The organism is Caballeronia cordobensis, assembly GCF_001544575.2.
Taxonomy (GTDB): domain Bacteria; phylum Pseudomonadota; class Gammaproteobacteria; order Burkholderiales; family Burkholderiaceae; genus Caballeronia; species Caballeronia cordobensis.
In genome coordinates this window covers 1-56059 of the sequence record NZ_FCNY02000013.1, presented here as the reverse complement: position 1 = coordinate 56059, position 56059 = coordinate 1, and the positions used below count along the sequence as shown (strand labels likewise).

Below are 56059 nucleotides of genomic sequence, written 5' to 3'. Positions count from 1 at the left end.
ACGCCTTGACGCGCTCGATATCGGCGGAAGAGGGCGCATCCGCATCGATGCCTTCGATGAGTTCGTGCAGCAGCCCGAGCTTCGCGTACGCGCTCATCTTGTAGGACATCGGCAGGACCGTGTCGCCGAGTGCATCGAGACTTTCGACGCTGCGCCGCGTGACGCGCGCGGCCGCTTCCTTGCCCATCGCATGCACGGCCGTGCCGGGCGCATCGAGCGCGATGATGCGGTTCGCCTGATAGCCGTGCGCGAGATACGCGCCCGACATCGCCGGCCCGACGATCAGTGCGATCACCGGATGGCCTGCGAGCCGCGCGCTGGCATAAGCATCGACGGCGGCGGCGCACGCGAGATGAACGCCCAGCAGTTCTTCGCGGCGTCCGTACGCCTGGCTTTTCACGTCGACGACGGCGACGATCGGGCGCTTCACGCCGGCATCGCGATCGGCGTCGATGACTTCGCGCACCGCGCGCGCGAGCAGCCAGCCCTGTTCGAGCCCGACGACGTTATCGGTCGCGCGCGGGAAGCGGTTTTGCGGATCGGGCACGACGGCGAAGAAACGCGCGCGCTCGTCGTCGATATGGCCGTCGCGGGCGCGGATCGGGCCGCTTTCGGTGTGTTTCGCGGGCATGCTCAGCGCATCGAGCCAGCGCGCGCCGCGGGAAAGTGTGTCGGTCATGATGTGCCCCACAAGTTGCGCAATGTATCGGGATCGATGGCGTCCGGGTTCACTTGCGCGAGCCGCTCGACGAAACCCTCGACGTCCGCGCTGCGATGCCGCTGCGGCACGCCGCGCTCGAACGCGGCGACGACGGCCTCGCGCACCCGGGCGGTGTCGTCTTCGACGAGCGTATCCGCGAGCCCGACGGCCACGCGCTCCTCGCCGCCGATCATCGACCAGATGAGGCGCCGGTCGCCCGAATCGAGTTCTTCGATGCCCGCTTCCTGTTCGATCACTTCCGGACCGTTCATGCCGAGCCGCGCCTGACGCGTCATCACGAGCTCGGTGCACAGCGCCGCCGCGAGCGACATGCCGCCAAAGCAGCCGACCATGCCGCCGATCACGCCGATCACTGGCACATGACGGCGCAACGCAACGATCGCCGCCTGGATTTCCGCGATGGCGGCCAGCCCGAGATTCGCTTCCTGCAGGCGCACGCCGCCGGTTTCGAACAGCACGACGGGACGAATCGCGCGTCCGGCCTCGAATTCGTTCGCGGCCATTTCGAGCGCCGCCGCGATCTTCGCGCCCGAGACTTCGCCGATGCTGCCGCCCTGAAACGCAGGCTCGATCGCGGCGATCACGGCGGGCTCGCCGGCAAGCGTGCCGCGCGCGACGACCACGCCGTCATCCGCCTGGCAGACGATGTTCTGCATCGCGAGCCACGGCGATTCGATCCGGTCGAAGGGGCCGAGCAGTTCGCGGAACGTGCCTTTGTCGAGCAAGGCTTCGGCGCGTTCGCGCGCGGTCAGCTCGATGAAGCTGTGGCGCGCGAGGAAAGTGTCGTGCGCGTTCATTGCGTGTCTCCTTCGCTGGCTTCCACCGCTTCGTTCAGGCGCAGCATCACGACGCCGGGCGTCGCGCCAAAGTCGTTGAGTTCGATCTTCGCCGCGCCGTCGTAGCGCTGGAAGAAGCGGTCGAGCACGCTTTTCCAGACGTGGCCGTAACCATCGACGCTCGTGCGGATGATCACTTCGGCATGCGCGCCCGCCGACGGCGAGAGCAGCACTTCGAGATCGCCCGAGCCGACCACGCCCACGTGCGCGTTGCGCGTGACGGGCCGCTTGGCGGGATATTCGTATCGCATGTTTTCCATCGTTCGTTCCTCTTCAGGGCAAGCGCCTGAGACTGTCGAGAAAGAGTGTCGCCGCGAGCAGATCGGCGGCGCCGCCCGGCGATGCGTTCAGCTTCATCAATGCTTCGTGAAGCGCTTTCAATGCGCGACGGCCCGTGCCGCTCGCGACGCCGCCGCAATCGATCACCTTGCGCGCGCCGCGTTGCGCCGCTTCGAGCGCCTGCAAGCCGCCGCGATGCAGCAGACATGTATCGTCGAGCGACGCGATGATCGCCATGAGCGCATCGAGCCGCGCGTCGGATTCGTTCGCGCCGCGTGCGCGGGCGTCGTCGAGGGCGGGCAGGCCGATGCGCAACGCATGCGGAAAGCCGTCGCGCGCTTCGCCGCGTGCGCCTTTCACGTGGAATCGCTCCACGGCGCGCGCGCCATGCGAGGTTCCCACGGAAGCGGGCGCATAGCGATCGTCGAAGCGCGCGATGTCCGCCGCCGAGAGACAAATGGATGCGCTGTCGTCCGACGCATGCATGGCCGCGCCCGCGCACAGCAAACCGATGATCCAGATCGCGCCGCGGTGCGCGTTGCTGCCGCCGGTCGCGCGCATCATCGCGGCTTCGCCTTCGCGGCCGATGCGCGCCAGTTGCTCGCGCAAGGCCTGCGACGGCCGCGCCTGCGAAGCGGCGCGCGCGATCGCGAGAAAGGTCGGCTGCAGCGCGTTCGCGGAACACAGCATCGTGCCCAGATCGAGATCGCGGTGCGCGCCGCTGCCGTTTTCATCGACGAGCGCGGGCTTGGGCGTGAGACGCGCTTCGGCGACGAGCGCATCGACGGCTTTCGCCGCGATGACCGATGGCGATGCAATCGCGTATGAGACTTCACGTAAGGCCAGCTTCATCACCAGCTCCGGAAGCGCGCGGGCGGCGCGTACAAGCCGCCCGACCACGCGACGAGATCGTCGATGCTGCGCGCCGCGAGCAGCGAGCGTTTCGCTTCGCCGCGCCGCACGCCCAGATCTTCCGGATACGCAACGATGCCGCGCCGGCGCAACTCCGCCGACTTCGCGGGATCGGCGCGCATGCCGATGGGCGTCACGCCCGCGATTGCCGCTAGCGCCGCGCGCCGCTCGTCCACGCCTTCGGCCGCGTGCAGATACGCGATGCCTTCTTCCGTCACGACGTGCGTGACGTCATCGCCGTAGATCATCACGGGTGCGATCGGCATGTTGCTTTTCTCGCCGACGGCGATCGCGTCGAGCGCATCGACGATGGTCGGCTCGCCGCCTTTCTTGTACGTCTCGGCGGTCTGCACGACGAGCTTGTGGCCGCGCGCGATCTTCGGGTTCGGGCCGTCGTTCTTCAGGAGCTTGAGCCACGCCTCGCTCGAATGGCGCCGGCCGCGCGGATCGTGTCCCATGTTCGGCGCGCCGCCGAAGCCCGCGAGCCGCCCGAGCGTGACCGTCGACGAATTCGCGTCGGCGTCCATCTGCAAGGTCGAGCCGATGAACAGATCGACGCCGTATTGCCCGGCCAGCTGGCAGAACACGCGGTTCGAGCGCAGGCTGCCATCGCGCCCGGTGAAGAAAATGTCGGAGCGCGCCGCGATGTAGTCCTCCATGCCGACTTCGCTGCCGAAGCAATGCACGCTGTCCACCCAGCCGGACTCGATCGCGGGAATGAGCGTCGGATGCGGATTGAGCGCCCAGTTCGTGCAGATCTTGCCTTTCAGGCCGAGCTTTTCGCCGTAGGTCGGCAGCAGCAATTCGATCGCGGCCGTATCGAAGCCGATGCCGTGATTGAGCGACGTGACGCCGTAGCGCTCGTAGATGCCGCGAATCGTCATCATCGCCATCAGAATCTGCAGCTCGCCGATGTGACGCGGATCGCGCGTGAAAAGCGGCTCGACCGCGAACGGACGATCTGCCTCGACGACCACATCGACCCACGAGCCGGGAATATCGACGCGCGGCAGTTCATCGACGATCTCGTTCACCTGCGCGACCACGATGCCGTGACGGAACGCGGTGGCCTCGACGATGGTCGGCGTGTCTTCGGTATTCGCGCCGGTATAGAGATTGCCGTGCCGGTCCGCCTGCACCGCGCACACGAGCGCGACGTGCGGCGTGAGGTCGATGAACATGCGCGCATACAGTTCGATGTACGTATAGATCGCGCCAATCTCTAGCTTGCCGTCTTCCAGCAGTTGCGCGACGCGCAGGCTCTGCGGGCCGGCGAATGCGAAATCGACCTTGCGCGCGATACCTTGCTCGAAGAGCGCGAGATGCTCCGGCCGGCTGATGCTGGAGAGCAGCAGATGGATGTCGTGCACGCGCGCGGGATCGAGCTTCGCGAAGGCGCGCGACAGAAAATCCGCCTGCTTCTGATTGTTGCCTTCGAGCGCGACGCGGTCGCCCGAGTGAATCAGCGCCTGCAGCGCATCGACGATGCGCGCGGGATCGAGCACGGCGCCGTCGAGCCAGGGCTCGATGAGTTTGAGTCGGCGCGCCTTTTCCTGCGCGCGCGTGTTCCAGTTACGGGTTTCGGCGATGACGTCGTTCATTGGTCGGCCTTGGCGGAAGTCGAACGGGAAGATGCGCGGCGTCGCTTTTTGGTGTGTGTGTTCTGGGCGAGCGCCTGGGCATCGGCGAGAAAGCGGTAAATCAGGTCGCCCGTCGCGAGCAGATGACGCGCGACCAGCGTTTGCGCCTGTTCGATATCGCGCGCGGCGAGCGCTTCGAAGATCGCGCGATGCTCGGCATCGGACGATTCCTTGTGAATCGGCGCGCCGAGCTTCAGGCGCAGGTAGCGCTCGCCGCGGCGATGCATCTGCCCGATCAGTTCCATCAGACGAGGGCGGTTTGCGGGCGCGTAGAGGCTCATATGGAACTGCTCGTTTCGCACCACATAGAGCGCGGGATCGGGCTCGTTTTCTGCGGCTTCGAGCAGGCGCTGCGCATGGGCGAGCGTGTCCGGCGTGTGATGCCCGATCGCGATGCCGATGGCGAGGCTTTCGAGCGATGCGCGGATCTCGTAGATCTCGCGCGCCTCGTCGGCCGATTGCAAGCTCACGGCCGCGCCGCGATTCGGCTCGATCGTGACCCAGCCTTCGCTTTCGAGCTGACGGAACGCCTCGCGCACGGGAATCGCGCTGACGGAGAACTGACGCGCGACGGCGTCCTGTCGCAGCGGCTCGCCCGGTAGAAGTGCGCCTTCGACGATCGCGGCGCGCAGCGCATCCGCGATAAAGCGCGACGTGCTCTGGCGCGGTTCGAACTGCGCGTCGCGAAACGAGGCCGGAGGCGGCGATCCGGCGGAAAGATCTGTGGACATGGCTAGGTAGAAGTGCGGGCTTGTCGGATGTCGATGTTCAAATATTATATATAAAAACGCGCACGGAACCCCGTGCTTTCCCTAGACGCCACAACAAACACCTTTCACTCGCGCGTCGCTAATCCTTTCGGAGACATGGCATGCCGACAACAGTCGATGGACAGACAAGCGCCACGCGCGCCAAAAGAACGCCGCTGAACCGGTCTCAGATCACGGGCTTCTGGGGCGCGTGGGCCGGCTGGACGCTCGACGGCATGGATTCGTTCATCTACGCGCTCGTGCTCGCGCCGGCGCTCACGGAACTCCTGCCGCGCTCGGGCTACGCGGCGACGCCGGCGAACGTTGGCCTCGCGGGCTCGATTCTCTTCGCGCTCTTTCTCGTGGGATGGGGTCTGTCGTTCATCTGGGGCCCGCTCGCCGACCGTTTCGGGCGCACGAAAGTGCTCGCGGCGACCATCTTCACGTTCGCCATCTTCACGGGCCTCGCCGCGACCGCGCACACGGTGTGGGAACTCGGCCTCTATCGGTTTTTCGCGGGCGTGGGGATCGGCGGGGAATGGGCGCTCGCGGGCACGTACGTCGCCGAGGCGTGGCCGGAAGACCGCCGCAAGATGGGCGCGGGGTATCTGCAGACCGGCTATTACGCGGGCTTCTTTCTCGCCGCCGCGCTGAACTACACGATCGGCGCGGCGTTCGGCTGGCGCGCGATGTTTCTCGTCGGCCTGTTTCCGGTCGTGGTGTCGATCATGGTCCTGCTGCGGGTGAAGGAAACCGACAAGTGGGAGCGCGCCGAGGCCGTGCATCCGCACGTCAAGCACGAAAGCCCGCTCAAGGCGATTTTCAACGCGCAGTACCGTAAGCGCACGATCGTCGCGGCGGTGTTGCTGACGGTCGCGATCATCGGCCTGTGGGCGGGCGCGGTGTACGAGCCGTCGGCGGTGATTCAGCTCGCGACGAAAGCGGGCATGGACAAGCACGACGCGGCGCGCATGGCGTCGATCGCGACCGGGCTGCTGTCGATCGGCACGATCATCGGCTGTCTCGCGCTGCCGCCGATGGCCGAGAAGATCGGCCGCAGGAAGACGCTCGCGGTGTATTTCGTCGGCATGGCGGCGTCGATTGCGCTCGCGTTCGGCTGGGCCTTCTATCTGCCGAACGGGCTGGTGCCGTTCATCGCGCTGCTGTTCGTGCTGGGCTTCTTCGGCGGCAACTTCGCGCTCTTTTCGCTGTGGCTGCCCGAGCAGTTCGAAACCCGCGTGCGGGCGACCGCGTTCGCATTCTGCACGTCGGTGGGGCGCTTCTTCGGGGCGATCGTGAACTTCGGCATCGGCGCGATGGTGCTCAATATGAAGACGCTCGGCGTGCCGATCGCGCTCACGGCCGTCGCGTTTCTGATCGGCCTCGCGGTGATTCCGCTTGCGCCCGAGACGAAAGGGCAGGAACTGCCGAACTGATACGCGTTTAAAAGGCCGCCGTTTTCTCACGGCGAGCCTTACTTTTCGAAAGCTTTCCCGCGGTAATAGGACGTTACCAAGCGGAAACACTTAGGCGCGCGCCGGTCCGATATAGTCCCCTCAACACAACACATGACCCATCGAGGTGGGGCTTCACATGAACAAGGTATCGAAGGCTTCCGTGCTGGCCGGCGCCGTGATGATCGGCGGCATGACATTGTCCGGCGCAGCGTTCGCGGGCGTGTCCGTGGGCGTCAACATCGGGGTGCCCGCGCCCGTGTACGTCGCGCCCGCGCCGGTCTATGCGCCGCCTCCGCCGCCCGTCGTGTACGCGCCGCCTCCGCCGCCGGTGTACGCGCAACCGGTCATCGTGGTCGGCTGGCACGGCGACCGCTACTGGGACGGCCGCCGCTACTGGGATCGTGACGATTACTATCGCTATCACGGCCACGGACACGGCAATGGTCACGCCTACGGCCACGATAAAGGGAATCACGGCTGGCATTGACCGCCGCGCGTGACCCGATGCAGGCAAGAAGCCACCCGTCCGCTGCGGGTGGCTTTTTCATATGTGATGAAATCCGTCAAAGCCGAATCCGCCATCGCGAGGACTTCCAAAGGCAATTTCACCTTCCACACAATGTAACAAAAGGTAAGCTTTCTCCTGACATTTGGTCCAGACGCGCAAAAACTTACAAAGATGAAATATTGCGTTGAAAGCTGTCCGTTATATTGGGTCGCAAGCGAACAAGCATAAGAGCGAGGTCCGTTTGCAAATGAAGATGAAACTCTCGGGGAAGGTTCTGGCTGGCGTCGTCGCCATCGCCGCGTTGAGCGGGACGGGCATCGCCCGCGCGGATGTGCAGGTCGGCGTGAATATCGGCATTCCCGCGCCGGTCTACGTTGCGCCGACGCCGGTGTATGCGCCGCCTCCGCCGCCGGTCGTCTATCAGCCGGTGCCGGTGTATGCGCCGCCAGTGGTGATCGGCTGGCACGGCAGCCGCTATTGGGACGGGCGCCGTTACTGGAACCGCGACGACTGGTATCGCCATCATGGGCGCGGGCCGCATCATGGTCCGCCGCCGGGGCATGCCCACGGACATGGGAACGGCCACGGCAATGGCCACGGTCACGGACATCGCTGAAGCTACGCGCCCGACGCGGCGCCGGCCACGAAAAAGGGCCGCTCACGCGCAGTGAGCGGCCCTTTTTTGCAAGCGAAGAACGGGGCGCTTAAATGGGGCGCTTATTCCGCCTCGGCGCCCATGCCGCCGACGACCGCATGGAAGCCGGCATCGACGTGCACGACTTCCGCGCTCACGCCCGCCGCCAGATCCGACAGCAGGAACGCCGCGACATTGCCGACCTGCTCGATCGTCACGTTGCGCTTGAGCGGCGCGTTCTCTTCGACGAAATTCAGGATCTTGCCGAAGCCCTTGATGCCGCTTGCGGCGAGCGTCTTGATCGGGCCGGCCGAAATGGCGTTCACGCGCACGCCGGTTCCGCCGAGCGACGGCGCTGCCGCCATGTAACGCACGCTCGCTTCGAGCGATGCCTTCGCGAGGCCCATGGTGTTGTAGTTCGGCAGCGCGCGCTCCGCGCCGAGATAGGACAGCGTGAGCAGCGACGAGCCGTCTTTCAGCATCGGCCGCGCGGCTTTCGCGAGGGCGGGGAAGCTGTAGGCGGAGATGTCGTGCGCGACGCGGAAGTTCTCGCGCGACATGCCTTCGAGGAAGTCGCCGGCGATCGCTTCGCGCGGCGCGAAGCCGATGGAATGCACGAGGCCGTCGAGCGAGTCCCAGCGTTCCTTGAGCGACGTGAAGAGGCCTTCGATCTGCGCGTCGTCGGCGACGTCGCACGGGTAGATCATGTCGCTGCCGAACTCGGTCGCGAATTCGGTGATGCGCTCTTTGAAGCGCTCGCCGACATACGTGAACGCCAGTTCCGCGCCTTCGCGCTTGCAGGCCTCGGCGATGCCGTATGCAATCGAGCGGTTCGACAGCAGGCCTGTCAGCAGAATTCGTTTTCCAGCGAGAAAGCCCATGAATGCTCCTTCTTTGATGTCAATGTCGCGCGTCGGCGGCGGCCAGGCGCTGTGCGGGCCTTGTGGCGCAAGCCGAACGGTGCGGGATTTTGGGTAGAATTCTCTCACATCGCAATGCTTCGCCGGGCAATCTCGCGGCGTTCGCAAGGTTCGTCCCGGGCGTTCGCCGGGTCATTCGAACGCGTCCCCCATTCACATCGCGCCAAGAGGCACATGACGGCACATGACGACTCGCACGACGATCCGCTCATCCCGCGCCTTGCTCGGATTCATTGCCTGCGCGCTGGCCGGATCGATCGCATCGGTGGCGAGCCCGGCTTACGCCGTCCACGCGATCGCGCAATACGGCGAGCCGAAGTATCCAGTCGGGTTCAGGCACTTCGATTACGTCAATCCCGACGCGCCGCGCGACGGCACGCTCGTGCTCGCCAACCCGAACCGCCTCACGAGCTTCGACAAGTTCAATCCGTTCACGCTGCGCGGCAATCCGGCGCCGGGTCTTTCACTGATGTTCGAGAGCCTGACCACGGGCAGTTCCGATGAAGTATCGACCGCTTACGGCCTGCTCGCCGACGATATCGCCGTCGCCCCCGACGGCATGTCCACCACGTTCCACATCAATCCGAAAGCGCGCTTCTCGAACGGCGATCCGGTCACGGCCGAAGACGTGAAGTTCTCGTTCGAAACGCTGAAGAGCCCGAAGGCCGCGCCGCAGTTTTCGGTGTATTTCGGGCAGATCGCGCGCGCGGTGGTCGTCGATCCGCTCACGATCCGCTTCGAGTTCAAGATCGCCACGCGCGAGATGCCGCTGCTCGCGGGCGGCATTCCCGTGTTTTCGCGCAAATGGGGGATGAAGCCGGACGGCACGCGTATCGACTTCGACAAGATCGCGTTCCAGAAGCCTGTCGGCAGCGGGCCGTATCTCATCGACCGATACGACAACGGCCGCACGATCTCGTACCGGCGCAATCCGGATTATTGGGGCGCGGCGCTGCCGGTGCGCATCGGCATGTTCAACTTCGCGCATATCGACTACAAGCTGTACGGCGATCCCACCGCGCGGCTCGAAGCGTTCAAGGCGGGCGAGTACGACGTGCTCGTCGAATACGTCGCGCGAAGCTGGGTGAGACGCGACATCGGCAAGCGTTTCGACAGCGGCGAGCTCATCAAGCGCGAGTTTCCGCAGCACAACGGCACGGGCATGCAGGGCTTCTTCATGAACACGCGGCGGCCCCTTTTCAAGGACGTGCGCGTGCGTCAGGCGCTCGATCTCGCGCTCGATTTCGAATGGCTCAACCGGCAGTTGTTCTTCAATCAGTACAAGCGTATCGACAGTTTCTTCGTCAATACCGATTTGCAGGCCAAAGGCAAGCCGGGCGAAGGCGAGCTCGCGATACTCGACCCGCTGAAAAAGCAGCTCGATCCGTCCGTGTTCGGCGAGATGCCGCGCCAGCCGGACACCGATCCGCCCGGTTCGTTGCGCGCCAATCTGATCAAGGCGCGTGAGTTGCTGGCGCAGGCGGGCTGGACCTACCGCGACGGCGCGCTGCGCAACGCGAAAGGCGAGCCCTTCGTGTTCGAAATCCTCGACGACACGGGCGGCGGCGCGTCGATGGAGCCGGTCGCGGCCGCCTTCGGGCGCAATCTGCAGAAGCTCGGCATCACGATGAATTTCCGCACGGTCGATTACGCGCTGATCCAGAAGCGTCTCGATGCCTTTGACTTCGACATGACGAGCGTGCGCATGCCCGACGTGCAGGTGCCCGGCACCGAGCAGGTGTCGCGCTTTGGCAGCAAGTCGGCGGACGAGCAGGGCTCGGACAATCTCGCAGGCGTGAAGTCGCCGGCCGTCGATGCGATCCTGCAAAAGGTGATTTCCGCGCAGACGCGCGAGCAGCTCGTCGATGCGACGCACGCGCTCGATCGCGTGCTGATGCACGGTTACTATGTGGTGCCGCACTGGTTCTCGGCGACGCATCGCGTGGCGTATCGCAATACGCTCGGCTTTCCGTCCACGTTGCCGCTCTATTACGGCGCCGAGGAGTGGGTGATATCGACGTGGTGGGCGAAGCCCGCGCACGCCGCGAAGTGACGAGGACCGCGCGCCATGTGGAGCTACATCCTTAAACGCATTTTGTTGATGATCCCGACGCTCATCGGCGTGCTCACGCTCACGTTCGTCGTGATCCAGTTCGTGCCGGGCGGTCCGGTCGAACAGGCCGTGCACGATCTGCGCCGCGGCCAGACCGAGGCCGGCGGCGGCTTCGGCCTGCGCACGCATACCGGCGTGGACGCGCAACAGGTCGAGCAGCTCAAGAAGCTCTACGGCTTCGACAAGCCGCCGCTCGAACGCTACGTCTCGATGCTCGGCAAGTTCGCGCGCTTCGATCTCGGTGAGAGCTACTTCAGGCATCAGAGCGTGTGGTCGCTGATCGTGTCGAAGCTGCCGGTGTCGATCAGCATCGGCTTGTGGACGTTCTTCATCACGTATCTGATATCGGTGCCGCTCGGCATCGCGAAGGCGGTCAAGAACGGCTCGAAGTTCGATGTCGCGACGAGTCTCGTCGTGCTCGTCGGCTTTGCGATTCCGGGCTTCGTGCTGGGCGTGCTGCTGCTGGTGCTGTTCGGCGGCGGCACGTTCTGGCAACTGTTCCCGCTGCGCAACCTCACCTCCGACAACTGGGCGACGCTCTCGCTCGGCGGCAAGATCCTCGATTATCTGTGGCACATCACGTTGCCGGTGGTGGCGTCGGTGGTGGGCAGCTTCGCCATCGTCACGATGCTCACGAAGAACGCGTTTCTCGACGAAATCCGCAAGCAATACGTGCTGACCGCGCGCGCGAAAGGCCTCTCCGAACGGCGCGTGCTCTGGAAGCATGTGTTCCGCAATGCGCTCCTGCCGCTGATCGTCGGCTTTCCGGCGGCGTTCATCGGCGCGTTCTTCACGGGCAGCCTGCTGATCGAAACATTGTTCTCGCTCGACGGGCTCGGGCTGCTCTCGTATGAATCCGTCGTGCGGCGCGACTATCCCGTCGTGCTCGGCACGCTCTATCTCTTCACGCTGATCGGCCTCGCGACGAAGCTCATCTCGGACCTCTGTTACGTCTGGGTCGATCCGCGCATCCAATTCGAACAACTGGAGCGCTGATTTGAATCGAGCCGCTTCATCGGAATCGTCACGGCGCGCCGGCAACGGCAGCGACGCGCAACCGTTGCGCGCGGAAGCGTCGGTCTCGCCCGGGCGGCGCGTGTGGCTGCGCTTCAAGCGAAACAGGCTCGGCTACTGGAGTCTGATCGTGTTCGTCGCGGCGTTCGTCATCAGCCTCGCGGGACCGCTCTGGTCGAACGACAAGCCGCTTGTCGTGCGCTATCAGGGCCACTTTTATTTTCCGCTCGTGAAGACCTACGCGGAGACGACGTTCGGCGGCGACTTTCCGACGCCCGCCGATTATCTCGATCCGTTCGTGCGCGACCGCTTCGGCGCGCCGGGCAACTTCGCCATTTATCCGCCGAATCACTACTACTACGACACGCTCAACTATTTTTCCAAAGGCTCGAATCCCGCGCCGCCTTCGCGCGAAAACTGGCTCGGCACCGACGATCGCGGCCGCGACGTGTTCGCGCGGCTCGTCTACGGCTTTCGCGTGTCGGTACTGTTCGCGCTCGTGCTGACGGCGATCGGCACCGTGCTCGGCGTCGTCGCGGGCGCGGTGCAGGGTTATTTCGGCGGCAGGATCGATATCACGGGACAGCGGCTGATCGAAATATGGAGCGCGTTGCCGGAGCTGTATCTGCTCATCATCTTCGCTTCGATCTTCGAGCCGAGTCTTATCCTGCTGATCATCCTGCTGTCGCTGTTCGGCTGGATCGGCCTGTCGGATTACGTGCGCGCGGAGTTTCTGCGCAATCGCACGCAGGACTACGTGCGTGCGGCGCGAGCGATGGGCCTCTCGAACTGGCAGATCATTTCGCGGCACGTGCTGCCCAATAGCCTGACGCCGGTCATCACGTTTCTTCCGTTTCGCATGAGCGGGGCGATTCTCGCGCTGACGAGCCTCGATTTTCTCGGCCTGGGCGTGCCGTCGCCGACCCCGTCGCTCGGCGAGCTGCTCGCGCAGGGCAAGGCGAATCTCGACGCGTGGTGGATTTCGCTCTCGACCTTCGGCGTACTCGTCGCGACATTGCTTCTGCTCACGTTCATGGGCGATGCGTTGCGCAACGCGCTCGACACGCGCATCGCCGACGCGGTGAAAGCGGGAGGCGGCCAATGAACGAGCCGCTGCTTTCGATTCAAGACTTGCGCGTGCGCTTCGGCGATACGCTCGCGGTCGATGGCGCCAATCTCGAAATCCGCGCGGGCGAGCGTGTGGCGCTCGTCGGCGAATCGGGCTCGGGCAAGAGCGTGACGGCGCTGTCGATCCTGCGCCTGACTGGCGATGCCGAAGTGACCGGCTCGATCCGCTTCGCCGGCGACGAACTGCTGTCGAAGAGCGAGCACGCGATGCGCGGCCTGCGCGGCTCCGATATCGCGATGATCTTCCAGGAGCCGATGACCGCGCTCAATCCGCTCTACACGGTCGGCGACCAGATCGGCGAGACGATCCAGCTGCACGACGGCGCGAGCCCGCGCGAGGCGCGGCAACGGGCGATCGCGCTGCTCGCGCGCACCGGCATCACGGAACCCGAACGGCGCGTGGACAGCTATCCGCATCAACTGTCGGGCGGGCAGCGCCAGCGCGTGATGATCGCGATGGCGCTCGCGTGCCGTCCGCGCCTCTTGCTCGCCGACGAGCCTACCACCGCGCTCGACGTGACGATCCGCGCGCAAATCGTCGAACTGCTTCTGGAGCTGCAACGCGACGAAGCGGAAAAGCGCGGCATGGCCGTGCTGCTCATCACGCACGATCTGAATCTCGTGCGGCGCTTTGCCGAGCGCGTCGCGGTCATGGAAAAGGGCGTGCTCGTCGAAAGCGGCACGGTGGAGGCGATTTTCACGTCGCCGCAGCATCCCTATACGCAGCGGCTGCTCGCCAGCAAACCGAAGCGCGCGGTGCTGCCGGTGCTGCCGATCGCGCCCGTCCTGCTCGACGCGAAGGACGTGTCCGTCGAATACCCGACGCGACTGCGCGGGCTCGAAGGCTGGTTCCGGCGCGGCCGCTTCAGGGCCGTCGACGACGTGTCGCTGACGGTGCGCCAGGGCGAAACGCTCGGCATCGTCGGGGAATCGGGCTCGGGGAAATCCACGCTCGCGATGGCGCTGCTCGGCCTGCAACGCATTTCGAACGGCACGGTGCAGTTTCAGGGCCGCGCGCTCGGAGAATTTCGCGGGCGCGAAAAAACCGTGCTGCGCTCGAATCTGCAAGTGGTGTTTCAGGACCCGTTCAGTTCGCTCTCGCCGCGCCAGACGGTCGAGCGGATCGTCGGGGAAGGGCTCGCGCTGCATCGCCCGGAGCTGGACGCGGCCGCACGGCGCGCGAAGGTGATCGCCGTGCTGCGCGAAGTCGGCATGGAACGCTCGGCGCTCGAGCGCTATCCGCACGAATTCTCGGGCGGGCAGCGGCAGCGCATCGCGATCGCACGCGCGCTGGTCCTGGAACCGAGCATCCTGATCCTCGACGAGCCCACCAGCGCGCTCGATGTTTCCATTCAGACTCAAGTACTTGCGCTGCTCGCCGACATTCAGAAGAAGCACAATCTCGGCTACGTTTTCATCAGCCATGATCTGCAGGTAATCGGTGCGATGGCGCACCGTGTTGCGGTCATGCGAAATGGAGTTGTCGTCGAATCCGGGGATGCGGAGAAAATTTTTTCGAACCCTTCCGACGAATACACAAGAAAGCTTCTGAAAGCAGCGTTGGTTTCCTAAAAATCTTTCTTTTTAATCAATTGGGTGGGTATCTCAATTGTATTTTTCTATTTCTTTTGACAGTTAAATAATTTGTGGCTAGTATCCCTCCAAACTTTCACGTATCTTCCTGATTTAGCAGCCTTTAATTGTAAAACCTACCGACCGATGCAGCCACTAACGATGACTCAGACATGCGCGCGCGCCGCCGCGGGCATGTTAATCGGCCTCCTGATGACAACAGCTTCCGGCGCGTTCGCCGACGAAGTCAGCAGTAGCAGCCAGAATGCCCGCAATGGCATTTTCTCCTCCAGCAAGTCCACCGACGCAGCAAGCGCAGACGCCGCCAGCAATCCGGGCGGCGCGAAGTCGTTTCTGTCGGGCGTCGCGAGCAAGGCGGGCGACGTCGTCGTCGGCGCGCTCAACATGATCGGCGTGCGCTATCGCTGGGGCGGCAACACGCCGGATTCCGGCCTCGATTGCAGCGGCTTCGTGCGCTACGTGTTTCAGGACACGCTCGGCATGACCCTCCCGCGTCGCGCCGAGGAAATGAGCCGGGTCGGCGAGAAAGTGACCGTCGCCGATCTCAAACCGGGCGACCTCGTGTTCTTCAACACGATGCGCCGCTCGTTCTCGCACGTCGGCATCTATATCGGCGACAACAAGTTCGTGCATTCGCCGTCCACCGGCAGCACGATCCGTGTCGACGACATGGAAGACGGCTACTGGGAAAAGCGCTTCCAGGGCGCGCGCCGTATCGATAACGCGCAAGTCGGCGACGGTTCGGAACTGCGTCAGCGCGTAAGCGCTTCGATCGGCGGTTACTGACCGGTCCTGCCAGCTTGAAGAAAAGCCTGCCTCCTTCGGGACGCAGGCTTTTTTTTCGCGCCCGCCCGAAGCGAGCGATGCGTCAATCGGCGCGATCGGAAAGCCTCATTGCACGCACTTGCAAAAGCCGTTATAGTTTTTGAATGAACTTTTTGCCGTTCCCCTTCTCGCTGTTCCCGGCTGGTGCGTTCGCTGTTTCGACGGCGCGCGCGCTATCGCTACTAGCGCGCCTACCGCGCTGATTCTTCTCGCCTCCCGTCTGCTCGTCCATTCAGGTTTTCGACGCCAGCGGTGGCGCGAACACCCGAATTCCCTTTTGCCTTATCGTTATTTCGGTCCCGAAATTTCCAACAATCGATAAATCTCCCCACAGGAGCCCAACATGGCAGCAGACAAGTTGATCATCTTCGACACGACCTTGCGCGATGGCGAGCAGTCCCCCGGCGCGTCGATGACGAAGGAAGAGAAGATCCGCATCGCGAAGCAACTGGAGCGCATGAAAGTCGATGTCATCGAAGCGGGCTTCGCCGCCAGCTCGAACGGTGACTTCGACGCGATCAACACGATCGCGTCGCTCGTGAAAGACAGCACGGTCTGCTCGCTCGCCCGCGCGAACGACAAGGACATTCAGCGCGCCGCGGACGCGCTCAAGCCCGCGAATCAGTTCCGGATTCACACGTTCATCGCCACGTCCGCGCTGCACATGGAAAAAAAGCTGCGCATGACGCCGGAGCAGGTCTACGAACAGGCGAAACTCGCGGTGCGTTTCGCGCGCAAGTTCACCGATGACGTCGAGTTTTCGCCGGAAGACGGCAGCCGCTCGGATATCGATTTCCTCTGCCGCGTGCTCGAAGGCGTGATCAACGAAGGCGCGCGCACGATCAACATCACGGATACGGTCGGCTACGGCATTCCCGAGCACTACGGCAATCTCGTGAAGACGCTGCGCGAGCGCGTGCCCAATTCCGACAAGGCGATCTGGTCTGTGCACTGCCACGATGACCTCGGGCTGGCGGTTGCGAATTCGCTCGCGGGCGTGCAGATCGGCGGCGCGCGCCAGGTGGAATGCACGATCAACGGTCTGGGCGAGCGGGCGGGCAATACCTCGCTCGAAGAGATCGTGATGGCCGTGAAGACGCGCAAGGATTACTTCGGCCTCGATGTCGGCATCGACACGACGCAGATCGTGCCGACTTCCAAGCTCGTCTCGCAGATCACCGGTTTCGTCGTCCAGCCGAACAAGGCGGTGGTCGGTGCGAACGCGTTCGCGCACGCGTCGGGCATCCATCAGGACGGCGTGCTCAAGGCGCGCGACACCTACGAAATCATGCGCGCGGAAGACGTGGGCTGGAGCGCGAACAAGATCGTGCTCGGCAAGCTCTCCGGCCGCAATGCGTTCAAGCAGCGCCTCGAAGAGCTGGGCGTGACGCTCGAATCCGAAGCCGACGTGAACGCCGCGTTCGCGCGCTTCAAGGATCTCGCCGACCGCAAAGCCGAAATCTTCGATGAAGACATCATGCAGATTGTCTCCGAGGAATCCGCCGAGGCGCAGGCGAAGGAGCACTTCCGCTTCGTATCGATGAAGCAGCACTCCGAAACCGGCGAGCAGCCGCAGGCGAAAGTCGTGTTCGCGGTGGAAGGCGCCGAAGTTACGGGCGAGGCGCGCGGCAACGGCCCGGTCGATGCGACGCTGCACGCGATCGAATCGAAGGTCGAAAGCGGCGCGGAACTCGTGCTGTATTCGGTCAACGCGATCACCACCGGCACGCAGGCGCAGGGCGAGGTGACGGTGCGTCTGTCGAAGAGCGGGCGCATCGTGAACGGCGTCGGCACTGATCCGGACATCGTGGCGGCGTCCGCCAAGGCGTATATCGCCGCGTTGAACAAGCTGCACTCGAAGGTCGAGAAGCTCAATCCGCAGCTTTGATTTTTTCGCTTCGAACGCAAGAAAGCCCTCGCGAGAGGGCTTTTTTCATGGCGCGGCGCTCAGAAGAGATTGCGCCTGTCCGGGTCGTGCAGCGGGTCGGGCGTTTTCTGCGTCATGCGCAAAATGCCCTGATCGTCGAAATAGAAGTTGTACATTAGATACCAGATGTTGGCTTCCATATAACGATAAGTCCAGACTTCGCGCTTCATCAGCGGAAAGTACGACGTCTCCACCGGCCGGCCGAAATTCACGAGTACGTCGGCCCGCGTCCAGGTGCCGATCTGCGCCTTGTAGAACTCGTTTTCGTCGAGCACCTGTCGCACGCTCACGATTTTGCCGGATGCGTCGATATCGGCGGCGGTGGTGAATTCGCCGAGCGGCTGCGTTGGCCACATCAGGCGCTTGCCGCCGTTGGGCAGATCGTAGACTTCGCGCGGCGGGCCCAGGCGGGTCGTGATCGCCGATGCATCCGCGCCGGTCTGGTAGTTCTGCCACGGCTGCGCGCAGGCCGAGAGCAGCAGGGCGGCGCCCGCGACCGCGAGGGCGCCGCGCAGGCGATGGAATGTGTGCAGCATGACAGCCTCCACGTGCTGATTCATTCGTTGTTTGTGGTGATTTTGACATGCGCGCGCGACAAAACATTCTCCACGGCGTCGCGACATTCGAGCGGAAGTGTCGGCAATGCCGGACTTGCGCGGTGAGCGCCGCGCGGCCTATGATCCGCGCTTTCAGCGGATCGGCGAAAACCCATGAAGAATGAAATCGGCGGGCGCGCGGCGCGATGGCTGCGCATCCTGACGGCGACGTGCGTCGCTTTGTCGTGCGCGGCGCAGGCGGCCGATCTGCCGCCCGTCAAGCTCGCGCTGATCGAGGGCATGTCCGGGCCGTTCGCGAACGCCGGCGCGATGGTCGAGCGCAATCTGCGCTTCGGCGTCGAGCGCGTGAACGCGAAGGGCGGCGTGAAGCTCGCCGACGGCATGCATCCGCTGCAACTCGTCGTGCTCGACGGCAAGGGCAGCAGCGAGGCGACGCTCGTGCAGTTGCGCGCGGCGATCGACGAGAAAATCGGTTTCGTCATGCAGGGCAACAGTTCGGCGGTGGCGGCGGCGCTCGTCGGGGCGATCGACAAGCAGAACGCGCGCGAACCCGAGCGGCGCGTGCTGTTCCTGAATTATTCCGCGGACGATCCCGCGCTCACCAACGACGCCTGCAGCTTCTGGCATTTCCGCTTCGACGCGCACGCCGGCATGCGCATGGACGCGCTCGCCGATGCGCTCAAGGACGATCGCGCGGTGAAGAAGGTTTATCTGCTGAATCAGGATTACAGCTTCGGTCACGATGTGAGCCGCGAAGCGCAGCGTGCGCTCAAGGAGCGGCGGCCGGATGTCACGATCGCCGGCGACGAGTTTCATCCGATCGGACGCGTGAAGGACTTTGCGCCGTACATCGCGAAGATCCGCGCGAGCGGGGCGGATGCGGTTATCACCGGAAACTGGGGCAACGATCTGACGCTGCTCGTGAAAGCGGCGCGCGAGCAGGGGCTCGACACCAAGTTCTACACGTTCTACGGCAATGGGCTCGGCGCGCCCGCAGCGCTCGGCGACGCGGGCGTGAAGCGCGTGATCGCGGTCGCGGACTGGCATCCGAATGCGGGCGGCGCGGCGTCGGACGCGTACTATCGCGCGTTTCGCGCGCGCTATCCCGCCGCGGCCGACGATTACCTCGTGGCGCGCATGCCGCTGATGATCGACATGCTCGCCTCGGCGATGACGCGCGCCGGCAGTGCGGACCCGCTCGCGGTGGCGCGTGCGCTCGAAGGCATGAAGTTCGACGGCGAAAATTTCCATGCGATGACGATGCGCGCCGAGGATCATCAGGTGATCCAGCCCCTTTATGTCATGGAAATGGACAAGACGGGCACGAAGGGCGTGGGCTTCGACAACGAGGGCTCCGGCTACGGTTTTCGCACGCTGCTGGCCGTCTCCGCCGACAAGACCGCCCCGCCGACGACCTGCAAGATGACGCGCCCCGCGCGTTAGCCCGGAACCGCGTCTTTGCCGGCCTGCGGTGTGCTATACTCCACGCTTCGTCTTCGGCTTGTCCGTTGCGAAAAATCTGAATTGGCCAACTGGCCGAATTGCAAAACCCACCACGGCACGGCCTTTCTTCCGTGACCGCCTGTCTGTATCAAAGGAAATGCAAATGTCCGTAGCAGAAATCAAGAAATCCGACATCGTCGCAGAATACGCGCGCGGCACCAACGACACCGGCTCCCCCGAAGTGCAGGTCGCACTGCTCACGAGCCGCATCAACGAACTGACCGTCCACTTCAAGTCGCATTCGAAAGATCACCACAGCCGCCGCGGTCTGCTGCGCATGGTGAGCCGCCGTCGCAAGCTGCTCGACTACCTGAAGGGTAAGGATGCGGATCGTTATCGCTCGCTGATCGAGAAGCTGGGTCTGCGCAAGTAATTGGCGCATATGTGGCTTCGCGGCCGCTGTTAGATCGAAGGTGCCTGTGTCAGTCCGCTGATACAGGCACTTTGTTTTTGTGCGTTTCGGCCGCGAAGTGGTGCTCGATCGCGATATCCGCGATCGCGACGTTGTAGTCGGCAGTTTCAGCGGTTCAGTTGCCGCAGCGCAGTTTGATTCACCCGGATGCATCATCCGGTTCGACACCCGGTCCGGCCTCGCAGCAGAGCTTTGTGTCATTCCACCGCGGCGCGTGCCGCGCGCACGTCGGGCAAGCCCCGCGCTGGAATGGCATAACACACCTCTCACGCGTGGCTCGCGACCGTCCAAGCCAGCGCCATCGGGCCGGCGCGGCGCAACGTGAAAGGAGTCACAATGTTCAATAAAATCGTCAAAGAATTTAAGTGGGGACAACACAACGTCCGCCTCGAAACGGGTGAGATCGCTCGTCAGGCAAGCGGCGCGGTGATCGTCGATATCGAAGATTCCGTCGTGCTCGCGACCGTCGTCGGCGCGAAGACCGCCAAGCCGGGCCAGGATTTCTTCCCGCTGACCGTCGATTACCTCGAAAAGACCTATGCCGCCGGCAAGATTCCGGGCGGCTTCTTCCGCCGCGAAGGCCGTCCGTCGGAAGGCGAAACGCTGATTTCGCGCCTGATCGACCGCCCGCTGCGTCCGCTTTTCCCGGAAGGCTTCTATAACGAAGTGCAGGTCGTGATCCACGTCCTGTCGCTGAATCCCGAGATTCCCGCGGACATCCCGGCGCTGATCGGCGCGTCCGCCGCGCTCGCGATTTCCGGTCTGCCGTTCAACGGCCCGGTCGGCGCCGCGCGCGTCGCCTATCTGAACAACGAGTACGTGCTGAACCCGACGCGTGCGCAGATGAAGGAGTCGGCGCTCGATCTGGTGGTCGCCGGTACGGAACGCGCGGTGCTGATGGTGGAATCGGAAGCGCAGCAGCTGTCCGAAGAAGTCATGCTCGGCGCGGTCGTGTTCGGTCACGACCAGATGCAGACCGCCATCGACGCGATTCACGAACTCGTGCGCGAAGGCGGCAAGCCGGAGTGGGACTGGGCGCCCGCACCGAAGAACGAAGCGCTGATCGCGCGCGTCACCGAGATCGCCAAGGCGGAACTCGAAGCCGCTTACCAGTTGCGCAACAAGTCGGCGCGTTCGGCCAAGCTGAAGGAAGTGTACGCAGCGGCGTCGGCGAAGCTGGAAGCAGATGCTGCCGCGAGCGGCACGGTCGCCGCCGACAAGGCAACGGTCGGCAACGTGCTGTTCGACATCGAAGCGAAGATCGTCCGTACGCAGATCCTGAACGGCGAGCCGCGCATCGATGGCCGCGACACGCGCACGGTCCGCCCGATCGAAATCCGCACGGGCGTCCTGCCGCGCACGCACGGTTCCGCGCTGTTCACGCGTGGCGAAACGCAGGCGCTGGTCGTTGCGACGCTCGGCACGAAGGGCGACGAGCAGAGCATCGACGCGCTCGAAGGCGAATACCGCGAGCGCTTCATGCTCCACTACAACATGCCGCCGTTCGCGACGGGCGAAACCGGCCGCGTCGGTTCGCCGAAGCGCCGTGAAATTGGCCACGGCCGTCTCGCCAAGCGCGCGCTCGTCGCGTGCCTGCCGAGCGCCGACGAATTCGGCTACTCGATCCGCGTCGTGTCGGAAATCACGGAATCGAACGGTTCGTCGTCGATGGCTTCGGTCTGCGGCGGCTGCCTCGCGCTGATGGACGCCGGCGTGCCGATGAAGGCGCACGTCGCGGGCATCGCGATGGGCCTGATCCTCGAAGGCAACAAGTTCGCGGTTCTGACCGACATCCTCGGCGACGAAGATCACCTCGGCGACATGGACTTCAAGGTGGCCGGCACGGCGCAAGGCGTGACCGCGCTGCAGATGGACATCAAGATCCAGGGCATCACGAAGGAAATCATGCAGGTCGCGCTCGCGCAGGCGAAGGAAGGCCGCATGCACATCCTCGGCAAGATGACCGCCGCGGTGCCGCACACGAACACGGAACTGTCGGACTACGCGCCGCGCATGATCACCATCAAGATCAATCCGGAGAAGATCCGCGACGTGATCGGCAAGGGCGGTTCGGTGATCCGCGCGCTGACGGAAGAAACCGGCACGACCATCGACATTTCGGACGACGGTGTCGTGACGATCGCGAGCACGTCGAGCGAAGGCATGGCGGAAGCCAAGAAGCGCATCGAGAACATCACGGCGGAAGTGGAAGTGGGTCAGGTCTACGAAGGCCCGGTGCTCAAGCTGCTCGACTTCGGCGCGATCGTGAACATCCTGCCGGGCAAGGACGGTTTGCTGCACATCTCGGAAATCGTCAACGAGCGCGTGAAGGACATCAACGACTACCTGAAGGAAGGCCAGATCGTGAAGGTCAAGGTCATCCAGACGGACGAAAAGGGCCGCGTGCGCTTGTCGGCGAAGGCGCTGCTGAACGAAGGCGCGCAGCAGGCGGAACCCACGCACCCGCAGCAGTAATGCGGTAATGTGTAGACGGCCGGCCGCGGATGCGAGCCGGCCGTTTTCATGTATGACGCTTGGGACGCTATGCATTGTCCGATGCGTCGTCGGACCCGATGGCAGTGTGGAGCGCGGATTGCTTTAAGCGCGCGCAGTGCCATCCGGTTCGGATGCACACTAACTCTGATCGGCACAGGGAGATGTCATGAAGGCCATCGAAATCACCGAGTTTGGCGCACCCGAAGTTCTGAAGCTGGGCGAGCGGCCGACCCCGACGCCGGGAAAATGCGAGGTCCTCATCAAGGTGGCGGCCTCCGGCGTGAACCGTCCGGACGTGTTCCAGCGCAAGGGCGCCTATGCGCCGCCGCCGGGCGCGTCGGATCTGCCGGGGCTGGAGGTTGCGGGTGAAATCGTCGATGGTGATTTCGATCCGAAGCACAACCCGTTCGGTCTGAAAAAGGGCGATCGCGTGTGTGCGCTGCTCGCGGGCGGCGGTTATGCCGAGTACGCCGTCGCGCCGCTCGAACAATGCCTGCCGGCGCCGAAGGGCCTGTCGGATATCGAAGCGGCATCGTTGCCCGAAACGTTTTTCACCGTGTGGAGCAATGTCTTCGAGCGCGGCCAGCTCGGTTTGGGCGAAAACGGCGAGGAAGAGACGCTGCTGGTTCAGGGCGGTTCGAGCGGGATCGGCGTGACGGCGATTCAGATCGCGAAGGCGCTCGGCTTTCGCGTGTTCGCCACCGCCGGCACCGATGAAAAGTGCCGCGCGTGCGAAGCGCTCGGCGCGGAGCGTGCGATCAACTACAAGACGGAAGATTTCGTCGACGTGGTGAAGTCGCTGACGAACGATCGCGGCGTCGACGTGATTCTCGACATGGTCGCGGGCGATTATCTTCAGCGCGAGCTCAAGGCGCTGGCCGACGGCGGACGCATTTGCGTGATCGCGCTTCTTGGCGGCGCGAAGGCGGAGATCAATCTCAATGATGTGCTGCGCCGGCGTCTCGTCATCACCGGTTCCACGCTGCGTCCGCGTCCTGTCGCGTTCAAGGCGAAGCTCGCGGCGAAGCTCAAGGAGCGCGTCTGGCCGGAAATCGAGGCGGGACGCATCAAGCCGGTGATTCACCAGGTCTTCCCCGCCGCCGACGCTGCCGCCGCGCATGCGCTCATGGAAAGCAGCACGCACGTCGGCAAGATCGTGCTCGACTGGCGCGAGAAAGCGTGAGTTCGGTCGCGGGCCGCAACGTCGAAGCGTTGCGGCCCGCTTTTGGCGGTTTGACCGGTTTCCTCTTAACACAGTAAAATCGCCTGTTTTGCAAGCAGTTTGCAGTTCGTAGCGGGTTCATTCCTATAACAGGGCGGCTCATCGAAGCCGCCGCCGACTGACGAGACTTATGTCCAGAGAACGAGCGAAACTGGTGGTGGGCAACTGGAAGATGCACGGCCGCATCGGTGACAACGCGACCTTGCTGACCGAAGTCGCCGCAGGTGCATCGGCTTTGCAAAAGGGCGTGCGAGTCGGTGTGTGCGTGCCGTGCCCGTATCTCGCGCAATCGCAGGCGCTCCTCGCGGGCTCGGTCGTGCAGTGGGGCATTCAGGACGTGTCGGCGCATGAAGGCGGGGCCTACACCGGCGAAGTCGCAGCCGAAATGGCGGCGGACTTCGGCGTGACGTACGCGATCGTCGGGCATTCGGAGCGACGCGCGTATCATCGCGAAAGTCCGGAACTCGTCGCGGCGAAGGCAAAGCGCGCGATCGAGGCGGGTCTCACGCCGATCGTCTGCGTCGGCGAGACGCTCGAAGAACGCGAGTCCGCGCAGACGGAGCAGGTCATCGGCACGCAACTCGACGCCGTTCTGCTCGTGCTGACGGAAGAGCAGGCGGCGGGCATTGTGGTCGCCTACGAACCCGTCTGGGCGATCGGCACGGGCAAGACCGCGCGGCCGCTGCAGGCACAGGACGTTCACGCATTCCTGCGCCGCAAGCTGCTGGAGAAGGGGGCGTCGGTAGCGCACGTGCCGCTCTTGTACGGCGGCAGCGTGAAGCCCGAGAACGCGGAAGAACTGTTCGGGCAGAAGGACATCGACGGCGGGCTGATCGGCGGCGCGTCGCTGAAGTCGAAGGATTTTCTGGCGATCTGCCGGGCCGCGCAAACCGTGTTGCATTGAGCATCGAACGGCGAGCGGGCAGGGCAGGCGAAAGACTACATTGCGACACGAAGGTGTCACGGAAACATCAGGAACCAGGTGAGTTGAAATGCTGTATTTGAAGACATTGATTATCGTCGTTCAGTTGCTGTCGGCGCTGGGCGTTATCGGCCTCGTGCTGCTTCAGCATGGCAAGGGCGCGGACATGGGCGCGGCCTTCGGCAGCGGCGCGTCGGGCAGTCTTTTCGGCGCGACCGGCTCGGCCAACTTCTTGTCGCGTACCACGGCGGTTCTCGCGGCGATCTTCTTCGTCACGACGCTCGCGCTGACCTATCTCGGCAGCTACAAGCCGCAGACATCGGCGGGCGTGCTTGGCGGCGCGGCTCCCGTGCCTGCCTCCGCGCCGGCCGCAGCGGCATCCGCGCCTGTGTCGGCGCCGGTTGCATCGTCCGCGCCGGGCGCCGATGTGCCCAAATAACGGCAGAACGAATTTTTCGCGAAATCTGCATTTTGTGCGTTGAACAATTCGTAGGGCCCAGTTATAATTCAAGTCTTGAAGCGATTCGCGGCAATTAAGAAGTAGTTTTCCCGGATTGCAGTACAGTGCCGACGTGGTGAAATTGGTAGACACGCTATCTTGAGGGGGTAGTGGCGAAAGCTGTGCGAGTTCGAGTCTCGCCGTCGGCACCAACAGTTATCCAATGCCAGCCGCTTGCATCGCTTCGGCTGGCATTGTCACTTCTGGAGTACGCTTACGTTTTCATAGCGGCACCGGCATCGTCAAAGCAGATGTCACAGTGTGCTGATATCGTGAGCGGTCCCAAGTGATTCTCCCGCCGGGTGGTCCGTCCCGGCTGAAGCGCTCCAATCAATAACAGACCATATCTACCGATCTGAGGATAGCCTTGAACCTCGCACCCTATTACCCCGTCTTCTTGTTTCTTGTGGTGGGCCTTGGTTTAGGTATAGCGTTGGTCAGTATCGGCAAGATTCTCGGTCCCAACAAGCCCGACACCGAAAAGAACGCGCCGTACGAGTGCGGCTTCGAAGCGTTCGAAGACGCGCGTATGAAGTTCGATGTGCGTTACTATCTCGTCGCGATTCTTTTCATCATTTTCGATCTTGAGACGGCGTTCCTGTTTCCGTGGGGTGTTTCCCTGCGCGATATCGGCTGGCCTGGCTTCATCGCAATGATGATTTTTCTGCTCGAATTTTTGCTCGGTTTCGCCTACATCTGGAGAAAAGGCGGACTCGACTGGGAATGACAGTTAGATCACCGGATTCATGGGCGGCTTTGGCTGGCTGCTCATCTGGAGTGGAAAACAAATGAGTATCGAAGGGGTCTTGAAGGAAGGCTTTGTCACCACCACGGCTGACAAGCTGATCAACTGGACGCGCACCGGCTCCCTGTGGCCGATGACGTTCGGTCTCGCGTGTTGTGCAGTCGAGATGATGCATGCGGGCGCCGCCCGTTATGATCTGGACCGTTTCGGCGTGGTGTTCCGTCCGAGCCCGCGCCAGTCCGACGTGATGATCGTCGCCGGCACGCTGTGCAACAAGATGGCGCCCGCGCTTCGTAAGGTGTACGACCAGATGGCCGAGCCGCGCTGGGTTATCTCCATGGGTTCGTGCGCGAACGGCGGCGGCTATTACCACTACTCGTATTCCGTCGTGCGTGGTTGCGACCGGATCGTGCCGGTCGATGTCTACGTCCCCGGTTGCCCTCCGACCGCCGAAGCCCTGGTCTACGGCGTGATCCAGTTGCAGGCGAAGATTCGCCGCACCAACACCATCGCCCGTCAGTAAGGGCTGAGCCTCCCCAATTATGGCAAGCAAACTCGAGACCCTCAAAGCGAACCTCGAGACGGCGTTTGGCGACCGTCTCCAGAGCGTTACGGAGTCGCTTGGGCAAGTGACAATCGTCGTCAAGGCGGCCAATTATCTGGACGTCTGCAAGCAGCTTCGCGACGACACCTCGCTGCGCTTCGAACAGCTCATGGACCTGTCCGGCGTCGATTATTCGACCTACGGCGACGGCGTCTACGACGGTCCGCGTTTCGCGGCGGTCAGCCATCTTCTTTCCATCACGCATAACTGGCGTGTGCGCGTGCGCGTATTCGCTCCGGACGACGAAGTGCCTATCGTGCCTTCGGTGGTCGATGTCTGGTCGTCGGCGAACTGGTACGAGCGTGAGGCGTTCGATCTCTACGGCATCGTGTTCGAAGGCCATCCGGACCTGCGCCGCATTCTCACGGACTACGGCTTCATCGGCCATCCGTTCCGCAAGGACTTCCCGGTTTCGGGCTACGTCGAGATGCGTTACGACCCGGAAGAGAAGCGCGTCGTGTATCAGCCTGTGACGATCGAGCCGCGCGAAATCACGCCGCGTGTGATTCGCGAAGATCGCTATGGCGGTCTGAAACATTAAGAGAGCGTCATGGCAGAGATCAAAAACTACACGCTGAACTTCGGCCCGCAGCATCCGGCAGCGCACGGCGTGCTGCGCCTCGTGCTCGAACTCGACGGCGAAGTGATCCAGCGCGCCGACCCGCACATCGGTCTGCTGCATCGCGCGACCGAGAAGCTGGCGGAAACCAAGACCTTCATTCAGTCCGTGCCGTACATGGACCGTCTCGACTACGTGTCGATGATGGTCAACGAGCACGGCTATGTGCTCGCCATCGAGAAGCTCCTCGGCATCGACGTCCCCATTCGCGCGAAATATATTCGCGTGCTGTTCGATGAAATCACGCGCGTGCTGAACCACCTGATGTGGATCGGCTCGCACGCACTCGACGTCGGCGCGATGGCGGTGTTTCTCTACGCGTTCCGCGAGCGCGAAGATCTGATGGACGTCTACGAGGCGGTGTCGGGCGCGCGCATGCACGCGGCGTACTACCGTCCGGGCGGCGTGTATCGCGATCTGCCGGACGCCATGCCGCAGTACAAGGCGTCGAAGATCCGCAACGCCAAGGCGCTCGACAGGATGAACGAGACCCGTCAGGGTTCGCTGCTCGACTTCATCGAAGACTTCTTCAAGCGCTTTCCGCGCTGTGTCGACGAGTATGAAACCCTTCTCACCGACAACCGCATCTGGAAGCAGCGTCTCGTGGGCATCGGCGTCGTGAGCCCGGAGCGCGCGTTGCAGATGGGCCTTTCCGGCGCAATGCTGCGCGGCTCGGGCATCGAGTGGGATTTGCGCAAGAAGCAGCCGTACGAAGTGTACGACCAGCTCGATTTCGATATCCCCGTCGGCGTGAATGGCGATTGCTACGACCGTTATCTGGTGCGCGTGGAAGAAATGCGCCAGTCGACGCGCATCGCCGAACAGTGCATTGCGTGGCTGCGCAAGAATCCTGGCCCTGTGATGGTCGATAATCACAAGGTTGCGCCGCCGTCGCGCGTCGGCATGAAGAGCAACATGGAAGAGCTGATTCACCATTTCAAGCTCTTCACCGAAGGCTTCCATGTGCCGGAAGGCGAAACGTACGCGGCGGTCGAGCATCCGAAGGGCGAGTTCGGCATCTACCTGGTGTCGGATGGCGCGAACAAGCCGTATCGCCTGAAGATTCGGGCGCCGGGCTATGCGCACCTCGCGGCGCTCGACGAAATGGCGCGAGGCCACATGATCGCCGACGCTGTGACGATCATCGGTACGCAAGACATCGTGTTCGGCGAGATCGATCGCTGATCTCACCGCCGGCTGCATGGCGCGCTGCGAAGGCCCCATGCGCGCCAAGCGCGAATGCAATTACAGGAACCCGCAGGAACGCCAGGTCTGCCGCAACACGAAGGACGCGGCGGGTTTTCGTTCGGTAGGAATTGAAAGAGTCGTGTCTGAAAATGATCTCAGCTGAAGGCCTGAAAGAAATCGATCGCGCGGTCGCGAAGTATCCCGCCGAGCAAAAGCAATCGGCGGTGATGGCGGCGCTCGCCGTTGCTCAGGAAGAGCATGGTTGGCTCTCGCCCGACCTCATGCAGTTCGTGGCCGATTACCTGAGCATGCCGCCCGTCGCGGTGCAGGAAGTCGCCACGTTCTACACGATGTACGAACTGAAGCCGGTCGGTAAGCACAAGATCACGCTCTGCACGAACCTGCCTTGCCAGCTCGGTCCGGACGGCGGTTCGGACAGCGCCGCGGAGTATCTCAAGCAGAAGCTCGGCATCGATTTCGGCGAAACCACGCCGGATGGCAAATTCACGCTGAAAGAAGGCGAATGCTTCGGCGCGTGCGGCGACGCACCCGTGTTGCTCGTGAACAACCATCGCATGTGCAGCTTCATGAGCCGCGAGAAGATCGACCAGTTGATCGAGGACCTTTCGAAATGACGTCACTCCACGATCGTCACATCAAGCCGCTGATCCTCGCTGGCCTTAACGGCGAGAACTGGCATCTCGAAGATTACGTCGCGCGCGGCGGCTACAAGCAGCTGCGCCGCATTCTCGAAGAAAAGATTCCGCCCGAGCAGGTCATTGCCGACGTCAAGGCGTCGGGTCTGCGCGGCCGCGGCGGCGCGGGCTTCCCGACCGGCCTGAAGTGGAGCTTCATGCCGCGTCAGTTCCCGGGCCAGAAATATCTCGTCTGCAATTCGGACGAAGGCGAGCCCGGCACGTTCAAGGATCGCGACATCCTGCGCTGGAACCCGCATTCGCTGATCGAAGGCATGGCTATCGGCGCGTACGCGATGGGCATCACCGTCGGCTACAACTACATCCACGGCGAGATCTTCGAGGTCTATCGCGTGTTCGAGGCGGCGCTTGAAGAAGCGCGCCAGGCCGGTTATCTCGGCGCGAACATTCTCGGCTCGGGCTTTTCGTTCGAACTATATGCGCACCACGGTTACGGCGCGTACATCTGCGGCGAGGAAACCGCGCTGCTCGAATCGCTGGAAGGCAAGAAGGGCCAGCCGCGCTTCAAGCCGCCGTTCCCGGCGAGCTTCGGCGTGTACGGCAAGCCGACCACCATCAACAACACCGAGACGTTCGCCGCGGTGCCGTTCCTGCTGGAAATCGGGCCGCAGAATTATCTCGAGATCGGCAAGCCGAACAACGGCGGCACGAAGATCTTCTCGGTGTCGGGCGACGTGAATCGTCCGGGCAACTACGAAATTCCGCTCGGCACGCCGTTCTCGACGTTGATGGAACTGGCGGGCGGCGTGCGCGGCCAGTCGATCAAGGCGGTGATTCCGGGCGGTTCGTCGGCGCCGGTCGTGCCGGGCGACATGATGCTCGCCACCGACATGGACTACGATTCGATCGCGAAGGCAGGCTCGATGCTCGGTTCGGGCGCGGTCATTGTGATGAACGAGACGCGCTGCATGGTGCGCTCGCTCTTGCGCCTGTCGTACTTCTATTACGAAGAGTCGTGCGGCCAGTGCACGCCATGCCGCGAAGGCACCGGCTGGCTGTATCGCGTGGTGCATCGCATCGAGCACGGTCTTGGCCGCAAGGAAGATCTGGATCTGCTGAATTCGGTCGCGGAAAACATCATGGGCCGCACGATCTGCGCGCTCGGCGATGCAGCGGCCATGCCCGTGCGCGGCATGCTCAAGCACTTCTGGGACGAATTCGAGTATCACGTCGAGCACAAGCATTGTCTCGTCGGCGGGCATGCGCATCACGCGCGCACCGAAGCGCTTACCGCGTAATCAGGCGCGCACAGTCAGATGCGCGGAAAGTAGTCGAGAGACAAGGGTTGAGGATCTCTATCCATCATGGTTGAACTAGAAATTGACGGCAAGACGGTCGAGGTGCCTGAAGGCAGCATGGTGATCCAGGCTGCGCACAAGGTCGATACGTACATTCCTCACTTCTGCTATCACAAGAAGCTGTCGATCGCGGCGAACTGCCGGATGTGCCTCGTCGAAGTCGAGAAGATGCCGAAGGCCGTCCCCGCCTGCGCGACGCCCGTGTCGGCCGGCATGATCGTGCGCACCACCTCCGACAAGGCCGTGAAGGCCCAGCAGTCGGTGATGGAATTCCTGCTGATCAACCATCCGCTCGATTGCCCGATCTGCGATCAGGGCGGCGAATGCCAGTTGCAGGACTTGGCCGTCGGTTACGGCAAATCGCAGTCGCGCTATAGCGAAGAAAAGCGCGTGGTGTTCCACAAGAACGTCGGTCCGCTCATCTCCATGGAAGAGATGTCGCGCTGCATCCACTGCACGCGCTGCGTGCGCTTCGGCCAGGAAGTGGCCGGCGTGATGGAGCTCGGCATGCTGGGCCGCGGCGAGCATTCGGAAATCACCTCGTTCGTCGGCAAGACCGTGGATTCGGAACTGTCGGGCAACATGATCGACCTGTGCCCGGTCGGCGCGTTGACGAGCAAGCCGTTCCGCTACAGCGCGCGTACGTGGGAACTGTCGCGCCGCAAGTCAGTGAGCCCGCACGATTCCGTCGGCGCGAACCTCGTGGTGCAGGTGAAGAACAACCGCGTGATGCGCGTTCTGCCGATGGAAAACGAAGCCATCAACGAATGCTGGATCTCGGACAAGGACCGCTTCTCGTACGAAGGCCTCAACGGCGACGAGCGTCTGACCACGCCGATGCTGAAGCAGGGCGGCAACTGGATCGAAACCGACTGGCAGACCGCGCTCGAATACGTGGCGAAGGGTCTCAAGGGCATCAAGGCCGATCACGGCGCGAACGCGATCGCCGCATTGGCCACGCCGCACAGCACGGTCGAAGAACTGCATCTGCTGAAGCAACTGGCGGAAGGCGTCGGCACGCCGAACGTCGATTTCCGTCTGCGCCAGCACGATTTCTCCGCGCCCGTGGGCGTCGGTGCGCCGTGGCTCGGCTCGAAGATCGCGGATCTGTCGCTCGTCGACACCGCGTTCGTGATCGGCTCGTTCCTGCGCCGCGATCATCCGCTGTTCGCCGCGCGTCTGCGTCAGGCCGCAAAGAGCGGCGCCAAGATCACGTTCCTCAACGCCAGCAACGACGATTCGCTGATCCCGACCGCGCATCGCCTGGTCGCGGCGCCGTCGGCGTGGCTCGATCAGCTCGCGGGTATCGCGGCGGCCGTCTCCGAAGCGCGCGGCGTCGCGCTGCCGGACGCATTCGCGGGCCGCGAAGTATCGGCGGCGGCGAAGGACGTGGCGGCATCGCTGTCGGCGGGCGAAAAGCGCGTCGTGCTGCTCGGCAATCTCGCCGTTCAGCATCCGGACTTTGCACAGATTCAGGCAGCCGCCCAGTGGATCGCCGACAATACCGGCGCGACGCTCGGCTTCCTCACGGAAGGCGCGAACTCGGTCGGTGCGCATCTCGTCGACGCGCTGCCGGGCGAGGGCGGTCTCAACGCACGTGAAGCATTCGAGCAGCCGCGCAAGGGTTACGTGCTGCTGAACGCCGAGCCGGAATACGACACCGCGAGCCCTGCGCAAGCCATCGCCGCGCTGAAGGCGGCGGAAATGGTCGTCGTGATGTCGCCGTTCAAGCACGGCATGGACTACGCGGACGTGCTGCTGCCCATCGCGCCGTTCACGGAAACGTCGGGCACGTTCGTCAACGCGGAAGGCACGGCACAGTCGTTCAACGGCGTCGTGCGCGCGCTGGGCGACACGCGTCCGGGCTGGAAGGTGCTGCGCGTGCTGGGCACGATCCTCGGCCTGTCCGGTTTCGACTACGACACGGCTGAAGAAGTGCGCATCGCCGCACTCGGTACGGGCGATCTGTCCGCGCGTCTGTCGAACAAGACGTCGGTGCAGGCAAAGCGCGCCGCGTCGAACGTCGTGCTGAACGGCAGCGGCCTGCAGCGTCTCGCCGATGTGCCGATCTATCACGCCGACGCGCTCGTGCGCCGCGCGCCGTCGCTGCATCTGACGGCGGCCGCCCGCGATGCGAACGTGGCCGGCCTGCCGACCGCGCTCTACGACAAGCTCGGCCTGAAGGATGGCGAAGCAGTGCGTATCAAGCAGGGCAACCTGTCGGTGACGTTGCCCGCGGTCCGCGATGCGAATCTCGCGGAATCGGTGGTCCGCGTGTCGGCGGGCACGACGGCTGGCGCCGCGCTCGGCGGCCTGTTCGGTGAACTGGTAGTGGAGAAGGCGTAAAAATGGGCTTGTTCGATACGATCAACGCAGGTGGCACGCAGCTTCTGGGCGTCGCATGGCCGACGGTGTGGGCGCTGGTCCGCATCCTGGTGGTGGCGGTTGTCATTCTGCTGTGCGTGGCGTACCTGATTCTGTGGGAACGCAAGCTCATCGGCTGGATGCACGTGCGTCTCGGCCCGAACCGCGTCGGCCCGGCGGGTCTGCTGCAGCCGATCGCGGACGTCCTGAAGCTGCTGCTGAAGGAAGTCATCCAGCCGACGCAGGCAAGCCGCTGGATCTACATGATCGCGCCGATCATGACCGTGGTTCCGGCCTTCGCCGTGTGGGCGGTCATTCCGTTCCAGGCGGAAGCGGTGCTCGGCAACATCAACGCGGGTCTGCTTTACGCCATGGCGATCTCGTCGATCGGCGTGTACGGCGTGATTCTGGCCGGCTGGGCGTCGAACTCGAAGTACGCGTTCCTCGGCGCGATGCGCGCGGCAGCTCAGATGGTGTCCTACGAAATCTCGATGGGCTTCGCGCTCGTCGTGGTGCTGATGGTCGCGGGCACGCTGAACATGTCGGAAATCGTGCACTCGCAGCAGCGCGGCATGTTCGCGGGCTGGGGCGTCAACTTCCTGTCGTGGAACTGGCTGCCGCTCTTGCCGATGTTCGTCGTGTACTTCATCTCGGGCATCGCCGAAACGAACCGTCACCCGTTCGACGTGGTTGAAGGCGAATCGGAAATCGTCGCGGGTCACATGATCGATTACTCCGGCATGGCGTTCGCGCTGTTCTTCCTCGCCGAGTACATCAACATGATCGTGATCTCCGCGATCGCCACGACGCTGTTCCTCGGCGGCTGGGATGCGCCGTTCGGCTTCCTGTCGTTCATTCCGGGCGTATTCTGGTTCGTTTTCAAGGTTTTCCTGCTGCTGTCGGTCTTCATCTGGGCGCGCGCGACATTCCCGCGTTACCGCTACGACCAGATCATGCGTCTGGGCTGGAAGGTGTTCCTGCCGGTATCGGTGATCTGGGTGGTCGTGGTCGGTTTCTGGATCATGTCGCCGCTCAACATCTGGAAGTAACGAGAAGCGCGCACACGAAACCATCATGAACGCAATCCAAAACTTCTTTAAGACCTTCTTCCTGACCGAGCTGCTGAAGGGTCTCGCGCTGACGGGCCGTTACACATTCCAGCGCAAGATCACCGTGCAGTTCCCGGAAGAGAAGACGCCTATCTCGCCGCGTTTCCGCGGCCTGCATGCGCTGCGCCGTTATGAAAACGGCGAAGAGCGCTGCATCGCCTGCAAGCTGTGCGAAGCGGTATGCCCGGCCATGGCGATCACGATCGAATCGGAGACGCGCGCGGACAATACGCGCCGCACGACGCGCTATGACATCGACCTGACCAAGTGCATCTTCTGCGGTTTCTGCGAAGAAAGCTGCCCGGTCGATTCGATCGTCGAGACGCACATCCTCGAATATCACGGCGAGAAGCGCGGCGACCTGTATTTCACGAAGGACATGCTGCTCGCGGTGGGCGACCGTTACGAAACGGAAATCGCCGCATCGAAGGCGGCAGACGCGCCTTATCGTTGATTGAAGGCAGATGCCGGAACCTTGGGTTCAGCCTCTGGGTTCCGGCGTCGGGCCGAAGCGATTTTGTTGTTGCTGTTTGGCACACTGCGGCGCGCGCCGAGGGCGGCTCCTGCCCGAAAACGCCGACACACCATGCCTGATGATGGCCTAACGATGAACCGGTAATCATGGAATTCACAACCGTACTGTTCTATATCTTCGCGCTGCTGCTGACCGTGTCCGCGCTGAAGGTGATCACCTCGCGCAACCCGGTGTCGTCCGCGCTCTTTCTCGTGCTCGCGTTCTTCAACGCGGCCGCGATCTGGATGCTGCTGCAAGCCGAATTCCTCGCGATCCTGCTGGTTCTCGTCTATGTCGGCGCGGTGATGGTGCTGTTCCTCTTCGTCGTGATGATGCTCGACATCAACATTGATGTCCTGCGGCGCGATTTCAAGCGTTTCGTGCCGATCGCGAGCATCGTCGGCGCGATCATCGTGATCGAAACGGCGCTGATCCTGTGGCACGGCTACGGCGCGACGACCACGCCGCTGCGCGACGCATCCGCAGGCGCGGGCGTCTCCGGCGCGGCGCTGATGCCGAACACGCAGCTCATCGGCAAGGTCATCTACACGGACTACATCTTCGCGTTCGAAATCGCGGGCCTCGTGCTGCTCGTCGCGATCATCGCGGCGATCTCGCTCACGATCCGCGACAAGAAGGACAAGAAGACGCAAACCGTCAGTCAGCAGGTCAAGGTGCGCCGCGAAGACCGCGTGCGTCTCGTGAAGATGCAGGCGGAAAAAGATGCACCCGACGCCACGACGGAACCGGCCGTGACCGGCAACATCGGCGCGGGCACCGTCGACAACAAGGGCTGAGCGCGAAGGAGAAATCGAATATGTTGAGTCTTGCCCATTACCTCGTGCTCGGTGCGATCCTCTTTGCGATCAGCATCGTCGGCATCTTCCTGAACCGCCGCAACGTCATCATCATCCTGATGGCGATCGAGCTGATGCTGCTCGCGGTGAACACCAATTTCGTCGCGTTCTCACACTATCTGGGCGATGTGCACGGCCAGATCTTCGTGTTCTTCGTGCTGACCGTGGCCGCGGCTGAAGCCGCGATCGGTCTCGCGATTCTCGTGACCCTGTTCCGTAGCCTCGACACGATCAACGTCGAGGACCTCGATCAGCTCAAAGGTTAATTTCAGGCAAGGCTGTTATGTCCACGACACTCAATGAAAACCTCCTGCTCGCGGTTCCGCTGGCGCCGCTGGCCGGCTGTCTGATCGCGGGGCTGTTCGCGAAGTGGGTAGGGCGCAAGGGCGCGCATCGCGTGACGATCCTCGGCGTCTTTATCTCGTTCATCCTCTCGGCGATCGTCTTCAACGACGTGATGCACGGCGCGAGCTTCAACGCGACCATCTACGAATGGATGAACGTCGGCCCGCTGAAGATGGAAGTCGGCTTCCTGGTCGACTCGCTCACCGCGATGATGATGGTCATCGTGACCTTCGTCTCGCTGATGGTGCACATCTACACGATCGGCTACATGGCGGACGAGGAAGTCGGCTACGAGCGCTTCTTCTCGTACATCTCGCTCTTCACGTTCTCGATGCTGATGCTCGTCATGAGCAACAACTTCCTGCAGCTGTTCTTCGGCTGGGAAGCGGTGGGTCTCGTGTCGTATCTGCTGATCGGTTTCTACTTCACGCGTGAAAGCGCGATCTACGCCAACATGAAGGCGTTCATCGTGAACCGCGTGGGCGACTTCGGCTTTCTGCTCGGCATCGGTTTGCTGCTCGCGTTCTCGGGCTCGCTGAACTACGGCGACGTGTTCGCGCAAGGCGACAAGCTCGCGGCGATGACCTTCCCCGGCACGGACTGGGGCCTCCTGACGGTCGCGTGCGTTTGCCTCTTCATCGGCGCGATGGGCAAGTCGGCGCAGTTCCCGCTGCACGTGTGGCTGCCCGACTCGATGGAAGGCCCGACGCCGATCTCCGCGCTGATTCACGCGGCAACGATGGTGACGGCCGGCATCTTCATGGTGACGCGCATGTCGCCGCTCTTCGAGCATTCGGATGCGGCGCTGTCGTTCGTGACGGTCATCGGCGCGATCACGGCGTTGTTCATGGGCTTCCTCGGCGTCGTGCAGAACGACATCAAGCGCGTGGTCGCGTACTCGACGCTCTCGCAGCTCGGCTACATGACGGTGGCGCTCGGCGTGTCGGCGTATCCGGTCGCCGTGTTCCACCTCGGCACGCACGCGTTCTTCAAGGCGCTGCTGTTCCTCGGCGCGGGCTCGGTCATCATCGGCATGCACCACGATCAGGACATGCGCAACATGGGCGGCCTGCGCAAGTACATGCCGATCACGTGGATCACCTCGCTGATCGGTTCGCTCGCGCTGATCGGCACGCCGTTCTTCTCGGGCTTCTACTCGAAGGATTCGATCATCGAGGCCGTGAAGTACTCGCATCTGGCGGGCTCGGGCTTCGCTTATTTCGCGGTGGTCGCGAGCGTGTTCGTCACGTCGCTGTACTCGTTCCGCATGTATTTCATGGTGTTCCACGGCGAAGAGCGCTTCCGCGGTCCGAAGCATCCCGACTCGCCGATGGGCCAGGCCGAAGCGCATGGTCACGGTCATGATTCACACGGTCACGACGATCACGGCCACGGTCACGCTCATGTGCCGCATGAGACGCCCTGGGTGGTGACGCTGCCGCTCGTGCTGCTCGCGATTCCGTCGATCATCATCGGCGCGATCATGATCGGCCCGATGATCTACGGCGACTTCTTCTCGCACGGCGTGGTGTTCGACAAGGTGATCTACATCGCCGAGAACCACGAAGGCCTGAAGGAAATGGCCGAAGAGTTCCACGGCTGGGTTGCGATGGCGCTGCACGGCATCATCACGCCGGGACCGGTGTGGCTCGCAGCGCTCGGCGTGATCGTCGCGTGGTTCTTCTACATGAAGCGCCCGGACCTGCCGGCAGTCGTGGCCCGCACGTTCCGCCCGATCTACGTGTTGCTCGACAACAAGTACTACTGCGACAAGATCAACGAAGTCGTGTTCGCGAAGGGCGCGGTCGCGATCGGCCGCGGTCTGTGGAAAGAGGGCGATGTGGTTGTCATCGACGGCATCGTCAACGGCAGTGCGCGGTTCATGGGCTGGTTCGCCGGTGTGATCCGCTTCCTTCAATCCGGTTACATCTATCACTACGCGTTCGCCATGATTATCGGCATGCTGGGGCTCTTGACCCTGTTTGTGACGCTCGGCGGCAAATAAGGCGAGGGGACCTATGCACTCTTTTCCGATTCTCAGTGTCGCGATCTGGCTGCCGATCGTTTTCGGTTTGCTGGTTCTCGCTGTAGGCAACGACCGCAATCCAGCGCCGGCGCGCTGGATTGCGCTGATCGGCTCGGTGCTCGGGCTGATCGTCACGATTCCGCTCATCACCGGCTTCGATACGTCGACGGCCGCGCTGCAATTCGTCGAATTGTCGCCGTGGATCGAGCGCTTCAATATCACGTATCACCTCGGCGTCGACGGCATTTCGATGTGGTTCGTCGTGCTGACCGCGCTCATCACGGTGGTCGTCGTGATCGCCGGCTGGGAAGTGATCACCGAGCGCGTGTCGCAGTACATGGCCGCGTTCCTGATCCTCTCGGGCATCATGATCGGCGTGTTCTCGACGGCGGACGGCCTGCTGTTCTACGTGTTCTTCGAAGCCACGCTCATCCCGATGTACATCATCATCGGCGTGTGGGGCGGCCCGAATCGCGTGTACGCGGCGTTCAAGTTCTTCCTGTACACGCTGGCCGGCTCGCTGCTGATGCTGGTCGCACTGCTGTACCTCTACACGCAGACGCACACGTTCGATCTCGCGACGTGGCAGGCCGCGAAGCTCGACATGACGCCGCAGGTGCTGCTCTTCATCGCGTTCTTCCTGGCGTTTGCCGTGAAGGTGCCGATGTTCCCGGTGCATACGTGGCTGCCGGACGCGCACGTGGAGGCGCCGACGGGCGGCTCGGTCGTGCTGGCCGCGATCATGCTGAAGCTCGGCGCGTACGGTTTCCTGCGCTTCTCGCTGCCGATCGCGCCGGACGCGAGCCATTTCCTCGCGCCCGTGGTCATCACGCTGTCGCTGATCGCGGTGATCTACATCGGGCTGGTCGCGATGGTGCAGACCGACATGAAGAAGCTCGTCGCGTATTCGTCGATCGCGCACATGGGCTTCGTCACGCTCGGCTTCTTCATGTTCGGCCCGTCGAGCCAGCTCGGCATGGAAGGCGCGATCATCCAGATGATCTCGCACGGCTTCGTGTCGGGCGCGATGTTCCTTTCCATCGGCGTGCTGTATGACCGCGTGCACTCGCGTCAGATCGCGGATTACGGCGGCGTCGTCAACACGATGCCGAAGTTCGCCGCGTTCGTGATGCTCTTTGCGATGGCCAACTGCGGCTTGCCGGGCACCTCGGGTTTCGTCGGCGAATTCATGGTGATTCTCGCGGCGGTGAAGTACAACTTCTGGATCGCGTTCCTCGCCACGTTCACGCTGATTCTCGGCGCGGCGTACACGCTGTGGATGTACAAGCGCGTTTATTTCGGCGCGGTCGCGAACGACCACGTCGCGAAGCTCGCGGACATCAACAAGCGCGAATTCCTGATGCTCGCCATCCTTGCGGTGTTCACGCTGTACATGGGCCTGCATCCGAAGCCTTTCACCGACGTGATGCACGAATCGGTGGCAAACCTGCTCTCCCACGTCGCGCAGTCCAAGCTGCCGCTGGCTCAGTAACGTCGTGAGGAGGAACTAAAAGATCATGCAAAACGCTCCCATGAGTATGTTGTGGCCCGACGCGATCCTGATGGCCGCGGTCGTCATCGCCTGGCTCAATGACACGGTTTTCGGCCCGAAGAGCCGCGGCACGACGTATCTGATCGCGCTCGTCTCGACGATCGTCGTTGGCGTCTGGTTCGCCTTCACCGCGCTCAATCCGACGCCGGCTTACTTCTTCACGCGCATGTATATCGTCGATCCGTTCGCGAGCGCGATGAAGGCGGTGGTCTGCCTCGGCTACGCGGTGTCGATCATCTACTCGAAGAAGTATCTCGAAGACCGCGACCTGTTCCGCGGCGACTTCTTCCTGCTCGGCCTGTTCTCGCTGCTCGGCCAGTGCGTGATGATTTCGGGCAACAACTTCCTCACGCTGTATCTCGGTCTCGAACTGATGTCGCTGTCGCTCTACGCGGTCATCGCGCTGCGCAAGGACGCGCCGCAGTCGAACGAATCGGCGATGAAGTATTACGTGCTCGGCGCGCTCGCTTCCGGTTTCCTGCTCTACGGCATCTCGATGCTCTACGGCGCGACCGGCTCGCTCGAACTGAACGAAGTGCTGAAGGCGGTGGCGTCCGGCCGCATCAACGACGCGGTCCTGCTCTTCGGCGTGATCTTCGTGGTCGCGGGCGTGGCGTTCAAGATGGGCGCGGTGCCGTTCCACATGTGGGTGCCCGACGTCTATCAAGGCGCACCGACCGCGATGACGCTGCTCACCGGCGGCGGCCCGAAGGTCGCGGCGTTCGCGTGGGGCCTGCGCTTCCTCGTGATGGGCCTGCTGCCGCTCGCGGTGGACTGGCAGGAGATGCTCGTGATCCTCGCGGCGCTGTCGCTGATCGTCGGCAACATCACGGGTATCGTGCAGAAGAACATCAAGCGGATGCTGGCTTACTCGGCCATCTCCAACATGGGCTTCGTGCTGCTCGGGCTTCTGGCCGGCGTCGTGAACGACAAGGTCGATGGCGCGGCGGGCGCATACAGCTCGGCGATGTTCTACAGCATCATCTATCTCGTCACGACGCTCGGCAGCTTCGGCGTGGTCATGCTGCTCGCACGCCGCGACTTCGAAGCCGAAATGCTCGAAGACTTCAAGGGCCTGAACCAGCGTAGCCCGGTGTTCGCGTTCGTCATGATGGTCATGATGTTCTCGCTCGCCGGCATTCCGCCGACGGTCGGCTTCTACGCGAAGCTCGCCGTGCTCGAAGCGACGATGAACGCGGGCCTCACGTGGCTTGCCGTGCTCGCCGTGATGACCTCGCTCGTGGGCGCGTTCTACTACCTGCGCGTCGTGAAGCTGATGTACTTCGATGCACCGACCGACGCATCGCCGATCGTCGCCGGCAGCCTGAACCGTTCGCTCCTCGCGTTCAATGGTCTTGCCGTGCTCGTGCTCGGCCTGGTGCCGGGTCCGCTGATGACGGCCTGCCTCACGGCGATCTCGCATACGCTGCCGCTGTAATGTCGGCGGCAGGCTGGTTCATCGTGCTGTTGGCGCTCGTTCTGGCCAACGTGCCGTTCCTGAATCAGCGCCTCTTCGCCGTCGTCCCGTTGCCGCTTCCGGCGCCCACGGGACACAAGGCGGCGAAGAAGAGCGCGTGGATTCGCATCGGCGAACTGATCGTCCTGTACTTCGTCGTCGGCGCGCTCGGCTTCATGCTCGAAGCGCGCGCCGGCAACCGGTTCGATCAGGAATGGCAGTTCTACGCCATTACCTTCAGTCTCTTCGTGGTGCTCGCCTTTCCGGGCTTCACGTTTCAGTATCTCGTCAAACGCCGCTAAGGGCTCGCGCCCTTGGCGGCTTGTTTGTTTCAAAGCACAGGGCTCAAGATGGCAGATCATTCCTCGATTCCCGGCACGGACGACGGCCTCATCGAAAAGAAGGTCGAGAGCGTCACGCTGCACGAAGGGAAATTTCTCACGCTCAAGTGCGATACCGTCGAGTTGCCCGACGGCAAGCACGCGACGCGCGAGTTCGTCGAGCATCCCGGCGCGGTGATGATCCTGCCGGTCTTCGACGACGGCCGCGTGCTGCTCGAACGCCAGTTCCGCTATCCGGTGGGCCGCGTGCTGTTGGAGTTTCCGGCAGGCAAGCTCGATCCGAACGAAGACGAACTCACGTGCGCGAAGCGCGAGCTTCAGGAGGAAACGGGCTACACGGCGCGTGAATGGACCTTCCTGACGCGCATTCACCCCGTGATTTCGTATTCGACGGAATTCATCGATATCTATCTTGCGCGCGGCCTCACTGCCGGCGATGCAAGACTCGACGAAGGCGAGTTTCTCGAAACCTTCATTGCCGACGAAGCGCAGTTGATGGACTGGGTGAAGGACGGCAGCATCAGCGACGTGAAGACGATCATCGGCGTGTTCTGGCTGGAGAAGATCCGCTCGGGCGCCTGGAAGCTCGACTAGAGCGCTCGTCGCAAGAACATGCACTCAGCGAAGGCGGCCTCGATGGCCGCTTTCGTCGTTTTTGCGCCACCAAAAGCGTCGTCAGGGCCGAGCGGCTAGAATGGATCTTTCACCTATTGACCGTGCCGTTCCATTTGTCCGACGTTGCGAACGACCGTTCAAAAATCTCGAATCTGAGATAAACTTCAACGAAGCCCATCAGCATGAAGGTCCTCGATTTAAAGTGCTCGCATGACCATCGGTTCGAAGGCTGGTTCGCCTCGACCGAAGAGTTCGAATCGCAGTTGTCGCGCAAGCTGGTCGCATGTCCGGTGTGCGCGGCGACCGATGTGAGCCGCATGCCGTCCGCGCCGCGCCTGAATCTGTCGTCGTCGCGAGGCGATGCTCCGCCAGCGCAACACGCGCCGACTGGAGCGCAGGCGGCGGCCGCGCCTGAAGCGGCCGCCTTGCAGGCGCGCGCGTTGAAGTTCATGCGCGAACTGATCGAGAAGACCGAAAACGTGGGCGACCGGTTTGCCGAAGAGGCGCGGCGCATTCACTACAACGAGGCGCCGGCGCGCAACATTCGCGGCGTCACGACGCCGGAAGATGCGCATGCCTTGCTCGAAGAAGGCATCGACGTGATGCCGTTGCCTGTTCCGGACGCATTGAAAGAGCCGCTGCAGTAACGCTTCCGCGCGGCTTCTCCACGGACTCCAGAGCGAGCCAGGACTGGAGACGCCGCGCACCGCCGTTCTCCATTTTTTCGTCGCCAACATTCGCCGTCACGGAAGGGAGAACCGCATGACCTACGCTTATGAAGATTTCGACATCGGCAGCGCGGTGACGCTGAGCGCGCACACGTTCACGCGCGAGGAGATCGTCGAATTCGCGACGCGTTACGATCCGCAGCCGTTTCATCTGTCGGACGCGGCGGGCGAAGCCTCGCATTTCGGCGGGCTGGTCGCGAGCGGCTGGAACACGTGTTCCGCGATGATGGGCATTCTCGTGCGCGACATGGTCGGCGATTCGACCTCGATGGGCTCGCCCGGCCTCGACAACATCCGCTGGATCAAACCCGTGCGCGTCGGCGACACGGTGCGGCTCACCGTGCGCGTGCTCGACAAGCGCGTGTCGAAGAGCAAGCCCGACCGCGGCATCGTGCAGACGCGCTGGGAGGCGCACAACCAGCGCGGCGAGCTCGTGCTGACGGTGGATTCCGCCGCGCTCTTCGGCCTGCGCAATCCGGATTCTTCAAGCGCCTGACGCGTACTTCCCGAGTTCGAGCTTCGCGATCGCATTGCGGTGCACTTCGTCGGGACCGTCGGCGAGACGCAGCGTGCGCGCCGATGCATACGCATACGCGAGCGGAAAATCGTCGCAGACGCCGCCCGCGCCGTGCGCCTGAATCGCCCAGTCGATGACCTGACACGCGACGTTCGGCGCAACCACCTTGATCATCGCGATCTCGCCGCGCGCGCCCTTGTTGCCGGCGGTGTCCATCATGTATGCGGCCTTGAGCGTCAGAAGCCGCGCCTGCTCGATCATGATGCGGGCTTCGGCGATGCGCTCCTGCGTCACGCCATGCTGTGCGATCGGCTTGCCGAATGCGACGCGCGCAAGCGTGCGCTTCGTCATCAGTTCGAGCGCGCGTTCCGCGAGACCGATCAGGCGCATGCAATGGTGAATGCGTCCGGGCCCGAGGCGCCCCTGCGCAATCTCGAAGCCGCGGCCCTCGCCGAGCAGCAGGTTCGCCGCGGGCACGCGCACGGTGTCGAGCGTGATGTCCATATGGCCGTGCGGCGCGTCGTCGTAACCGAAGACGTTCAAGGGACGATGCACCGTGATGCCGGGGGCATCGGCGGGCACGAAGATCATCGACTGTTGCGCATGCTTCGGCGCTTGCGTGTCGGTTTTACCCATCACGATATAGACCTTGCAGCGCGGATCGCCCGCGCCCGATGACCACCACTTGTGGCCGTCGATCACGTAGCTGTCGCCGTCGCGCGCGATGCTGCACCGGATGTTCGTCGCATCCGAAGAAGCGACTTCCGGTTCCGTCATCAGAAACGCCGAGCGGATCTCGCCGCGCAGCAGCGGTTCGAGCCATTGCGCCTTCTGCGCATCGGTGCCGTAGCGTTCGATGGTCTCCATGTTGCCGGTGTCCGGCGCGCTGCAATTGAACACTTCCGGCGCCCACGGCACGCGGCCCATGATTTCGCAGAGCGGCGCATATTCGAGATTCGCGAGACCCGCGCCGCGTTCCGATGACGGAAGAAAGAGATTCCACAAGCCATCGGCGCGCGCGCGTTCTTTCAGGCTTTCGATGAGGCGCGTCGGAACCCAGGCATTGCCCGATGCGCGGTTCGCGGCGATCTCGTCGGCATAGGCGCGCTCGTTCGGATAGATGTGCGCATCGAAGAAGGCGAGCAGCTTGTCGCGCAATGCCGCTACTTTGGGCGTGTAGTCGAAGTTCATGCCTGGCTCTCCACCTTTTGCGCGTACTGCCATGCGAGCTCGGCCATCGGACGCGCGCGCCTGCCCGCATCGATGGCTTGCGCGCTCGCGGCGGTGCCATCGACGACGCGCTTCATGATGCCTTGCAGAATCGCCGCGATGCGGAACATGTTGTAGGCGAGATAGAAGTTCCAGTCGCCTTCGATCGTGAAGCCCGTGCGCTCGCAATAGCGCTTCACGTAATCGCTTTCGTCCGGAATGCCGAGCGCGGCCCAGTCGAGTCCGGCGATGCCGCGAAACTGCGACGGATCGACATGCCACGCCATGCAGTGGTACGCGAAATCGGCGAGCGGATCGCCGAGCGTCGAGAGCTCCCAGTCGAGCACGGCGAGCACGCGCGGCTCGTGCGGATGAAAGATCAGGTTGTCGAGCCGGAAATCGCCATGCACGACGCTGACCTTCGCTTCGTGTGACACGGGAATGCGCCGCGGCAGCCACTCGATCAGACGCTGCATCGCGTCGATCTTTTCCGTTTCCGAGGCGATGTACTGCTTGCTCCATCGCCCGATCTGACGCTCGAAGTAATTGCCCGGCTTGCCATACGTCGACAGGCCGGCGGCGTTGACATCGACGGTATGAAGCGCGGCGATCACGCGATTCGTTTCGTCGTAGATCGCCGCGCGTTCGGCGGGCGTCATGCCGGGCAGCGAGGGATCCCACAGCACGCGGCCCTGCACGAACTCCATCACATAGAAGGCGCGGCCGATCACGCTTTCGTCCTCGCACAGCGCGAGCATGCGCGCGACGGGCACATCGGTCGGGGCGAGGGCGTCCATCACGCGATACTCGCGCTCGATCGCGTGCGCGGAGGGCAACAGCTTTGCCGCGGGGCCGGGCTTCGCGCGCATCACGTAGCTGCGGCCGGGCGTGACCAGCTTGAACGTCGGATTCGACTGGCCGCCCGCGAATTGCTCGATGCTCAAGGGGCCGTCGAAGCCATCGACATTCGCCGCGAGCCATGAGGTCAGCGCGCCGGTATCGAAGCGCTGTGTGTCCTGCACGGGGCGCGTGCCTTCGAACGCGGCGAAATCGGACGTCTGTGTCTCGTTGTTTTGCATCGTCTCCTCCAGGCGGCTTGGTCAGGACATGCCGCCGGCCTTGTAGCGCACGAATTGAGCGTAGAGCAGTTCCATCGTCGTGTTGCGCACGCCGGCGTGAAGCGGCGAGGGCGGTGAATGATTGATCGCGTGCACGACCCAGTCGCCGGGTTTGTCGCCCACATCGAGCGCGTTGATGCAGCCCGTCGCCTGCGACAGATGCCCGAAAAACGCTCGCCCGCCCGCCGTGATCGCATGCGAGAGCAGCGCGCGGTTGACGCCGCCGTGCAGCACGAGCAGCACCGTGTCCCACGAACGGTCTTCACGCAGGCGCGCGATCGCGGGCAGCGCGCGATCGAGCAACTCGCCGATGGTCTCGCCGCCGAGAAACCGCGTCTCTTCCGCCACGACGCCATCGAACACCGAGAGGAACGCGCGCTCGATGTCCGACACCGTGAGGTCCTTGAGCTTGCCGCCGCGAATCTCCTGCCATTCGGGCCACGTTTCGATGTCGATGCGCTGTCCCGTCGCTTCGAGCACGCGTTGCGCGGTTTCGATCGTGCGCGGCAGGCCGCTTGCGATCACGCGATCGAAGCGCACGTTCTGCGCGGCGAACTCGCGTCCCGCCGCGCTCGCTTCCTCGCGGCCTTGCTCGTTGAGCGGCACGCTTTCGGGATCGATCGCGCGGCCGCTATCGTCGAAATAAGTGACGTCGCCATGCCGCATCAGGAAGATGCGCCGGCGCTTCGGCAGTTCGTAATGGGCCATGTGTGCTCTATCGATAGTTCGGCTGGCGTTTCTCCAGAAACGCGCTGATGCCTTCGAGCGCGTCGCCGTGATGGAGCGCATCGACGAAGCTGTCGCGCTCCATGTCGAGATGCGCGGCGAGCGGCTGCACGTCGGCGGCGTTGATGAGCGACTTGATGCGCGCCATCGCTTTGGGCGACACGCTGCCGAGATCGTCGGCCCACGCAATGGCCGCATCGAGCGCGATGCCTTTTTTCGTCAGCCGGTTCACGACGCCGACTTCATGCAGCCGCGATGCGCCGATCGGCTTCGCTTCGAGCAGCACTTCGCTCGCGAGCGTGCGCGGCACCGCGCGCGCGAGCAGCCACGATGCGCCGCCATCCGGCGTGAGGCCGACGCGCGCATACGACATGACGAACTTCGCGTCATCGGCGGCGACGATCAGATCGCAGGCGAGCGCGAGCGAAAAGCCCGCACCGGCCGCCGCGCCTTCGACGGCGGCGATCACCGGTTTGGTCGAAGCGCGCAGCGCGCTGATCCATTCGCCGAGCAGATCGATGCTGTCGCCTTGCACCGACGGATCTTTCGCGCGGTTTTCCAGCAGGCGATTCAGGTTGCCGCCCGCGCAGAAGAAGTTGTCGGCGCCCGTCAGCACGATCGCGCGCACGCTGTTGTCGCGCTCGGCGGTGTTGAGCGCTTCGATGCCCGCCGCGTACATGTCCGGATGCAGCGCGTTGCGCGCGCCGGGATTGGAGAGCTTGAGAACGAGCGTGGTGTCGCTGCCCGCGGGACGGTCTGTCAGTAGTTCGGCGCTCATCTGAGCTCCTCGGTATGGGTAAGCGAAAGTCCGAGCTGCGCGCGGCGCGTGAGCCAAGGCGTCGGCCGGTAGCGCGGATCGCCGAGCACGGCGGTCATGTTGCGCAGGATCGTGAGAATCGTCGGCGCGCCGAGCGTGTCGCCGAGCGCGAGCGGGCCGTGCGGATAACCGAGGCCGAGCATCACGGCGAGATCGATATCTTCGGGCGTCGCGATGCCCTGCTGCGCGATATCGCAGCCGATGTTCACGATCGTCGCCACGACGCGTTGCGCGACGAAACCGGCCGAATCGCGGATCACGGTGACGGGCACGCCGTCGAAGGCGAAGAGGGCGTGCGCGGCGTCGCGCATCGCGGGCGTGGTCGCGGGCGTCGTCATGATGGTGCGCCGCGCGACGGTATCGAGCGGGAAGAGCGTATCGACGGCGACGACGCGCGTCGCGTCGAGATGCTCGTTGACGGCGGCGGTCGTCGCATCGAGGCCGAGCGGTGTCACGATGATCAGCGAATCCGGCTCGGGCGTGTGACCGCCGTCGATATGCACCGAGCAGTCGCAGCGGGCGATCAGCTTCAGCACGTCCTCGCGACCGGCGTGCGATGCGCGGCTGATCCACACGCGCGTCGGCAGTTGCGTGGGCGCGGCGGGCTCGGGCGGCACTTCCTGCTTGCCGTCGACATAGCGGTAAAACCCTTCGCCCGCCTTGCGCCCGATGAGCCCGCCCGCGAGCCGCGTGCCCGTGATCGGCGACGGCTTGAAGCGCGGCTCTTCATAAAACTGGTGATAGATCGATTCCATCACCGGATGCGAGACGTCGAGCGCGGTGAGATCGAGCAGCTCGAACGGCCCGAGGCGAAAGCCCGCTTGTTCGCGCATGATGCGGTCGATGTCCGCGAAACTCGCGATGCCTTCGCTCGCCACGCGCAGGCCTTCGGTGTTCATGCCGCGCCCGGCGTGATTGACGATGAAGCCCGGCATGTCCTTCGCGCGCACCGGCGTGTGGCCCATGCGGCGCGCGAGGTCCATCAGGGCATTGCCGGCGCGCGGGTCGCCGCGCAGTCCGTCGATGACTTCGACGACGCGCATCAGCGGCACGGGGTTGAAGAAGTGAAAGCCCGCGACGCGTTCCGGATGCGCGCAGCCCGCGGCGATCGCGGTGATCGACAGCGACGACGTATTCGACGCGAGCACGCAATGCTCGCCGACCACCGCTTCGAGCTCGCGGAACAGTTCGCGCTTGATGTCGAGATTCTCGACGATCGCCTCGACGATGGCGTCGCAATCGGACAGTTCGCTTTTGTCGCCCGCATCGCGAATGCGCGCGAGCGCCGCGTGCGCGTCCGCTTCCTTGAGCTTGCCCTTCGCGGTGAGTTTCGCAAACGTCTCGGCGAGATACGCGCACGCGGCGGCGAGCGCGTTCGGGTTCGTATCGTAGAGGCGCACGTCGAGCCCGGCGAGCGCCGCGATCTGCGCGATGCCGCGCCCCATCGCACCGCTGCCGACGATACCGAGCGTCTCGATCCTGTATTCGTGCTGACTCATGATGCGGCTCTGCTCCTCAAAAGGATGGGACGCGCGCGGTGTGCGCGCGTCCCGGCGGTGAACCGATCCGGCGAGACGCGCCGTTGCGTTAGAGCTTGGCGAGACGGTCGAGCGCGAGCGCGAGCGTCTCTTCCTTCTTCGCGAAGCAAAAGCGCACGACGCCCGATTCATGGCTCTCGTGATAGAACGCGGAGACCGGAATCGCGGCCACGCCGATCTCGCTCGTGAGCCATTGCGAGAATTCGGCCTCGGGCATGTCGCTGATCTTCGAGTAATCGACGCACTGGAAATACGTGCCTTCGGACGGCAACAGCGAGAAGCGCGTCTTCGCCAGGCCCGCGCGGAAGAAGTCGCGCTTCTTCTGATAGAAGGCGGGCAGCTCCAGATACGGCTTCGGGTCTTCGAGGTAATGCGCGAGCCCGATCTGCATGGGCGTGTTCACCGTGAACACGTTGAACTGATGCACCTTGCGGAATTCGGCGCTCAGCGCGGCGGGCGCGGCCACGTAGCCCACTTTCCAGCCGGTCACGTGGAAGGTCTTGCCGAAGCTCGACACCACGAAGCTGCGTTTGGCGAGTTCCGGATAGCGCGCGACGCTTTCGTGCGGCGCGCCGTCGTAGACCATGTGCTCGTAGACTTCGTCGGAGACGATCAGCACGTTGGTGCCGCGCACGATCTCTTCGAGCTTCTTCATGTCGTCCGCATGCCACACGCGGCCGGTCGGATTGTGCGGCGTGTTGATCATCAGAAGGCGCGTCTTCGGCGTGATCGCGGCGGCGATCTTGTCGAACGGCAGCGCGTAATCCGGCGCTTCGAGCGACACGAACACCGGCTTGCCGCCCGCGAGCTCGATCGACGGCACGTAGCTGTCGTACATCGGCTCGATCACGATGACTTCATCGCCCGGATGCACGCAGCACAGAATGGCCGTGAGCAGGGCCTGCGTTGCGCCGGCGGTCACGGTGATTTCGGTGTCGGGGTTGTACGCGCGGCCATAGAGCGCGTCGATCTTGCGTGCGATCGCATGGCGCAAGGGCGTGGCGCCCGCCATCGGCGGATATTGATTGTGGCCTTCGCGCATCGCGTTTGCGACGGCATCGACGATGCGCGCGTCGCAATCGAAATCGGGGAAACCCTGACCGAGATTCACGGCGCCTTTTTGCGTCGCGAGCGCGCTCATCACGGTGAAGATGGTCGTGCCCACATCGGGCAGACGCGACGGGAAAGAAAGCTCGGGCGGTGTCGGCGGCAATTCGTGCGTGGCGTTCATGGTCGTGTGGGCGAAAAGTGGCACGCGGTTATTTTAAGACAGCGTCAGCCGATGCCGTGGTCGCGTCGAGTTCGACGACGAACGGCCTGGGCTCGGCGATGCGAAACGCGAAGTCGCGCGCGATGCGCCGCGCGAGCTTCAGCACGGCGCGGTCTTTCGACACGAGCCAGGCGGCGCCCGACGCGTGCGCGAGTTCCAGGAACTTCTGATCGTCGCGGTCTTTGCATTTCGGTAACGGGCGTTCGCTTTCATCGAGCGTCGCGGCGACGAGCGTCGACAGGCGCGCAACCGTCGCGAGCGCAGCGGCTTTATCGACTTCCATGCGCACGAACTGCGGATAGTCGAGCACGTGCGTGATCTCCCTCAAGCAGCGCTCGTCGATCAGCGCTTCGAGCGTGCGGGCAACGAGGGCAGCGTGAATCGGGCGCGTGGCGGGGTCGTCGAACACGAGGATGTCGATCCACACATTCGAATCGAGCACCACGCGCATCGGTGGCGGCGGCGCGGCGGAATTGTCCATTCGATACAATCGGGGGTTTATGCCAATGATCGCCGGCGGCGTGCCGGCGAGCCTCCATGATAATCGTTCTCTCGCCCGCCAAATCGCTCGACTACGAGACGCCCCCTCATATCAAGAAGCACACGCTGCCGCAATTCGTCGATGACGCCGCCGAGCTGATCGAGGGCCTGCGCGAACTCTCGCCGCAGCAGATCGGCGGCATGATGAGCATTTCCGATCAACTGGCGGCGCTGAATTTCCAGCGCTACGCCGACTGGTCGACGACGTTCGATGCGAGCAACGCCAAGCAAGCGGTGCTGGCGTTCAACGGCGACGTGTACGAAGGCTTCGCCGCGAAGACGCTCTCGGCGAGCGATCTCGATTTCGCGCAGAGCCACGTGCGCGTATTGTCGGGGCTGTATGGCCTGTTGCGGCCGCTCGATCTGCTGCAGCCGTACCGGCTCGAAATGGGCACGCGATTTCCGAACGCGCGCGGCAAGGATCTGTACGCGTTCTGGGGAGACCGCATCACGGCGGCGCTCAACGAGCAACTCAAGAAGCAGCGCGGCGCGCGCGTGCTGGTGAATTGCGCGTCGGAGGAATATTTCAAGTCCGTCAAGCCGAAGCTGCTCACCGCGCCCGTCATCTCGCCGGTGTTCGAAGACTGGAAGGGCGGGCGTTACAAGATCATCAGCTTTCACGCGAAGCGGGCGCGCGGCCTGATGGCGCGTTATGCGGTCGAGAACCGCATCGACGAGCCGCAGGCGCTCAAAGGCTTCGACAGCGAAGGCTACACGTTCGATGCGAAAGCGTCGAACGACACGACATACGTATTTCGACGCCGCGTCGCGGAATGAGACCCGCACGGCAAGCACGCAAGGAACTGCACATGAGCCTCTCCATCTCCAGCAACTTCGACGCGGGCGCGATCGAAGTCATCAGCGCCGACGATCCCGCGGACATCCGTCTGCGCGTGCGCCCCGACTCGCACGCCGATTTCGCGCAATGGTTTTACTTCCGCGTGTCCGGCGCGCGCGGCGAACGTCTCGTGATGACCTTCGAGAACGCGGCGCAGTGCGCGTTTCCCGAAGGCTGGCGCGACTATGAAGCGGTCGCGAGCTACGACCGCGTGAACTGGTTCCGCGTATCGACCGAGTACGACGGCCAGGTGATGAAGATCGATCACACGCCGGACTTCGACCGTATCTACTACGCGTACTTCGAGCCGTACAGCGAGGAACGTCATTCGGAATTTCTCGGCGCGGTCCAGCAGATGCCGCTCGCGACGCTGACCGAACTCGGCAGCACGGTGCAGGGCCGGCCGATGTCGGTGCTCTCGCTCGGCATACCGGATTTTGGCGACGCCGAGCCGAAGAAGAAAGTCTGGATCATCGCGCGCCAGCATCCCGGCGAGACGATGGCGGAATGGTTCGTCGAAGGACTCGTGAAGCGGCTCGCGGGCTTTGGCGACTGGGCGGGCGACCCGGTTGCGCGCGCGCTTTTCGATCGCGCGATCTTTCATATCGTGCCGAACATGAATCCCGACGGCAGCGTGCTCGGCAACCTGCGTACCAACGCGGCGGGCGCGAACCTGAATCGCGAATGGATGGAACCGAGCGCCGAGCGCAGCCCGGAGGTGCTTGCCGTGCGGGAGGCCATCGAGGAGACTGGCTGCGACCTGTTCTTCGATATCCACGGCGATGAAGCCATTCCGTATGTGTTCGTCGCGGGTTCGGAGATGTTGCCGGGCTTCACCGAGCAGCAGGCGAAGGAGCAGAAGGCGTTCGTCGATTTCTTCAAGCAGGCGAGCCCGGATTTCCAGACCGTGTACGGCTACGAGTCGAGCAAGTATCAGACGGATGCGCTCAAGCTCGCGTCGAAGTACATCGGCAACGAGTACAAGTGCCTTTCGCTCACGCTGGAGATGCCGTTCAAGGACAACGCCAATCTGCCGGATGAGAGCGTCGGCTGGAACGGCGCGCGCAGCGCGGCGCTCGGCGCGTCGATGCTTCAGGCGATCCTGTGGCATCTCCAGTCGTTCGACGCCTGAAGGCCGGCGACTTTCGGGGCATGTGCTTTCGGGGCATGTGAAAAGGGCGTGGCCGCTTCGTGCGGCCACGCCCTTTTTCGCGATGTCTTGCGCGCGGATTTGCGCGGATAAGCAGCGGTCAGTGCTTCTTGGTTGCCTTCTTCGTCGACTTGGTCGAAGACTTCGACGTGCTTTTGGCCGCGCTCTTCGTCTTGCCCGATGACGCCGTGCTCTTCGCGCCATGCTTGCCCTTCGTGCTGCGCGCCGGATGCGGCTCGGCGCGTGCGCGCAGCGGCGGCACGGGATCGTTCCAGCCGAAGGCGAGCATCTGACTGCCCACATAGCCGCAGCGGAACTTGAGCGGCGTGGGATCGCGCTCGCCGCTTTTCGGCATGCCCTGACCTTCGACGGTCACGACGTTGTCCACCTTGATTCGCTGCTTCTTCTCGTCGAACGAATCGTTCCACGCTTCGATGCTGGAATGAGCGGCGTCGAACGAGGTGGCCGGAAACTCGACGCGATCGAAGGCCGAAGATGTGCTGGCGATGAAGTTGCCGTGCGCGGCGCAATCGGCGATGAGCGGATTGGCCTGGAAGTCGATGACGAAGTGGTGAATCAGTTCATTGCGCTCGTCGAGCGAATCGGCAAAAGCGGACACCGCGCATGCCAACGATGCGCATACCGCCAACCGGCCGACGAGCCGCAATAGCCGGCGCGGTGCGTAGTTACTTTCCATCAAGTCTGGGCGCTAAGAAGACACGGGCAAGTAAGATGCGCCGTGTAGGGGAGGAGTTCAATCTTATCGTACTTTGCGCGCATGCCGATGGCCGGAAATCCGATAACCGGCGATGCCCGCGACGATGGCGCGCTTCGATTCGCGAAAACTAGACGCGCGGACCGCGATCGAGGCGATACCGGCGCACGTCATAAGTGGTGATCCACGCGGGCTTGTACACCGTGATCAGAATGATGAGCAGGCCGGTGAAGAGCGCTTCGCCCGCACCGAGCAAGAGGGAGCCGCGCGTAAATGCCGCAGGAATCACGACCGGTCCTCCCGCGAGCGCCATCTCGAGCAGCACGGTCGCGCCGCATGCCGCCGCGACCGCAGCCGCCGATGTGATGAAGCCGTGCCCGGCGATGAACGTAAAGAGGTTGCGCGGCAACAGGACGTTGCTCAGGCGTTGCAGAAGGGTGGAGACCGCAACCGGCAGCGCGCCGAAGAGGATGTACGTGGTCGCAACCGAGAGCCATGAAGCGTCGAGCACGACGGCGGCGAGTCCCGTGGTCGCAGCCGTGCCGATGAGCGCGAGCCGCCAGTCGAACAGCGTGACCATGAGCGTCGCGCCGAGCAGATGAATCACGGGTCCGTCGTCGAACCATGCGTTGCATGCCCACAGCACCGAAACCGCGACGATGATGCCGAGCCACACATTCTGCAAGGTGGCGTCCTGCAGGCGCGCGAAGGGGCGCTGCAGCAGCGCGGGCGCGAGCAGTCCCGCGGCGACGATCCAGCTGCCGACGGTAAGCCAAAGCGGTAGCGGTGTGTAGAAGAACCCCATGCCTTGCATATTACTCGTTGCGCGTAAAACGTGTGCGCAAAGGACGGACCCGTTTGCCTCGTTTGTTGCTAGAACGTCGCTTCCGGCTCAGCGGCCATCGGGAGCGGGGCCGCGTCGTTGTCGAGAAGCGACGGATAACGGGTCTTGGGCCTGCGCAGCGGAATGATTCCCGGCTCGCCCGATATCACGCGCCTCGATCTCTCGTTGCCGCTGCGCAGGATTTCGAGGTGCGAGTTCTGCACGCCGTTGTAAATCGCGACCGCGGCGGCCCGATTCGCCGCGCCCAATTGCTGGAAGATACTCGCAAGGTGAATCTTCACCGTGCCTTCGCTGATGCCCAGCGTCTTTGCAATCACCTTGTTCGTGCTGCCCATGTGTACGCAGCGCATGATCTGCTGCTGCCGGGGCGATAAGGTCGGAAGAAGGCGAGTCGTGCGCGGAAGCCTCGAGACGCCTTGTGCACGGCGCGCGGCGAGTTCGAGCGTCAGCTCCGGATCGACGACGTCGGAGGGGATGTAATGGCCACCGAGCAGGACCATCTCCAGCGCGCGAAGGATCAGGATGGGGTCGAGCGCGCGAGGAATGACGCCCATTGCGCCGGCATTCAGAAGCGCATAGACCAGCGCCGCGCCGCAGCGGTCGACCATGATGGACGCGGGTACGCGGGGCGCTTCGTCGAGCAGGTTCTGCAAGTCGCCGAGGCGCAGGTTGGGGGCCCAGTCGACCACGATCATGTCTGGGGTGGAGCGTTTCAAGGCGGTGCGGGCTTGTCTCCAGTCCTTCGCCTCGGTGAATTGCGCCTGGCGCGCAATACGGCGCAGCAATGTTTTAAGGCCCGCCCGGCGCTCCGCGTCGGCACCAATAATGTTGATTATCATGCTTTACCTCTTGTCAATACACCCGTAGCCAACGGCTTCGGGACTTCATGCCGCCAGAGTTGCCGGCGGCAATAGCTATATTGACAAATTTCCGGTGATTCGGCCCCCTATCCGAACGGCATAGGCATAAATACACAAAACCCCGCGCGAAGGCGGGGTTGGTTGCTTTTGAGCAGTCTTACGGACTCAGTGAAAATGAGGCTGCGCGGGCTCGGCGTCTTCGGGCATCTCGGCATGGACGATCTCGCCCAGCGGATCGGCATAAAGCGGCACGCCGCAGTCGTCGCAGAACTCCGGCTCGAAGCGTCCGGCGTGACGGCGCACATCGGAGACGCCTGCCTTCTTCAGCAATTCGACGATCTCTTCGACCGGGCCGTTGGCGCCTTCGAGATCGACCGCATCCTCTTCCATGCCCATTTCGCCGTTTTCACGTCCGTAAAGCGGCCACACGACGCCATAGATCACGTCGTTGCTGCCGCGCCGCGTGAAGCCGATGCGATATTCGTCGATGCGCCGCTCGCCGAAACCGGCGATGACCGCGCGCAGATCCTGCGGCGCGGTGCCGAGCGTGTCGAACAGATATCGCACGGCGGTGCGCACGGTGTGCGGGCGAACCTGTTCGTCCGCGTCGCGGCAGGCCGAATAGTAGGCGTCGGGAAGCAGGCACTCAAATTCGCAGCCGGGCAGGATGGCGGCGAAGCTCGGCCCGCCTTGCGCGGCCCACTGCTCAAGACATTGACTTCGTTCGACGCGGCCGCCGTTTTCGTCTTCCTGCCATCGGAACAAGGCCCCGCCCGCCGGCACGACGACCAGCGCCAGCAGGAATCGCGGGTCGGCGAGAATCGGCGAGGTCTCGGGGAGATCGGCCAGGTTCAGGCGCGCGGCGTTGCCGGTCAGGACGGTTTGCAGCAACTGTTGCGCGAGGCGCGCCGTGTCGACGTGGTGGCGCGGCAACTGATCGATGCTGTAGAGATAAGGCGCGATCGCCACGCGCGCGCCCGCGGCCAGGACGTGCGCCTGCATCTGCGTGCGCAGCGCGTCGACGGCATCGCCCTTGAGCGCGCCCGAGGGGATCGCGTAGCGCGTCCACGCGAGCACGGGCGCCGCCATGAGCAACGCTTCGTGAGGCGCACCGTCGATGTCGATCCTGAACGACTCGCTGTGCGTCTCGGCCATGTCGGCGAGCGCCCCGTAGGCATCGGGATGATTCTGCTGCAGATGGTCGAGCGCGGCGTCGAGCGTCGTCTGGTTACCGTTGCGCACGAGCTTGGCGATGAGGGTGTCGAGGCGCGCTTCCCAGAAGCGGTCCTCGACACGGCTGCCGGACGCGAAGAGCGAGAGAGAGAGGCTGACGAGCTTGTCGGCATCCGGGGGAATACGTTTTGCGATTCGCGAGCGCATATCGATACGAGAGTTATTGGTGCGGTGAACCTTTGATTGTAGTCGCTCCGCGCGCGCTTTTACCGTATGGCGCTGCAGCAGGGCCAACTGCCGTACGGGATCGCGTTCTTGGAAGGATCGAAAGTTATTTTTCCATACCCCTTGCGGAGGCTCGAATCACTCACTAGAATTCCGTTCCTTCGCGATTCGATGAACGCGAAGGGAGCGGGAGAGCGGTATCGGTTGGTGTGCCTTGTAGTGGTTTGAGGCGCAGTCAGTCAGCGAGAAAACTTCGAAATTCTTGTTGACAGTAACCGAAGCGGTGTTCATAATCTCGTTTCTCTGCTGCAGACAACGCAGCGACGCAAGACGGTGGTGAGGTTGGATGTCTTGCGATGTGCTCTTTAAAAACTAACAGCCGATAAGTGTGGGCGCTTGATAGCGAGTGCGGCTGGTCTTTCGGGATCAGTCATAGCAAAAGTATCAAGAGTCTCACACGAAGTATCAGAGGAAGGTTTTTCTGTTTTAGAACAGGATAATCATCGTCAGTACGTTGAGTGAGCGACCGGTTCTTAACGGAACCGAAAACAGTAACAGGTTTGAACTGAAGAGTT

General features: G+C 63.3%; 54 protein-coding genes and 1 tRNA gene (1 of these 55 cut by a window edge). 36 read left to right on the top strand and 19 right to left on the bottom strand.

What is annotated here, in order from left to right:
* The 6 genes in view from mdcE to AWB70_RS24120 are tightly spaced (at most 44 nt apart) and all read right to left on the bottom strand, a layout consistent with a single transcriptional unit that may run on beyond the window.
* Positions 1-631, bottom strand: the 5' portion of a protein-coding gene (gene mdcE, locus AWB70_RS24145) for a biotin-independent malonate decarboxylase subunit gamma (protein WP_374730256.1). The gene continues 137 nt to the left of window position 1, outside the view; 631 of the gene's 768 nt are visible here — the first part of the coding sequence; the start codon lies at positions 629-631; its stop codon lies off the left edge, out of view.
* A gap of 44 nt (positions 632-675) precedes the next feature.
* Positions 676-1518, bottom strand: coding sequence for a biotin-independent malonate decarboxylase subunit beta (locus AWB70_RS24140; protein ID WP_053568434.1), 843 nt, complete (start codon positions 1516-1518; stop codon positions 676-678).
* Positions 1515-1817, bottom strand: a complete 303-nt coding sequence (locus tag AWB70_RS24135; RefSeq protein WP_053568433.1) for a malonate decarboxylase subunit delta — start codon at positions 1815-1817, stop codon at positions 1515-1517. Before AWB70_RS24135 ends, AWB70_RS24140 begins: the two co-directional genes overlap by 4 nt.
* 13 nt (positions 1818-1830) lie before the next feature.
* Positions 1831-2688, bottom strand: a complete 858-nt coding sequence (locus tag AWB70_RS24130) for a triphosphoribosyl-dephospho-CoA synthase (RefSeq protein WP_053568432.1) — start codon at positions 2686-2688, stop codon at positions 1831-1833.
* Positions 2688-4349 carry a malonate decarboxylase subunit alpha gene (gene mdcA / locus AWB70_RS24125; protein WP_014191781.1) on the bottom strand — a complete coding sequence of 554 codons (1662 nt, stop codon included), beginning with the start codon at positions 4347-4349 and terminating at the stop codon, positions 2688-2690. Before mdcA ends, AWB70_RS24130 begins: the two co-directional genes overlap by 1 nt.
* Positions 4346-5119 carry a GntR family transcriptional regulator gene (locus tag AWB70_RS24120; protein ID WP_053568431.1) on the bottom strand — a complete coding sequence of 258 codons (774 nt, stop codon included), beginning with the start codon at positions 5117-5119 and terminating at the stop codon, positions 4346-4348. The genes mdcA and AWB70_RS24120 overlap by 4 nt, the downstream gene beginning before the upstream one ends.
* Positions 5120-5259: 140 nt before the next feature.
* Between AWB70_RS24120 and AWB70_RS24115 the strand changes: the two genes are divergently transcribed.
* The 3 genes from AWB70_RS24115 to AWB70_RS24105 all read left to right on the top strand — a co-directional run bounded on the left by AWB70_RS24115 (position 5260) and on the right by AWB70_RS24105 (position 7718).
* A complete protein-coding gene (locus AWB70_RS24115; protein WP_053568430.1) occupies positions 5260-6573 on the top strand; it encodes an MFS transporter in 1314 nt (437 codons plus the stop codon).
* A gap of 157 nt (positions 6574-6730) precedes the next feature.
* Positions 6731-7081, top strand: a complete 351-nt coding sequence (locus AWB70_RS24110; RefSeq protein ID WP_014191778.1) for a hypothetical protein — start codon at positions 6731-6733, stop codon at positions 7079-7081.
* A gap of 268 nt (positions 7082-7349) precedes the next feature.
* Positions 7350-7718 (top strand): hypothetical protein, encoded by a 369-nt coding sequence (locus AWB70_RS24105; RefSeq protein WP_053568429.1) that lies wholly within the window; start codon positions 7350-7352, stop codon positions 7716-7718.
* A gap of 101 nt (positions 7719-7819) precedes the next feature.
* Here the strand turns inward: AWB70_RS24105 and fabI are convergent, their stop codons facing one another.
* Positions 7820-8617, bottom strand: coding sequence for an enoyl-ACP reductase FabI (fabI, locus tag AWB70_RS24100; RefSeq protein WP_053568428.1), 798 nt, complete (start codon positions 8615-8617; stop codon positions 7820-7822).
* A gap of 223 nt (positions 8618-8840) precedes the next feature.
* On the opposite strand from fabI, the gene AWB70_RS24095 reads away from it, so the two are divergent.
* The 6 genes from AWB70_RS24095 (at position 8841) to AWB70_RS24070 (ending at position 17217) form a co-directional block, all read left to right on the top strand.
* Complete coding sequence (locus AWB70_RS24095; protein ID WP_053568427.1) at positions 8841-10709, top strand: extracellular solute-binding protein; 1869 nt, start codon at positions 8841-8843, stop codon at positions 10707-10709.
* Between the two features lie 15 nt (positions 10710-10724).
* On the top strand, positions 10725-11765 hold the full coding sequence (locus AWB70_RS24090; protein ID WP_053568426.1) for a microcin C ABC transporter permease YejB: 1041 nt from the start codon (positions 10725-10727) through the stop codon (positions 11763-11765).
* A gap of 1 nt (position 11766) precedes the next feature.
* Positions 11767-12888, top strand: a complete 1122-nt coding sequence (locus tag AWB70_RS24085; protein ID WP_053568425.1) for an ABC transporter permease — start codon at positions 11767-11769, stop codon at positions 12886-12888.
* Positions 12885-14483 (top strand): ABC transporter ATP-binding protein, encoded by a 1599-nt coding sequence (locus AWB70_RS24080; protein WP_053568424.1) that lies wholly within the window; start codon positions 12885-12887, stop codon positions 14481-14483. Before AWB70_RS24085 ends, AWB70_RS24080 begins: the two co-directional genes overlap by 4 nt.
* A 147-nt stretch (positions 14484-14630) precedes the next feature.
* A complete protein-coding gene (locus tag AWB70_RS24075; RefSeq protein WP_014191771.1) occupies positions 14631-15290 on the top strand; it encodes a C40 family peptidase in 660 nt (219 codons plus the stop codon).
* Positions 15291-15672: 382 nt separating this feature from the next.
* On the top strand, positions 15673-17217 hold the full coding sequence (locus tag AWB70_RS24070) for a 2-isopropylmalate synthase (protein ID WP_014191770.1): 1545 nt from the start codon (positions 15673-15675) through the stop codon (positions 17215-17217).
* A 59-nt stretch (positions 17218-17276) separates the two neighbouring features.
* On the opposite strand, the gene AWB70_RS24065 is transcribed toward AWB70_RS24070, so the two are convergent.
* Positions 17277-17792, bottom strand: coding sequence for a hypothetical protein (locus AWB70_RS24065; RefSeq protein ID WP_014191768.1), 516 nt, complete (start codon positions 17790-17792; stop codon positions 17277-17279).
* 174 nt (positions 17793-17966) lie between these two features.
* Between AWB70_RS24065 and AWB70_RS24060 the strand changes: the two genes are divergently transcribed.
* From AWB70_RS24060 to AWB70_RS23940, 25 genes are all read left to right on the top strand, one after another.
* Positions 17967-19256, top strand: a complete 1290-nt coding sequence (locus tag AWB70_RS24060; protein ID WP_053568423.1) for a branched-chain amino acid ABC transporter substrate-binding protein — start codon at positions 17967-17969, stop codon at positions 19254-19256.
* Between the two features lie 163 nt (positions 19257-19419).
* Positions 19420-19689 (top strand): 30S ribosomal protein S15, encoded by a 270-nt coding sequence (gene rpsO, locus AWB70_RS24055; protein ID WP_014191766.1) that lies wholly within the window; start codon positions 19420-19422, stop codon positions 19687-19689.
* Between the two features lie 375 nt (positions 19690-20064).
* Entirely contained in the window at positions 20065-22203 is a 2139-nt protein-coding gene (pnp, locus tag AWB70_RS24050; RefSeq protein WP_053568422.1) for a polyribonucleotide nucleotidyltransferase, read from the top strand.
* Positions 22204-22390: 187 nt separating this feature from the next.
* The gene (locus AWB70_RS24045; protein ID WP_053568421.1) at positions 22391-23407 is read left to right on the top strand and encodes an NAD(P)H-quinone oxidoreductase; all 1017 of its coding nucleotides are present in this window, start codon (positions 22391-22393) and stop codon (positions 23405-23407) included.
* A 169-nt stretch (positions 23408-23576) separates the two neighbouring features.
* A complete protein-coding gene (tpiA, locus tag AWB70_RS24040) occupies positions 23577-24350 on the top strand; it encodes a triose-phosphate isomerase (protein WP_014191763.1) in 774 nt (257 codons plus the stop codon).
* A gap of 88 nt (positions 24351-24438) precedes the next feature.
* Positions 24439-24807: a preprotein translocase subunit SecG gene (secG, locus tag AWB70_RS24035; RefSeq protein ID WP_045450785.1), complete on the top strand. Its 369-nt coding sequence runs from the start codon at positions 24439-24441 to the stop codon at positions 24805-24807.
* Positions 24808-24934: 127 nt separating this feature from the next.
* Positions 24935-25019: transfer RNA gene (locus AWB70_RS24030), tRNA-Leu, on the top strand.
* 215 nt (positions 25020-25234) lie between these two features.
* A complete protein-coding gene (locus AWB70_RS24025; protein ID WP_041730499.1) occupies positions 25235-25594 on the top strand; it encodes an NADH-quinone oxidoreductase subunit A in 360 nt (119 codons plus the stop codon).
* 61 nt (positions 25595-25655) lie between these two features.
* Entirely contained in the window at positions 25656-26135 is a 480-nt protein-coding gene (locus tag AWB70_RS24020; RefSeq protein WP_006052903.1) for a NuoB/complex I 20 kDa subunit family protein, read from the top strand.
* Between the two features lie 19 nt (positions 26136-26154).
* The gene (locus tag AWB70_RS24015; protein WP_014191759.1) at positions 26155-26757 is read left to right on the top strand and encodes an NADH-quinone oxidoreductase subunit C; all 603 of its coding nucleotides are present in this window, start codon (positions 26155-26157) and stop codon (positions 26755-26757) included.
* Positions 26758-26766: 9 nt separating this feature from the next.
* Positions 26767-28020, top strand: coding sequence for an NADH-quinone oxidoreductase subunit D (locus AWB70_RS24010; RefSeq protein ID WP_014191758.1), 1254 nt, complete (start codon positions 26767-26769; stop codon positions 28018-28020).
* A 152-nt stretch (positions 28021-28172) separates the two neighbouring features.
* Complete coding sequence (nuoE, locus tag AWB70_RS24005; RefSeq protein WP_053568419.1) at positions 28173-28658, top strand: NADH-quinone oxidoreductase subunit NuoE; 486 nt, start codon at positions 28173-28175, stop codon at positions 28656-28658.
* Positions 28655-29977 carry an NADH-quinone oxidoreductase subunit NuoF gene (nuoF, locus tag AWB70_RS24000; RefSeq protein ID WP_014191756.1) on the top strand — a complete coding sequence of 441 codons (1323 nt, stop codon included), beginning with the start codon at positions 28655-28657 and terminating at the stop codon, positions 29975-29977. Before nuoE ends, nuoF begins: the two co-directional genes overlap by 4 nt.
* A 66-nt stretch (positions 29978-30043) precedes the next feature.
* Positions 30044-32383, top strand: coding sequence for an NADH-quinone oxidoreductase subunit NuoG (gene nuoG, locus AWB70_RS23995; protein ID WP_053568418.1), 2340 nt, complete (start codon positions 30044-30046; stop codon positions 32381-32383).
* A gap of 2 nt (positions 32384-32385) precedes the next feature.
* Positions 32386-33450 (top strand): NADH-quinone oxidoreductase subunit NuoH, encoded by a 1065-nt coding sequence (gene nuoH, locus AWB70_RS23990; RefSeq protein WP_014191754.1) that lies wholly within the window; start codon positions 32386-32388, stop codon positions 33448-33450.
* A gap of 25 nt (positions 33451-33475) precedes the next feature.
* Positions 33476-33964, top strand: coding sequence for an NADH-quinone oxidoreductase subunit NuoI (gene nuoI, locus AWB70_RS23985; RefSeq protein ID WP_008341734.1), 489 nt, complete (start codon positions 33476-33478; stop codon positions 33962-33964).
* Between the two features lie 167 nt (positions 33965-34131).
* Positions 34132-34821, top strand: a complete 690-nt coding sequence (locus AWB70_RS23980; RefSeq protein WP_045450781.1) for an NADH-quinone oxidoreductase subunit J — start codon at positions 34132-34134, stop codon at positions 34819-34821.
* Positions 34822-34841: 20 nt separating this feature from the next.
* Positions 34842-35147 (top strand): NADH-quinone oxidoreductase subunit NuoK, encoded by a 306-nt coding sequence (nuoK, locus tag AWB70_RS23975; RefSeq protein WP_007588140.1) that lies wholly within the window; start codon positions 34842-34844, stop codon positions 35145-35147.
* A 17-nt stretch (positions 35148-35164) separates the two neighbouring features.
* Positions 35165-37231: an NADH-quinone oxidoreductase subunit L gene (nuoL, locus tag AWB70_RS23970; RefSeq protein WP_053568417.1), complete on the top strand. Its 2067-nt coding sequence runs from the start codon at positions 35165-35167 to the stop codon at positions 37229-37231.
* Between the two features lie 13 nt (positions 37232-37244).
* Entirely contained in the window at positions 37245-38744 is a 1500-nt protein-coding gene (locus tag AWB70_RS23965) for an NADH-quinone oxidoreductase subunit M (protein WP_014191751.1), read from the top strand.
* 25 nt (positions 38745-38769) lie between these two features.
* Positions 38770-40242: an NADH-quinone oxidoreductase subunit NuoN gene (gene nuoN / locus AWB70_RS23960; RefSeq protein ID WP_045450779.1), complete on the top strand. Its 1473-nt coding sequence runs from the start codon at positions 38770-38772 to the stop codon at positions 40240-40242.
* Entirely contained in the window at positions 40242-40562 is a 321-nt protein-coding gene (locus AWB70_RS23955; protein WP_053568416.1) for a DUF2818 family protein, read from the top strand. The genes nuoN and AWB70_RS23955 overlap by 1 nt, the downstream gene beginning before the upstream one ends.
* A gap of 48 nt (positions 40563-40610) precedes the next feature.
* Complete coding sequence (locus AWB70_RS23950; RefSeq protein WP_045450778.1) at positions 40611-41195, top strand: NUDIX domain-containing protein; 585 nt, start codon at positions 40611-40613, stop codon at positions 41193-41195.
* Positions 41196-41398: 203 nt separating this feature from the next.
* A complete protein-coding gene (locus AWB70_RS23945) occupies positions 41399-41863 on the top strand; it encodes a DUF1178 family protein (RefSeq protein ID WP_053568415.1) in 465 nt (154 codons plus the stop codon).
* A 115-nt stretch (positions 41864-41978) separates the two neighbouring features.
* Complete coding sequence (locus AWB70_RS23940) at positions 41979-42440, top strand: MaoC family dehydratase (protein WP_014191746.1); 462 nt, start codon at positions 41979-41981, stop codon at positions 42438-42440.
* Here AWB70_RS23940 and AWB70_RS23935 read toward each other — a convergent pair.
* From AWB70_RS23935 to AWB70_RS23905, 7 genes are all read right to left on the bottom strand, one after another.
* Positions 42429-43652 carry an acyl-CoA dehydrogenase family protein gene (locus AWB70_RS23935; RefSeq protein WP_053568414.1) on the bottom strand — a complete coding sequence of 408 codons (1224 nt, stop codon included), beginning with the start codon at positions 43650-43652 and terminating at the stop codon, positions 42429-42431. The two genes, AWB70_RS23940 and AWB70_RS23935, sit on opposite strands and share 12 nt — an antisense overlap.
* Positions 43649-44749: a phosphotransferase gene (locus AWB70_RS23930; RefSeq protein ID WP_053568413.1), complete on the bottom strand. Its 1101-nt coding sequence runs from the start codon at positions 44747-44749 to the stop codon at positions 43649-43651. Before AWB70_RS23930 ends, AWB70_RS23935 begins: the two co-directional genes overlap by 4 nt.
* 21 nt (positions 44750-44770) lie before the next feature.
* Positions 44771-45496, bottom strand: coding sequence for a histidine phosphatase family protein (locus AWB70_RS23925; protein WP_014191743.1), 726 nt, complete (start codon positions 45494-45496; stop codon positions 44771-44773).
* A 7-nt stretch (positions 45497-45503) separates the two neighbouring features.
* Positions 45504-46292 (bottom strand): oxepin-CoA hydrolase, alternative type, encoded by a 789-nt coding sequence (locus tag AWB70_RS23920; protein ID WP_045450773.1) that lies wholly within the window; start codon positions 46290-46292, stop codon positions 45504-45506.
* Positions 46289-47830, bottom strand: coding sequence for a 3-hydroxyacyl-CoA dehydrogenase (locus AWB70_RS23915; protein WP_053568412.1), 1542 nt, complete (start codon positions 47828-47830; stop codon positions 46289-46291). Before AWB70_RS23915 ends, AWB70_RS23920 begins: the two co-directional genes overlap by 4 nt.
* A gap of 88 nt (positions 47831-47918) precedes the next feature.
* Entirely contained in the window at positions 47919-49100 is a 1182-nt protein-coding gene (locus AWB70_RS23910) for a pyridoxal phosphate-dependent aminotransferase (RefSeq protein WP_053568411.1), read from the bottom strand.
* A 28-nt stretch (positions 49101-49128) separates the two neighbouring features.
* Positions 49129-49620, bottom strand: a complete 492-nt coding sequence (locus AWB70_RS23905) for a putative toxin-antitoxin system toxin component, PIN family (RefSeq protein ID WP_053568410.1) — start codon at positions 49618-49620, stop codon at positions 49129-49131.
* A 56-nt stretch (positions 49621-49676) separates the two neighbouring features.
* On the opposite strand from AWB70_RS23905, the gene yaaA reads away from it, so the two are divergent.
* Positions 49677-50456, top strand: coding sequence for a peroxide stress protein YaaA (gene yaaA, locus AWB70_RS23900; RefSeq protein WP_014191738.1), 780 nt, complete (start codon positions 49677-49679; stop codon positions 50454-50456).
* Positions 50457-50488: 32 nt separating this feature from the next.
* Positions 50489-51649 (top strand): M14 family metallopeptidase, encoded by a 1161-nt coding sequence (locus tag AWB70_RS23895; RefSeq protein WP_053568409.1) that lies wholly within the window; start codon positions 50489-50491, stop codon positions 51647-51649.
* A gap of 118 nt (positions 51650-51767) precedes the next feature.
* Here AWB70_RS23895 and AWB70_RS23890 read toward each other — a convergent pair whose 3' ends face one another.
* The 4 genes from AWB70_RS23890 to AWB70_RS23875 form a co-directional block, all read right to left on the bottom strand.
* Positions 51768-52364, bottom strand: a complete 597-nt coding sequence (locus AWB70_RS23890; protein ID WP_053568408.1) for a BspC domain-containing protein — start codon at positions 52362-52364, stop codon at positions 51768-51770.
* Between the two features lie 148 nt (positions 52365-52512).
* Positions 52513-53187, bottom strand: coding sequence for an energy-coupling factor ABC transporter permease (locus AWB70_RS23885; protein WP_014191735.1), 675 nt, complete (start codon positions 53185-53187; stop codon positions 52513-52515).
* A 68-nt stretch (positions 53188-53255) separates the two neighbouring features.
* Positions 53256-54065 (bottom strand): response regulator transcription factor, encoded by an 810-nt coding sequence (locus tag AWB70_RS23880; protein ID WP_053568407.1) that lies wholly within the window; start codon positions 54063-54065, stop codon positions 53256-53258.
* Between the two features lie 186 nt (positions 54066-54251).
* Positions 54252-55466, bottom strand: coding sequence for a DUF2863 family protein (locus AWB70_RS23875; protein WP_053568406.1), 1215 nt, complete (start codon positions 55464-55466; stop codon positions 54252-54254).
* Positions 55467-56059 lie beyond the last annotated feature (593 nt).

Excerpts from the sequence above, each read along its gene's own strand:
- pnp (WP_053568422.1), top strand. The coding sequence starts at position 20,065 with ATGTTCAATAAAATCGTCAAAGAATTTAAGTGGGGACAACACAACGTC.
- AWB70_RS24110 (WP_014191778.1), top strand. The coding sequence starts at position 6,731 with ATGAACAAGGTATCGAAGGCTTCCGTGCTGGCCGGCGCCGTGATGATC.
- nuoH (WP_014191754.1), top strand. The coding sequence starts at position 32,386 with ATGGGCTTGTTCGATACGATCAACGCAGGTGGCACGCAGCTTCTGGGC.
- AWB70_RS23935 (WP_053568414.1), bottom strand. The coding sequence starts at position 43,652 with ATGAACTTCGACTACACGCCCAAAGTAGCGGCATTGCGCGACAAGCTG.
- AWB70_RS24135 (WP_053568433.1), bottom strand. The coding sequence starts at position 1,817 with ATGGAAAACATGCGATACGAATATCCCGCCAAGCGGCCCGTCACGCGC.
- nuoK (WP_007588140.1), top strand. The coding sequence starts at position 34,842 with ATGTTGAGTCTTGCCCATTACCTCGTGCTCGGTGCGATCCTCTTTGCG.
- AWB70_RS24090 (WP_053568426.1), top strand. The coding sequence starts at position 10,725 with ATGTGGAGCTACATCCTTAAACGCATTTTGTTGATGATCCCGACGCTC.
- AWB70_RS24120 (WP_053568431.1), bottom strand. The coding sequence starts at position 5,119 with ATGTCCACAGATCTTTCCGCCGGATCGCCGCCTCCGGCCTCGTTTCGC.
- AWB70_RS23910 (WP_053568411.1), bottom strand. The coding sequence starts at position 49,100 with ATGAACGCCACGCACGAATTGCCGCCGACACCGCCCGAGCTTTCTTTC.
- AWB70_RS23890 (WP_053568408.1), bottom strand. The coding sequence starts at position 52,364 with ATGGAAAGTAACTACGCACCGCGCCGGCTATTGCGGCTCGTCGGCCGG.
- fabI (WP_053568428.1), bottom strand. The coding sequence starts at position 8,617 with ATGGGCTTTCTCGCTGGAAAACGAATTCTGCTGACAGGCCTGCTGTCG.
- secG (WP_045450785.1), top strand. The coding sequence starts at position 24,439 with ATGCTGTATTTGAAGACATTGATTATCGTCGTTCAGTTGCTGTCGGCG.
- AWB70_RS24010 (WP_014191758.1), top strand. The coding sequence starts at position 26,767 with ATGGCAGAGATCAAAAACTACACGCTGAACTTCGGCCCGCAGCATCCG.
- AWB70_RS23965 (WP_014191751.1), top strand. The coding sequence starts at position 37,245 with ATGCACTCTTTTCCGATTCTCAGTGTCGCGATCTGGCTGCCGATCGTT.
- tpiA (WP_014191763.1), top strand. The coding sequence starts at position 23,577 with ATGTCCAGAGAACGAGCGAAACTGGTGGTGGGCAACTGGAAGATGCAC.
- AWB70_RS24045 (WP_053568421.1), top strand. The coding sequence starts at position 22,391 with ATGAAGGCCATCGAAATCACCGAGTTTGGCGCACCCGAAGTTCTGAAG.
- AWB70_RS23955 (WP_053568416.1), top strand. The coding sequence starts at position 40,242 with ATGTCGGCGGCAGGCTGGTTCATCGTGCTGTTGGCGCTCGTTCTGGCC.
- AWB70_RS23915 (WP_053568412.1), bottom strand. The coding sequence starts at position 47,830 with ATGAGTCAGCACGAATACAGGATCGAGACGCTCGGTATCGTCGGCAGC.
- AWB70_RS24060 (WP_053568423.1), top strand. The coding sequence starts at position 17,967 with ATGAAGAATGAAATCGGCGGGCGCGCGGCGCGATGGCTGCGCATCCTG.
- AWB70_RS23895 (WP_053568409.1), top strand. The coding sequence starts at position 50,489 with ATGAGCCTCTCCATCTCCAGCAACTTCGACGCGGGCGCGATCGAAGTC.
- AWB70_RS24115 (WP_053568430.1), top strand. The coding sequence starts at position 5,260 with ATGCCGACAACAGTCGATGGACAGACAAGCGCCACGCGCGCCAAAAGA.
- AWB70_RS24105 (WP_053568429.1), top strand. The coding sequence starts at position 7,350 with ATGAAGATGAAACTCTCGGGGAAGGTTCTGGCTGGCGTCGTCGCCATC.
- AWB70_RS24015 (WP_014191759.1), top strand. The coding sequence starts at position 26,155 with ATGGCAAGCAAACTCGAGACCCTCAAAGCGAACCTCGAGACGGCGTTT.
- AWB70_RS24075 (WP_014191771.1), top strand. The coding sequence starts at position 14,631 with ATGCAGCCACTAACGATGACTCAGACATGCGCGCGCGCCGCCGCGGGC.
- AWB70_RS23885 (WP_014191735.1), bottom strand. The coding sequence starts at position 53,187 with ATGGGGTTCTTCTACACACCGCTACCGCTTTGGCTTACCGTCGGCAGC.
- nuoL (WP_053568417.1), top strand. The coding sequence starts at position 35,165 with ATGTCCACGACACTCAATGAAAACCTCCTGCTCGCGGTTCCGCTGGCG.
- AWB70_RS23880 (WP_053568407.1), bottom strand. The coding sequence starts at position 54,065 with ATGATAATCAACATTATTGGTGCCGACGCGGAGCGCCGGGCGGGCCTT.
- AWB70_RS24130 (WP_053568432.1), bottom strand. The coding sequence starts at position 2,688 with ATGAAGCTGGCCTTACGTGAAGTCTCATACGCGATTGCATCGCCATCG.
- AWB70_RS23940 (WP_014191746.1), top strand. The coding sequence starts at position 41,979 with ATGACCTACGCTTATGAAGATTTCGACATCGGCAGCGCGGTGACGCTG.
- mdcA (WP_014191781.1), bottom strand. The coding sequence starts at position 4,349 with ATGAACGACGTCATCGCCGAAACCCGTAACTGGAACACGCGCGCGCAG.
- AWB70_RS24080 (WP_053568424.1), top strand. The coding sequence starts at position 12,885 with ATGAACGAGCCGCTGCTTTCGATTCAAGACTTGCGCGTGCGCTTCGGC.
- AWB70_RS24065 (WP_014191768.1), bottom strand. The coding sequence starts at position 17,792 with ATGCTGCACACATTCCATCGCCTGCGCGGCGCCCTCGCGGTCGCGGGC.
- nuoF (WP_014191756.1), top strand. The coding sequence starts at position 28,655 with ATGACGTCACTCCACGATCGTCACATCAAGCCGCTGATCCTCGCTGGC.
- AWB70_RS23950 (WP_045450778.1), top strand. The coding sequence starts at position 40,611 with ATGGCAGATCATTCCTCGATTCCCGGCACGGACGACGGCCTCATCGAA.
- AWB70_RS23945 (WP_053568415.1), top strand. The coding sequence starts at position 41,399 with ATGAAGGTCCTCGATTTAAAGTGCTCGCATGACCATCGGTTCGAAGGC.
- AWB70_RS24140 (WP_053568434.1), bottom strand. The coding sequence starts at position 1,518 with ATGAACGCGCACGACACTTTCCTCGCGCGCCACAGCTTCATCGAGCTG.
- yaaA (WP_014191738.1), top strand. The coding sequence starts at position 49,677 with ATGATAATCGTTCTCTCGCCCGCCAAATCGCTCGACTACGAGACGCCC.
- AWB70_RS23925 (WP_014191743.1), bottom strand. The coding sequence starts at position 45,496 with ATGGCCCATTACGAACTGCCGAAGCGCCGGCGCATCTTCCTGATGCGG.
- AWB70_RS24020 (WP_006052903.1), top strand. The coding sequence starts at position 25,656 with ATGAGTATCGAAGGGGTCTTGAAGGAAGGCTTTGTCACCACCACGGCT.
- AWB70_RS23980 (WP_045450781.1), top strand. The coding sequence starts at position 34,132 with ATGGAATTCACAACCGTACTGTTCTATATCTTCGCGCTGCTGCTGACC.
- nuoN (WP_045450779.1), top strand. The coding sequence starts at position 38,770 with ATGCAAAACGCTCCCATGAGTATGTTGTGGCCCGACGCGATCCTGATG.
- AWB70_RS23875 (WP_053568406.1), bottom strand. The coding sequence starts at position 55,466 with ATGCGCTCGCGAATCGCAAAACGTATTCCCCCGGATGCCGACAAGCTC.
- AWB70_RS23920 (WP_045450773.1), bottom strand. The coding sequence starts at position 46,292 with ATGAGCGCCGAACTACTGACAGACCGTCCCGCGGGCAGCGACACCACG.
- AWB70_RS24070 (WP_014191770.1), top strand. The coding sequence starts at position 15,673 with ATGGCAGCAGACAAGTTGATCATCTTCGACACGACCTTGCGCGATGGC.
- rpsO (WP_014191766.1), top strand. The coding sequence starts at position 19,420 with ATGTCCGTAGCAGAAATCAAGAAATCCGACATCGTCGCAGAATACGCG.
- AWB70_RS24095 (WP_053568427.1), top strand. The coding sequence starts at position 8,841 with ATGACGACTCGCACGACGATCCGCTCATCCCGCGCCTTGCTCGGATTC.
- AWB70_RS23905 (WP_053568410.1), bottom strand. The coding sequence starts at position 49,620 with ATGGACAATTCCGCCGCGCCGCCGCCACCGATGCGCGTGGTGCTCGAT.
- nuoG (WP_053568418.1), top strand. The coding sequence starts at position 30,044 with ATGGTTGAACTAGAAATTGACGGCAAGACGGTCGAGGTGCCTGAAGGC.
- nuoI (WP_008341734.1), top strand. The coding sequence starts at position 33,476 with ATGAACGCAATCCAAAACTTCTTTAAGACCTTCTTCCTGACCGAGCTG.
- nuoE (WP_053568419.1), top strand. The coding sequence starts at position 28,173 with ATGATCTCAGCTGAAGGCCTGAAAGAAATCGATCGCGCGGTCGCGAAG.
- AWB70_RS23930 (WP_053568413.1), bottom strand. The coding sequence starts at position 44,749 with ATGCAAAACAACGAGACACAGACGTCCGATTTCGCCGCGTTCGAAGGC.